The following is a 57,671-nucleotide window of genomic DNA, read 5'->3' as shown; positions in this document are numbered from 1 at the left end:
TGTTCTTATACGCAGCATCTATTGCATGTATTTTATTTATGTCGGGGATTCAAAAGAAATTAATTGCATTTTGTACAGTCATCCCGGTAACTATATTATCTACATTAATATTTATATATAAAAAATATCCAGATTTTTTCTTTAAAGAATTAGTTACTAGGTTAAAACCGCACCAACAATCACGCATTATAGGTTGGCTAAATCCAGCTGAAAATGCAGATCAAGGATATCAAACGCAACAATCTCTTTTAGCTGTTGGAAGTGGTGAATTACATGGAAAAGGATTCGGTCAAGGTAGTGTATATATTCCTGAAAAACATACTGATTTTATTTTTGCTACTATCGCTGAAGAAGGTGGATTTATAATAGCAGCTATCGTTGTATTGGTCTTGTTACTTCTTATATATCGAATAACTATAATTGCTTATTCAGCAGAGAATCTGTTTGGTACATTATTATGTGCTGGGACAAGTAGTGTTTTAACACTACAAATCTTCCAAAATATTGGTATGATTGTTGGGATAATGCCGGTAAAAGGAATTGCACTACCTTTTTTATCATATGGAGGGAGTTCGCTATTTTCAAATATGATAATGATGGGGCTTATTTTATCGGTGCATAAAAATTATAAAAAATACATGTTTCAAGTTAATTAAAAGTTAAAAATGTGTAGGGTGTTTTTGAAAATTTTAATTTTTGGAAATAAAAAGAAATAAGATATAGTCTGGCTAAAAAACTAGAGGACACTAATTCATTAAAGCAGCCATAAAAGGTGTTTTAAGAATTGGTGTCCTCTTTATTTTGAAAAAGGAGATGGGGAAAACATGAGCCATGATTCCTCTTTCCGAACAGCATATGAAGCTCGAGAGAAACTACTTCTAGATGAACAAGCAAAGCTAGCGAATGCAGAACAAGAGGGTATGGAAAAAGGTATTGAGCAAGGTAAGATGCAAATGATTCGAGGGATACATGAAATTGGTGTACCGCTTGAAACTATTGCAAAAGCAAGTAAGTTAAGTCTGAAGGAAATAGAGCGTATCTTGAAGTTAAAATAAAAATATATGTGTCTACAGAACTCATGAGTAGAAAAAATTAGACGTTTATTATCATATTACGTCTAATCGTAAAGCATTGCTGAAGATTTTAGCAGTACTTTTTCTCAATCAACTAATTATATAGAAAAGTTGAAAGAAGAACGTGAATAGTCCGAAACAAATATGTTTCGGACTAGGGGTTCAATATTTTATCCATTTATTTAACATTGTTTAAAGATTAAGAGGCGGAATTTTCTGATTTTTAAAGCGAGAAAAATGTATTACGTTAATCAATAGATACTCCACTAGAGACAATCGGTTTTGTTGGTGCTGGCGTATCTCCACCATTAAACGAAGAGTGTTGTGATACATTTAAACTAATCATGCTACATGCTAATGCACTTACTACTACCATACTTAATAACACTTTTTTTATTTTTTTCATTACTTTAACGCTCCTTTTCTCAAATGTTTCTTATCAGCATTATTACTAATATAGAAATATTTGCTCGCTTTAACATGATTATTTGCCTCGTAAAATTGGAGTGCTAAAATCTCTGCATATTCTTTTACACAATCCCACATGTCCTCTTTTTCAAAATAAGAAATTGCATCAGTAACTACTTTTTCTAATTTAATTCTAGGTAGTTCTGTGATTAGTTCATTTAAAACTGCGAAACGATGCTTATATTCCTCATTTCCTGATTCATTTGTATACTGTATTCCTTGCTTGATATATGCTTTTGCTGTTTCAACGCCTTCTAATTTATAATATGCTCTTGCTAAGACAAATAATGCTTTAAAATGGTTCGGTATGGTATTTATAATTTCAGAACTCTGTCTAATCGCCAATGGATATAAATCTTGAATGTTATATAACCAGCCTAAATTGGATCGTACTCGTAATAATAATTGTTCTTCATCATACTTCTTAAAAACATCAATAACCGTATTGAGACATTCTTCCGCTCTTTCAAATTCTCTTAGATCTATACAAGCCAGTCCATATACATTGTCGCATAAAGCAATATTAATTTCATAGCCTCCATGATTCCGGTATATTTCTTTGGCTTTTACTACATGTTGAATCGCTTCAAATGGTTGATAAGATTGATAACAGTAAGTTGAAAATCTATACTCAAACTCGGCTTTTTCTACATCATCAAGTATATCAATTAAAAGTTCTTCTGCCTTTTCATAGTGTGTTTTCGCTTCAGTATAATTTGCTAAAATTGTAGAGTGAATGGCCTTAAAGAAATAATAATAGTAAGCTAAAAATGAAAATTCCTCTTTGATATTAGGGAGTTTTTCTATTTGATTAAAAGAATCTTTTGTAATACTCATTCCATCTACCAAGACTTTATATCTAAAATTCAGTAGGGAATAATAGAATGATACATATTGGTCTGTTTCTATTTCCTTTAAACGTTCTTTTACTTGTATATATATCTGTTTTGCTTCTTTTACATGATATAAACGAATTTCTTCATACCATTCATGTAATAATTCCATCAATTGCTTATTACTTTTTTCTTGAACAGTCATAATATCCCCCATTTCTCTGTAAAGGCTTATTCTGATAATAACAGGAAATAGATACATTAAATTTAACTACGATTTTTTTCATTAATATACAGAATATTCTGAATTATAATGTACATGCTTTTAAATTTGAAAAAGTATAGTTAAGACAGTACAAGTTTCGTTAATGCTTTTTTTGATTTTGATTTATTAACTTTTGTATATTGAATACTTCTTATAAGAAGTGGCGTAGCACTATAGTAGAAAAGGAGAGAGCTTATACTGTTATGGTATTGAGAAATATATAGGGCTTATTAAGCTTCAAGGGATTCCTCGAAAATAAATAGAAGTATATCCATATCCATTTACATTGAAGAGGGAGCGTTAGTTTATGATAAGTTTTGGGATTAATTTACGCAATATTATTTGTTATACACAAGAGAGTAGGAATCTTAATAATATACGGATTTTAAGTAGGTTGGGTATAAGATTATTTGATATATATGGAGAACCATTACCTGTATCAGATGTTAATCGAGAATTAGTAACGGCATTAAAACGCCAAGACATAAATACGCAAAGATATATATTAAGTCATTTACAAGGTTAGAACAACCGATATTATGCTGCGTTTTTCATACATATGTTCTATCCGATAAACCAAGAAGCTATCATCAAAGGTTTGTGAAATTTTATTTTCTTAAATCGAGTAAATTACGTAATAATATTTAAAAATTATTTAATTGGGTACTATAGTTTGTATCACGATGAAATGTATAAACTTCGTCTATATCAATAAAAATAGAATAAAGAATGTGTAATGAAGTACCCATCCAATTATTATGTGTATCACAATTGGAAGGGTACTTTTTTACTTATTCCAAAATAGGGACAAAGCTAAATGCAACGAATAGTTATCAAAATGCGATTGTACAAATGTAACAAATGAAATTTCTATTCATAAGTGTGGTTCTTCTATTTAATCAAGTATGATTTAATACTTTCTTAGTTTTGGTTAAGGAAATTTATATACTTAAAGTAAAAGGGGGGATTTTTAATGAAGGGGGAGGAGAATTTGAAAATTTTCAACTCAGTTGCTCCTACACAAATAAAAAATGAAGATTTACCATTTGATATTTCCTGGATGACCGATTGGATTGTAGACTGGTTTGGTTCTTTGTTTAATGGAGGCAGTGATGTAATAAAAGATGGGGGAAATAAAATAGATGGTACAGTCCATGCGAGTGTTCCTGCATTTATTGATGTTATTTTCCTTCTTCTTTCTGTAGTAATTTTAATATCATTATTAGTTTTTGGAGCTTCTTTATGGTTTAAGCATATAAAGTGGAAAAAGCGATCCATTTATTTTGGAGTAGGTTCATTTATACTCATACTACTAATAAGGATTTTACCAGTGTTAATGCTTACAACCCGTTCTTTTGATTTTCAAACCTTTATGAGTAATTTGATGGGCTTAATTACTTCTATAATTTTAGGAACAGCTGTTTTAATGTTTTTAATATCTTTAGCATTAGGTATGCTTTATAAGAAATTTGAACATCCCAAATATGGAAAATGGAGTTCAAGTTTGAGATATAGTTCGATTTTTATATTTGTAATGACATTGTTAGTACCGGCCTTACTGCGTCATTTATAATCTTTGTTTATATAGGAGAAGGAGGAATAGTGCAGGTAATTTCTATAATGTTTCTGTGTAATTATGCTAGTGCTCGTTCTCCTCTAGATTTCTGAGTTAAGTCTAATACATTAAAAAGAATTTTGTTATATGAAGTTTTGGCAAAGGGGGAGAGGTACTAGTGACTACTTTTGTTGTGATGGTGAGTATATTCTTAATTCTGTTTGTAATTGGTCCCAAAGCGACTAAGAGAAAAGAAGAAAGAGATAGAATTGAAAAAGAACATAAAGAGAAAATGGAGGCTTTAGAGGAAGAAAAGATTGAATTAGATATTAATGGGACTAAAGTACGGTTACACAAGAAGCCAAAGCTAAAGAAAAGTATATATAAAATAAAGGATAACAGGTAATTACTCAGTTTTTTCATTTTAGCCAATTCATCTCCCACCTACTCACTTCGCGTTCCTTGAGGAAGGAGTCTTCTTGGCTAAAATGATAAATAAAAAGTACGTGAGTCGTAACTGCCGCTCTTTTAGGAGGAATTCAAGACACCAAAAGGACGCGTATTGGTAAGCAGGTTCAAAAATAGTATATGTGATAAGAAAAAGTCCTATACAAAAAAATTACTGTAAACAAAGCCTATGTGTATGTGAAATAAAGAAGAGCCGTTCTATTTGGAGGGCTCTTCTCGTTTGAAGAATTAATATTAAAAAGTCTATCCATTAAATTTTGAATATCATGTCTTCTGTTTTTTATTTTATTTTTATCAATTGTATACTAATTACCCTCAATTATTAATTGAGGGTAAAGAAGTAACTGTTGAGACTAAGTTTACTGAAAAAGAAAAAAGGTTTTGTAAAGCTAGCCATTACTTTCGTTGATACTAAACAGCAAGAAAGAGAAATAGTAGTGTTTGAAGACTTATTACATAAAGGTCAAGTAATTGTAACATACCCTGACATTAATCAGATTTGGAAAAAGAAAAACAAATTTGCACACTATACTTGGGATCTAGATGAGACTTATATCAAAGTCAAAGGAGAGTTGGGTTATCTTTATTGTACAATGGAGCAAGATGGAGTTAATGATGACTAGTTAATTTCATAATTAAGAAATAGTTAAGAAATAGTTAAGCCCGGTTTAAAATTTGCTTTCTATACTAAAAACATAAGCATACAAGAAAGTTGGTGTTCTTACATGAGTGCAATAATAAAAACTACAAATTTAACAAAGATTTATGGCAATCAGAAATCAGTTGATAATCTTAATATAACCGTAAATCAAGGAGAAATTTACGGCTTTTTAGGTCGAAATGGTGCAGGGAAGACGACTACAATTAGAATGTTATTAGGATTGATAAAGCCCACCCATGGAAAGATTGAAATATTTGGAGAAGATTTATTTAAAAATCAAAAAGAAATCCTTAAAAGAATTGGGTCTATTGTTGAAATTCCTGGATTTTATGAGAATCTTACAGCACGGGAAAATCTACTAATTAATGCAAAAATTATTGGGATACACAAAAAAAATGCAATTGATGAAGCGTTAGAAATCGTGGGATTGCAACATGAAACTAAAAAGCTTGTGGGTAAATATTCTTTAGGGATGAAGCAAAGATTAGGGATTGCTAGATCTCTTCTTCATTACCCAGAATTATTAATATTAGATGAGCCTACTAATGGTTTGGATCCAATAGGAATTAAGGAAATTAGAAGATTGATACAAAATTTGGCTAAAGAAAGAAAAATTACTTTATTAATATCCAGCCACATTTTATCGGAAATAGAACAGTTAGTAGATCATATGGGGATTATTCATGAAGGCAAGCTCTTAGAGGAAATCGAATTTAACAGCCTTAGAAAAAAGAATCGTAAATATATTGAGTTTCAAGTATCGAATGACAATAAAGCTACAAAAATCTTAGAGAAGAACTTTGGCATTTTCGATTATGAAGTTCATAATGAGGGGATTATTCGCGTTTATTCTAAACTTGGGCAACAAGGAGATATTAATAAAATATTTGTACAAAATGATATTCAGGTTTTGAAAATTTTGATGAGTGAAGACAGATTAGAAGATTACTTCACAAAATTAGTTGGAGGTGGAACAATTGGTTAATCTGTTATATACAGAATTATTAAAGCTAAAACGATCCCATATGTTCTTAATTAGTATTCTCGGTGCATCGGTAGTACCTTTTATGGTAGTAGTAGCATCATTTGTAAGCTTAAAAACTAAACACCCTACTCCTACTATTGTATTTAGTCAATTGTTTGGTGAAGTAAATTTATATACTGTTCTAATAATAGGAGTACCACTATATGGGGTTGTAACCGCCTACCTATTTATTCGGGAATATACAGAAGATACATTAAAGAATTTATTAACCATACCTGTATCACGTATGAATTTTCTTATAAGTAAATTCTTGCTTCTATTTTCGTGGATTATGATGTTAACTTTTGTAGCATGGGGATTAACATTATTATTAGGGATAATATTTCAATTTGATGGACTAAGTTCATCCTTAATAAGGGAAACTTTTGTACAATTTTTGATAGGTGGATTATTGCTTTTTATTTTATCAACACCAATCATACTTTTAACAATTGTACTTAAGAATTACGTACCGACCATTGTATTTACAGTTGTAATAACCATGATTAATTTAATGACAGCAAATTCAGAACATAGAGGATTGTTTCCATGGGCAGCAGCAGGTGATATTTCAAGAAATACGCTTCAGCCCACTTATCCTCCCGAGTACTCCTATATAGGTATATTCGGAACATCTATTATCGGATTAGTATTATTGATTTCATATTTTAAAAAGGTAGATATCCATTAAGAAAAATAAAATGGGACCATCTAAAACTATTAGGTAGTAACAAAAAGTAGATTAAAAAATTATAATTAGTGTTTGATTTATATATATCGTAAGGAGGATTTTCAAAATGTCTTTTTCTCAATTCAATATTGATGCTTTTCGAGCCGTTAACGATTTAGGTAAACAGTACCCATTTCTCAATTCTACTATGACGTTCGTGGCAGAATATATGGTATATTTCTTAGCTTTAATTATTGTAGTGTATTGGTTTACTCGATCTAACCAAAATCGAATGATGGTTGTTCAAGCGATGATTGCTTTTGTGATTGCTGAGGTTATCGGGAAAATAGCAGGAAAGTTTCATTCAAATTATCAACCATTTGCAGAATTACCCAATGTTAATAAATTGGTAGAGCATGCTGTTGATAATTCATTTCCAAGTGACCATACAATCTTATTCTTTTCAATTTGTTTTTCATTTTGGCTTGTTCATAAAAAGATTGGTTGGCTATGGATTACACTTGCATTCTGTGTAGCCATTTCTCGTATCTGGGTAGGAGTTCATTATCCTTTCGATGTTATGACAGGTGCTATATTAGGGATTGCTTCAGCGATAATTGCTTATTGGTTAGTACCAAAAGTTACTTTCTTGAAAAGAATACTTGCTATATATGAAAAAGGGGAAAACTACATTTTACCTGCAAAAGATAAATCAAAAAATTTTTAAGGAAAAACATCTGAATTATAAGTAGCTTTTTGCTTATAGTGTTAATTTGATGTTAGGTAAAGATGCAACATTTCTAGGACAATTGAAGTGGCTTAAGCTTGCCACTTCAATTGTCCTAGAATAACTAAGTAAAAATATGGTTTATATATGTATCATAAATACGAATAACGTTTTATTGGTAATAATTTACTTATCGCATTTTTTTTTTGAAGACTAAACCTCATAGACATACCCCACATCATTTTCGCTTCAAAAATGAATTTCATACTTAAGTTAAAACAGTTACAAGGAATAGGATAACATTTGTGTTCATTCCTTTTTGTAATAATTGTGGATATACATAATTATTTTTTGGAAAACAATTTACAGTAATATTACGTTTTTTAGAGGGGAAATCAAGTTGTCAAAATCACTAATAAATATAATTTATTAGTGATTTCAAAACTTGAGAAAATAATTCGTTTATTATTTTGATTACAATATAAGGTAGTATTAGAATGTAGCGTGGAAAGGTAGAGAAAATAAACTGCATATCAAAAGGAGGATGCTTTTGGATAGTTATGTTTGGATTATGAATATCAGAATAAAAAACTATACAATTTAATGAGTGGTAGTGTACATTTGGACGTGTAATTCGCGATAGAAATCCTAGTGGCAAATTATATCTTAAAGCAGTGTGTTAGGCTCTAACCACAGGAACTGCGATGAACGTTAGGGATTTAGATATTCTACGTTTCAAACATAGTAAAGGCGTTAAATTCTGAATAATTCAAATTAAGTCAAATTAAATGGGGAGTCCTTATGAAGAAACTTTTAGTTATATTTCAAAATGGGAATTACTCGAGGCTGTTTTTTGCATCTTTTACTTCACAAATGGGTAGTACAATCGGTTTAACTGCACTTATGTTTTATTTTTTAAATCGTTTTTCACACCAACCTGCATATGCTACTATTACGGAGCTGATGTTGTCTTTGCCCACATTAGTAGTATTTTTTCTTGTTGGTGTAGTTACTGATAGGATTGATCGACAAAAAATAGCTCAAAATTGTGATTGGATCTGTTTTATATTATCGCTCTTATTATTGTGGTCTCTTTTTCTAAACTGGATGCCAGTAGCATTTGCACTGTTATTTTTAAGAAGCATGGTAAAGAGCTTTTTTACACCTGCACAATCATCCCTTGTACAAGGTGTTTTAACAAGAGATGATTATGCTACTGCAGTTGGTTTGAATCAGATGATTTCAAGTTTGTTTATGCTTTTTGGTAGTGGTATCGGGATTTATTGTTATTGGGTAATCGGTATTTATGGTGCAATCTTAATTGATGCAATTAGTTTTTTTATTAGTGCTCTTCTTATAAAATCTTGTAGAATGTCAGAAGAAATTCGTATGCCAAACGGAAAACATAATATCAAGGATTTGAACATTTCAATTGTAATGAAGGATTTTGTGAAGGGAATACGATATATTTTGAACCACAACTTGTTACTTACACTTATCTCCGGATTTATAGTTTTCGGAATTTTAAATGGAGGGCTCTCAGTGATGCAGGTATTTATTTTAAAATACAAACTAGCCCCAAGAAACTATGAAGAAGTTTCAATTATATTAAGTATAGTCTTTGGTATAGGAATTTTATTTGGTAGTGTTATAGCATCTATACTTTCTCAAAAAATAAAGCTTTATCATTTACTAATTTTAGCTTTGTTTATTGGAGGAGGGGCGACTATTTTGAGTTCATTAGTCAATACAGTTTGGCTGTATGTTATTTGTACGGGTATAGTTGCCCTAGCACTTCCAATGATTAATGTAGCTATTGGAGGTTGGATTCCGAAAATAGTAAATCCAAAAATGATGGGGAGAGTACACGGGTGTATTAATCCTTTGATGATGCTCTCACAGTCACTAACCTTACTTTTTATTGCCGGATTTTACCCAGGTATTCTTGCAGTTGAAACTCTTTTTTGGATAGTAGGCGGATGTTTAATATTTGTAGGAGTTTTTTACATGATTAGCATTCCACGATTAATGAAAGTAGAAAAATCAGTTAGCATAACGCTCGAATAATTGTAGTTGATCAATTAATTTAACTAGGATTTGTGAGGGGTTTTATGGAGATTTTTGTTGTCAAAATTAAAGATATAAATGATCAAAAATTAGAAAATATTTGTTCGTGGATAGATGAAGAGAAAAGATATAGAATAAAAAAATTTATTAATAAAAAAGATAAAATTAGAACCTTGATTGGTGAATTACTAGTAAGGACTCTAACAAATAAAAAGCTTAAAATCGGTAATGAAAGAATAGTATGGGGGAAAAATCATTATGGAAAACCTTATTTAAAGGGGTATCCGAATTATTACTTTAACATTTCACATTCGGGAGAATTTGTAGTATGTGCAATTAGTAATAACCCTGTTGGAATTGATATTGAACAAATAAAACAGATTGAATACGAAGAAATAGCAAAAAGTTTTTTCTGTGATAGTGAATATGCTTATATACAAAAAGGTGATGTTAATCATCAATTGAGGAAGTTTTATGAGGTATGGACATTGAAGGAGAGTTATATTAAATGCTATGGAAGCGGATTATCAATGTCACTAAAATCATTTTCTATTAATATAGATAGTCACAAAGCTGTTCGCATACTTTCCGATAATGGAGAAAAAAGTAATTCTTATTCAATGGCGATTTTTGATATAGAGTTAGAATACAAAATGGCTGTATGTTCATTAAATGAAGAAATTTCTAGTAATATAACAGTGATTAACCAAGATATTATTATTAATGATTTTTACAAACTTTTATCAGATAGAGGTGCATTTTAATGATGTTATTTTGTTTGCCTTATGCAGGAGGATCCGAAGCGTTATATTATAAATGGGGTGATTATCTAACCCCATCTATAAATCTATGTCCAGTACTGTTAAAGGGAAGAGGGAAAAGATTTAATGAACCATTTTATAATAGCTTAGAAGAAGCGGTAGATGACATCTTTGATAATATTTGGGATAAAATAGGTGAGGAAGATTATGCAATTTATGGACATAGTATGGGGAGCCTATTAGCGTATGAATTATACTATAAAATAATAGGAATGGGATTGAAGAAACCCAAGCATATCTTTTTTTCCGGATACAAAGCACCGAGTGAAAGGGAAAAGAAGGAGATAACTTATAATTTACCAAATAACGAGTTTAAAAATAGAGTTATAGAATTAGGGGGAACACCAGAAGAATTAATTCGTAACGAAGAATTGTTCGAATTTTTCATTCCTTTACTAAAACATGATTTTAAAATAGTTGAAACATATGAATATAAAGAAAAAGCGGACAAAATCACATGCGATATTACTGTATTAAATGGAACAGAAGATTTAATTAGTCTAAAAGGCATAATTGGTTGGAAGAAGCATACTTGTGGAAATTTTAAGATTTATAATTTGGAAGGAAATCATTTCTTTATAAATAACAATGTGGAAAAAATTACAACAATAATAAATGATACGTTAACTGAGGTTTTAAATTAGATTCCTCTGCTATATACCAATAGTTATCCTTACTTATTTATTTTCTTAATTATGTGCTGTAGTAGCGTTATCTGTAACTTGATATGAGTTTTAATATTTGTCTTTAATTAAATTACCACAAAAATTTCTGATTATTTTAATTATTCAGCTAAATCTTTTTCATATGTTTTTTGCATGAAAATAAGGAAATTTTTCTCGTAGTAAGTTAAATTCTTTTATAGAATTCCTTTTATTAACTTATAAATAGGGGGGATTGTATACCTTGTTATGAACGATGAATTTTTTATTTAATTCATTCTCTATATTTTTAACAGTAATAAAATAATAAATAATTTTGGTAATGGATAATTACTAAAAAAGGGGAAATTCAATATGTCTATTAAGAATTCTGGTGAAATAAACAAGGATGGTATAAGAACTTACGATGAGATTACAGTAGCAGAGCAAGATATGATATTAAATAAATTCAATTCCACCAAAACCGAATATCCAAGAAATAAGAACATAAACCAGCTATTTGAAGAACAAGTGGAGAGAACACCTGAAAATATTGCAGTTGTGTTTAAAGATAAACAACTCACATACAGGGAACTTAACGAGAAATCCAATCAATTAGCAAGGATGTTAAGGAATAAGGGCGTTAATACAGATGCTATTATAGGATTAATGACTGATAGATCACTTGAAATGATAATTGGAATAATGGGTATTTTAAAATCTGGAGCAGCTTACCTCCCAATTGATCCTGATACTCCAAAAGCAAGAATTGATTATATGTTACGGGATAGTCATGCCATGATTTTATTGACTCAAGAGAAATTCATTAAGAAAATCGAATATGATTTAGAAATAATTAATTTGGACGATCTAGATTCAAGTGACTTAAGTACAGGTAATCTGAAACATGTAAATCGTTTTGATGATACAGCTTATATTATTTATACTTCGGGTTCTACTGGAATACCAAAGGGAGTTATCATTTCGCATTATAGTGCTATCAGAGTCGTTCGAAATACAAATTACATAGCAATAAAAAATAATGATACCATTCTGCAGCTTTCGAATTATTCTTTTGATGGATCAATTTTTGATATATATGGTGCTCTGTTAAATGGGGCGAAATTAGTAGTGATAGAAAAAGATACAGTCACGGATATAAATAAGCTTGGAAATATAATTAAGCAAGAAAACATAAACGTGATGTTTATTACAACTGCTTTATTTAATGCGCTTGTAGATATAAAAATAGATTGTTTAATTAATATAAGAAAAATATTATTTGGAGGAGAAAGAATTTCAGTCTCCCATGCAAGAAAAGCATTAGAATTTCTGGGGAAAGATAAACTCATTCATGTATACGGACCAACGGAAAGTACTGTTTTTGCCACATATTACTTTATAAATGAAATAGATGAGGATGTTAACACTCTACCCATAGGTAAACCGTTAGCAAATACTTCAGTTTATATAGTAGATGAAGAGAAAAATTTACTTCCTATTGGTGAACCTGGAGAACTTTGTATTTCTGGTGATGGATTAACTAAAGGGTACTTAAATAATGAGCAGTTAACATTAGAGAAATTTGTTAAAAACCCATTTGCAGAAGGAGAGCGTTTATACCACACAGGAGATTTGGCTAGGTGGTTACCTGATGGGAATATTGAATTTATAGGAAGAATTGACCATCAAGTAAAGGTTCGGGGATTTAGGATTGAACTTGGAGAGATAGAGAGTCAGTTATTAAAGCATCAAAATGTAAAAGAAACTGTAGTTGTAGCAAGAGAAGAAAAGGACAAGAGCAATTATATTTGTGCATATCTAACATTAGTGGGAGAAGTTACTGTTGAAGAATTAAGAAGATTTTTAGGTGAAAAATTACCTGAATATATGATTCCTACTTATTTTCTTAAGTTAGATAAAATGCCGTTAACAGCAAATGGAAAAATAGATAAAAAGTCTTTACCTGAACCAGATCGAAGTTTTAATACCGAGGTTGAATATGAGGAACCAAGAAATGAGATTGAAAAACAGCTCGTTTTAATGTGGCAGGAAACTTTGAATATAAATAAAGTTGGTATTAATGACAGTTTTGCAATTCTTGGTGGGCATTCGATAAATGCAATGGAGCTTTTATCTAAAATGAATGACAGGTTAAGTGTTGATTTACCATTAAAAGAATTGTTTAGATTATCTACAATAAAGAAAATAAGTGCTTACATCGAAACAAACAAGGGAGAAATTATAGAGAACCGACAATTTACAAAAACTACAGATTTAAAGAATTTACATGAACCTTTCCCACTTACAGGTATACAATTAGCCTATTTAATAGGTAGAGATCCGGCTTTTGAAATTGGTGGCGCAGCTACAAATTTAACAGTCGAATTTGAAATAGATATTAATATAGATAGGTTTAATAGTGCATTACAAAAATTAATTAATAGACATCCAATACTAAGAACAATAGTTTTTGAAAATGGAACACAAAGAATCTTAGAAGGAGAACTTCTTTATTCTGTAGACACAGTAGATGTAAGGAATTTAAATCAAGAAGATATAATGATACGTATATTGGAACAAAGACAAAAAATGATAGCTAAAATCATAGATCCAAGTACTTGGCCATTATTTGAGATGAAAGCATTTATATTACCCAATAACCAAAAATATTTTTGGTTAAATATAGATCCGCTAATTTGTGATGACAGTAGCATGAAAATATTAATCAAGGAATTTAAAATGTTTTACAATCAGCCAAGTCTGCAGCTGCCTGACCTGGAGTATAATTTTAGAGACTATGTTTTAGCAACCAATGAATTTAGGCAATCTAATCGATATAAAAAAGATGAGAAGTACTGGTTAAATAAATTGGATAATTTCCCAAGTGCACCAGCATTGCCTTTAAAATGCAACCCATTAGAAATTGAGAAACCTACATTCGATAAATGTTCGGAATTTTTAGAACGTGAAACATGGAATAAATTAAAACAAAAAGCAAGAGAAAAAAATCTTACCCCTACATCGGTTTTATGTGCTGCATATGCTTATGTCTTAGCATATTGGAGTAATCAGAGTCAATTTGCAGTAAATTTAACTGTTTTTAATCGGATACCGTTTCATCAAGACGTAAAAAAAATCATTGGAGATTTCACAACTCTAATGTTATTAGATATTAATGCGAAAGATAGTATTGAGTCATTTTGGAAATTTGCTGCGAAGGTACAGGATACATTGTTAGAAGCTCTTGAACATAGACATTATGATGGTGTGGATTTTATAAGAGCTATTGGGAAAAAACATAGAATGGTTAATCAAGCTATAATGCCTATTGTCTTCACAAGTGTATTGAGTGAGGACTCAGATGATTCATTTGATCATTTGATAGACTTTGAAAAAATTAAATTTTTTAGTACAAGAACATCCCAAGTTTATATAGATAACCAAGTTTATGAATTAAATGGAGGTTTATATATTACATGGGATTACGTTGAACAATTATTTGAGAGCAATGTTATTAAATCAATGTTTGAACAATATATAAATGTATTAAATCAGGTTATATTTAATGATCAAGTGTCAGGTATTAACCTTAGTGAGAATAGCATAAAAGTTATTGAAACCTATAATGATACAAACAAAAAGTTTGATAAGTGTACTTTACATGAAATGTTTGTGAATCGAGCAAAACTAGTACCAGATAAGGTAGCTGTAATTCATCATGATGATTCGATAACTTATAAAGAACTAAATGAAAAATCGAATCAAATTGCAAGATACTTAATGGATAAGGGAGTTAGAAAAGGTGATTACATTGGTGTGATAGGTAAGCGATGTATAGATACCTTTATAAATTTGTTTGCTGTTTTAAAGGCTGGAGCAGCATATATACCGCTGGATCCTGATTATCCTGAAGAAAGAAAAGAATATATAAAAAAGAAAAGTAATTGTAAGTTCTTTATAACACCTTCTACCTATAAAGATGAAAATATTAGGGAATATTCTAGTGATGAAGTCAATATAAAAGTAGATGAAACAGATATGGCATATGTTATTTTTACTTCTGGTAGTACAGGAAAACCTAAAGGAGTTCAAATAACTCATGGTGCAGCAACAAATACAATTATAGATATTAACGAAAAATTCTGTGTGACAGAAAATGATAAAATTATGGGGATTTCTTCACTGTGCTTTGATTTGTCAGTTTATGATGTTTTTGGTGCATTGAGCTGTGGAGCGGCTCTTGTAATTATAGATGATCAAAGGGATGTATATAACTTAAAAAGAGTTGTAAAGAAAGAAGGAATCACAATTTGGAACTCAGTTCCAGCAATTATGGAACTGACAGTGGACTTATATAATGATAGTGAACAGGATGATAGTCTAAGGCTTGTATTGCTTAGTGGGGACTGGATACCGCTGGAACTTCCTCAGAAGATAAAGAAAACTTTCAAAAATGCGGAAGTTATTAGCTTAGGTGGAGCAACTGAGGGGTCAATATGGTCCATATATTACCCTATTAAGGAAATTAAGGGTGATTGGAAAAGCATACCATATGGAATGCCGTTGGCTAACCAGAAAATTTATGTATTAAATCAAAACAAGCAATTGTGTCCCGTGGATGTAGAGGGAGAATTGTACATTGGTGGAGTGGGAGTAGCAAGTGGGTATATAAATGATATTGAAAAAACTAAGATGTCATTTATTTTGCACGAAGAATTAGGATATATTTATAAAACTGGTGATTATGGCGTGTTAAAAGAGGACGGATATGTCGAATTTTTAGGAAGAAAAGACAGTCAAGTTAAGATAAGGGGATATAGGGTAGAATTAGGGGAAATTGAAAATTGTATAATCAAATATAAAGGTGTAAATAAAACAGTAGTAATTGACTATACAAACGATAATAAAATGAAAAGCCTATATGCTTTTGTAGTTTCAGATGAAGACATAAACCCAAATGAACTAAAACAATATTTGCAAAATCAGCTCCCGAATTATATGATTCCATCAAGATTTTTCAAAATAGATGAAATACCATTGACTGTAAATGGGAAAGTAAATAAGAGTATTTTGGGGGAGTTAATAAAAAATCATGAACTAGATGAAGTTGCAGCAACTAAATGTGAAGAAGCAGAAAATGAAACTCAAGCCCAAATATTAGATATATGGAAAGATGTATTCGGAATAGAAAACATAGGAATAGATACTAATTACTATGAAATAGGCGGAGATTCATTAAAAGCGATATCGATTGTTACCGAAATTAAAAAGAGAATGAATATAGAGGTGCCGATAGGAGAAATATTTAAAAATGATACTATAAAGGTATTAGATCAATATTTGAAAAATAGCCAAGACAATCATAGGGGAAATATGATTGAAAGGATATCGAAAAAGGATTATTATGCCACATCGCCTTCTCAAAAACGAATGTACATGCTTTCTATGATGGAAAATAATAGAGGAGCATATCATATTCCTATGGCGTTACTTGTTGAAGGTGAAATGGAATGTAATAGACTTGAAAATGCATTTAGAAAATTTATAGATAGACATGAAATCCTGAGAACAGGATTTGAAGTATTAGATAATGAATTAGTTCAAAGGGTTTATGATAAAGTTGATTTTGATTTGGAATACCAATGTTTAGATATAGTTGTAACAGATGATGAAGGTTTAAGAGATTTAACTAGCAAAATGTGTAAGGAATCAACAAAGCCTTTTGATTTAAGTAAGCCATCATTAATGAGAGCTAAACTAATTAAAATCGGAGTAGAGAAGCATATATTGGTTGTTAACTTCCATCACATAATAGCAGATGGGGTATCACAAGGAATATTTATGAATGAAATACTCGATTTATATAACAATCTTGATTTACCTAAGATAAATATACAATACAAGGATTATGTAGAATGGAATAATACGTATAATCAATCTAATGCTATAAAAAAACAAGAGCAATATTGGCTGAATTTATACAGTCATCTGCCATCTAAATTAGAATTACCTTATGATTATAGAAAAGAAAATATAGATACCTTTGCAGGAGAAAATGCATACTTTCATATAGGAAAAGAGTTATCTGAACAGATAAGAAGGGTAGCTAAGGATACAGGATCGACTTTATATATGCTTATGCTTAGCGCTTATCATATATTACTTCACAAATATACGGGAAAAACTGATATTGTTGTCGGAACAGCAGCATCAGGTAGGTTACATCAAGATTTACAAAATATTTTTGGTGTGTTCGTCAACACTATTGCTTTAAGAAACAATATAGATGCTACAAAAAGTTTTAAAGAAATTTTGGAACAGGTAAAAGAAAATACAATTACAGCATTTGAAAACTCAGAGTATCAGTTTGACGAACTAATTCGTAGTATAGACTATGAAAGAGACTCTAATAGAAACCCTTTATTTGATACCATGTTTGTATTGGAAGACGCTAAATTATTTACTAAGAAGCAAGGTGCTTTAAATCTTAGTCCAATAATATTTGAATTAGATAATGCAAAATTCGATATCACTTTTAATATTTTAGATTATGACGATGAGATTGTGTTAAATGTCGAATATAGTACCGGATTATTCAAAAGAGACACAATATTAATAATGACAGAAAATTATATTAATATTCTAAGGGAAATATCAAGGAATCTTTCGATAAGTGTAAATAAAATAGATATGATTCCACAAGAAGAAAAGCGCTTTTTATTGTATGAACATAACGATACAAATGTAGATTTCTCTAAAAACCAGTTAATACACAAGTTATTTGAAGAACAAGTAGAACGAACGCCAGATAGCATTGCAGTTGTTTTTGAAGATAAGAAATTGACATATAGGGAGTTAAATGAAAAATCTAATCAATTGGCAAGAGCGTTAAGAGAAAATGGTGTGGGTTCTGATAAAATAGTAGGAATATTATTAGAACGTTCAGTTGATGTGATTGTGGGAATTATGGGGATTTTAAAAGCTGGTGGTGCGTATTTACCAATTGATCCTACATATCCTATAGATAGGATTAAATATATACTTCAAGATAGTCAAACTGAAATATTATTGACCCAGGATAAATTAATTAATTTAGTTGATTGTACAGAAGTTGATGATATTAGCATTATTAATATTCATAATGAGCATTTGTTTAAATACGAAACCGAGAACTTACGTATTGATAGCAGCAGTAAAGATTTAGTCTATGTCATTTATACATCTGGTTCTACTGGAAAGCCAAAAGGAGTTATGGTGGAGCATCATTCATTGGTGAACTTATGTAATTGGCATAATTCCTTCAATGAAATAAGTGAAACTGATAAAAATGCCAGTTATGCAAGTATAAGTTTTGATGCATTTGCTTGGGAAGTATTTCCTTATATCATAGCGGGTTCAGAGATTCATATTATAAATGATAATTTAAAATTAGATATTACGAAATTAAACAAATATTTTATTGAAAAAGAGATTACAATAAGCTTTTTACCTACACAAGTATGTGAACAATTTTTAATGCTTGAGAATACATCTTTAAGGAGATTATTAACAGGTGGAGATAAACTAAATTATTTTGAAAATAAAAGTTACCAGATTGTTAATAACTATGGTCCTACAGAGAATTCAGTAGTAACAACAAGCTTTATTATAGAAAATTCTTATGACAATATACCGATAGGAAAACCAATATGTAATACAAAAGTCTTTATTTTAAACGAGTCTAATGGACTTTGTCCATTGGGAGTGCCAGGCGAGCTTTGTATCAGTGGAGAAGGTTTGGCCCGTGGTTATTTAAATAGACCAGATCTCACAGCAGAAAAATTCATTCCAAATCCTTTCATTCCAGGAGAGAGAATGTATCGAACAGGAGACCTTGTGAGAATGTTACCTGATGGAAATATTGAGTTTTTAGGAAGAATTGACCATCAAGTGAAAATTCGTGGTTTCAGGATTGAACTGGGTGAGATAGAGAGTCAACTTTTAAAACATAAGGAAGTAAAAGAAGCTGTTGTTATCGCAAAAGAAGATAATAATAATCATCAATATTTATGTGCGTACTTTACTTCTGAAACACCGAAGGACGAGACTAGGGTTCAAGAAATTCGAAAGTTTTTGGCAAAAGAGCTGCCAGAGTATATGATTCCTGCTTTTTTTGTTCAGCTAGACAAGCTACCACTTACTACAAATGGGAAAGTAGATCGAAAGGCTTTACCAAGTCCTGATGGAAGTTCCGTTGCAGGAGTAGTAGAGTATGAGGCGCCAAGGAACACAGTCGAAGAAAAGCTCGTATCCATTTGGCAAGATATTTTAGATATAGAAAACATAGGAATTCAACACAACTTTTTTGAAATTGGAGGCCATTCACTGAAAGCAACTACGATGGCTTCTAGAATCCATAAGGAACTTATGGTCGAGATACCTTTAAGACAAATCTTCCAAACACCTACTATAAAAGGGATTGGAGAATTTATTGACTCTACAAAAGAAAGTGTATATGCATCGATCAAAAAAGTAGAAGAACAAGATTATTATCCGCTTTCATCTGCCCAAAGAAGACTCTACATTTTAAACAAAATAGAGGGTAGCGGAGTATCTTATAATATGCCTTTCGCTATGAAAATAAAAGGTGATTTGGATGTTCATCAGCTTGAGAAGGCTTTCCATAAATTAATCGAAAGACATGAGGCTTTAAGAACTTCTTTTGTAATGGTAGATGGTGAACCAGTTCAAAAGATTGAAAAAGACATAGCTTTCCAAGTGACGTATAGAGAAATGGGTACCGATAAGCTAGATGATATAATCAATGGATTTGTTAAACCATTTGATTTGGAGAAAGCTCCTCTTTTACGGGTTGAAATTATACATGTCACAGATAATGAGCACGTGATGGTATTAGATATGCATCATATCATTTCAGATGGTGTATCAATGGGGATTTTCATGCAGGAATTAGCTGAATTATATAATGGTCAAAAATTATCTCCATTAAGCATTCAATATAAAGATTATTCTGCGTGGCAAAGAGGCTTGCTTACTCAAGAAGAAATCAAAAAGCAAGAAAAGTATTGGATGAATGTGTTCAATGAAGAAGTACCAGTACTAAATATGCCAACAGACTATAAAAGGCCAAAAAGAAGAAGTTTTGCTGGAGATAGAATCAATTTAAAAATCAATAGTGAAACTTATAATCAGTTAAACAAGTTGGCTACAGAAAATGAAGTTACTATGTATATGCTGATGTTAGCAGGATACACGACTTTGCTTTCTAAATATTCAGGGCAAGAGGATATAGTAGTAGGATCACCAATTGCAGGAAGAAAACATGTAGATTTAAATAATGTAATGGGAATGTTTGTGAATACCCTTGCGATGAGAAATTATCCAAAGGGCAATACATCTTTTAAAGAGTACTTAAAAGAAGTAAAAGAAAATACATTGAAAGCATATGAAAATCAGGATTATCAATTTGAAGAATTGGTAGAAAAGGTAAATGTGAGAAGAGACATTTCACGAAATCCACTATTTGATACGATGCTTGTATTTCAACACACTGATAATATGCTATTAAATTTAGATGAATTAAAGGTTAGCATGTTAGAAGATCAGCGGAAAATAGTTAAGTTTGATATTACTATACATGTAAGTGAGTTAGAGGATGGATTAGGACTAGAAATTGAATACTGTACGGCTCTCTATAATAAGGAGACAATAGAGAAGTTTTTAGAACATTTTATAAATATCTTAAGAGAAGTAGTAAAAAATCCAGAGCAGAAATTAAGTGAAATAGATATATTAACAGAGAAAGAAAAAAGTAAGTTATTAAACGAATTTAATAATACAAAAGGAAAATATGCTAAAGAAAAAACACTTCCAGAGCTTTTTGAAGAACAGGTAGAGAAGACACCTAATAATGTTGCACTTGTTTTCGAAAACCAAAGTATAACATATAAAGAACTAAATGAAAGGGCAAATAGCCTTGCGCATATACTTCGCGAAAAAGGAGTTGGTCCTGACGTAGTAACGGGAATAATGGTGGAACGCTCTATTGAAATGATAGTAGGTATAATGGGGATTTTAAAAGCTGGAGGAGCTTATTTACCAATTGATCCAACTTATCCTAGGAAAAGAAAAGAATATATGTTACGTAAAAGCCATATAGAGATACTATGCGTAACGAATGATGTTCATAGCGATCTATCTTTTCAGGGACAAATTCTACAATTAGATAAATTAAAATATGAAGAAAATAGAACGAACATCAGTAAAATAAATAGTCCCCGAAATTTAGCTTATGTAATATATACATCAGGTTCTACAGGGAATCCTAAAGGGGTAATGATAGAACAAAATAGTGTAAATAACTTAGTCAATGGGTTAAATGATGTAATTTATAAAAAATTTAATACTAATGTTAATGTCGCGTTGCTAGCACCATTTATATTTGATGCATCGGTGAAACAAATATTTGCAACATTACTTTTAGGACATACCTTATTTGTTGTGCCAAAGGAAGTAAGTTGGGATGCAATGAGTTTAATTGAGTATTATGCAACAAATAAAATACATGTATCCGATGCTACTCCGGCACATTTAACAATGCTTAGCTATGTAAAAAAAATAGAACAAGAATTAGAAATTAAAGAATTTATTGTAGGCGGAGAGGCATTAACGCCTTATTTAATCAAAGGTTTATTTGAAAAATTCGCCAATCTTCAACCTAATATTACAAATGTTTATGGGCCTACAGAGTGTTGTGTAGATTCCACAAGCTATAGAATTGAGTTTGATCAAATAAGCAATGATAAGGTAATTCCGATTGGAAAACCAATTTTAAACACTAATATATATATATTAGACAAGGGAAATAATCTTCAGCCAATTGGAGTAGCTGGGGAACTGTGTGTATCAGGTGAGGGGATAGCAAGAGGATATTTGAATAATCTAGAATTAACAGCTGAGAGGTTTATTGAAAATCCATTTGATAACGGTAAATCTATGTATCGTACTGGAGATCTTGCAAGATGGTTACCTGATGGGAATATAGAGTTTTTAGGACGGATAGATCATCAGGTGAAAATACGTGGTTATCGAATTGAACTCGGAGAAATAGAAAGTCAACTGTCAACTCATCAAGATATCGAAGAAGTGATTGTTATAGCTAGAGAAGATAAGGAAAATAATCAATATTTATGTGCATATATCGTTTCAGAAAAAGAATTACATGCAAGGGAAATTAGAGAATATTTAGAACAGAAACTTCCGGATTATATGATTCCTGGGTATTTTGTGAAATTAGATAAGCTTCCGTTAACAACGAACGGGAAAGTAGACAGAAAAGCACTTCCTGAACCAGATGGAAGCATTGATACTGGGGTAGAGTATGAGGAACCGAGAAATGAAGTGGAAGAAAAGCTCGTTGAAATTTGGAGAAGTATTATTGGGATAGAGGATATAGGGATTAATCATAATTTCTTTGTATCTGGAGGAGATTCCATTAAGGCAATCCAAATTATATCTAGATTATCTAGAATTGGCCTTAAATTAGAAATGAAAGATTTATTTGCACATCCCAAAATTAAAAATCTTGGAAAATATATAAAACGAGAAAAGAAAGAACAAAAGGTTCATGAAACAGTAAAGGGGGAAGTAGAATTAACCCCAATACAAAGCTGGTATTTTGAGAAAAACCAAGAAGAGATGAATCATTTTAATCAATCGTTCATGTTATTTAGAGAAAATGGATTTGATGAAAAACAGGTAGAAGAAATATTTAATAAAATTATGGAACATCATGATGCTTTACGCATGATATATAAAGAAAAAGAAGGAGAAATAATTCAATATAATAGAGGTTATGACAAGAACTTATTTGATTTATATATTTATGATGTTAAGGGCGTTGAGAATAAGGAAGAGAAGGTATATGAAATTGCTACAAGTATTCAAAAAGAGATGGATATTAAAGAAGGTAAACTTGTAAAGCTTTGTATATTTAAATCGGATGAAGGAGACCATCTTCTGATTGCGATTCATCACCTTGTAGTGGATGGGGTATCATGGAGAATCCTACTCGAAGATTTGGAGACTTTATATTCACAACTAGAAAAGGGTGAAAAGCTAGAAATAGGATTCAAAACAGATTCCTATAAAGAATTTGCATCAAAGTTAAAAGCTTATAGCGTGAGTAGGGAATTAATGAAAGAAAGGGAATATTGGACAAGCATATCAAAAGAGAATGTACAGTTTATCCCTAAAAAGAAAGAAATCACAAAAAACAACTTTGAAAATAGTAGTACAGTAAGTATTACATTAGATAAAGAACTCACTACATCTTTACTTAGAAAAACAAATAGGGCATATAACACAGAAATAAATGATATTTTATTAACAGCTTTAGCAGTTGGAATCAGAGAATTGACGGGGAAATACAAGCTAAAAGTAAATATGGAAGGGCATGGAAGAGAAGACGTAATAGAGAATTTCGAAATCAATAGGACTGTTGGCTGGTTCACGACGATGTATCCAGTGATTTTAGATATAGTGAACGAAAATGAACTTTCGACCAACATAAAGACAGTTAAAGAAACTTTGAGGAAAATACCGAATAAAGGAATAGGTTATGGAGTATTAAAACATTTAGCAAAAGATAAGGGATTTGTGAATGAAGAAAAGGCACCAATTTCATTTAACTATTTAGGTGAATTGGATCAAGATATTAACAGGAAAGAATTCTCTGCATCAAAATGGTCTATAGGTGAAACAGTCGGTAAGAAAATTACTAGGAATACATCTATAGAAATGAATTCAATGGTTTTAAATGGTGAATTGGTTATTCATACAACATTTAATGAATTAGAGTACAGTGAAAAAATGATAAAGGATTTAAATCAGAAATATAAAGAAAGTCTTGAAATAATAATTAATCACTGTGCGAATAAAGTAGAACCAGATCAAACACCTTTTGATTATGGAGATATAAATATAACATTAGAAGAACTTGAAGAAATAAAAGAAAAATACAATGGTTTTACTATCGAGAAAATATATCCGTTAGCAAATATGCAAAAAGGGATGTTATTCCATGCATTAGAAGATAAAAATTCAAGTATGTATTTTGAACAAATTGTAATGGATATAAAAGGGACTGTAGATGTAGATATTTTAGAAAAATCATTTAATACAATAATGAGGAGACACGAAATATTAAGAGCAGCATTTGAGTATGAATTAGTGGAGGAACCAAGACACGTCATACTTCAAGATAGAAAAGTAGGTTTCAACTATTATGATATTCAAGACGAAAACATTGAGCAGAAAACAAAGTTTATAGAGAATTATTTACAAAATGATAAACAAAAAGGCTTTAATTTAAGTAAAGACACATTAATGAGAATTAGCTTAATTCAAATAAATCAGGATTCATATAAATTGGTATGGAGTCATCATCACATATTGTTAGATGGATGGTGTCTTGGGATTATATTAGGTGAGTTATTTGATGTTTATGGAAGAAAGATGAAAGGTGAAGAGAGCCATTTAGCGGAGCCAACACCATATAGTGATTATATAAGATGGTTGGAAGAACAGGATAAAGAAGAAGGGTTAGCACATTGGAAGAGCTATTTGGATGGATATGAAGAACAAGCACAGGTTCCTAAAATCTTGAATAAAGTTAATGAGTATAAAAGAAAAGAAAAAATGATAGAATTTTCAAAAGAAATGACTCGTAACATTATTCAACTCGCAAATAGAAATCAAGTTACTTTTAATACCGTACTGCAGACAATTTGGGGCATTCTTTTAGCGAGGTACAATAATATAGAAGATGTTGTATTTGGAACAGTCGTATCAGGAAGAGAGGCAAAAGTAGAAGGAATTGAAGCGATGGTAGGATTATTCATTAATACAATTCCGACTCGAGTTAAACTCGAAAAAGATAGTAGTTTTAAAGAGGTTTTAAGAAATGTCCAGGATGAATCAATAGAAAATAATAAATATAACTATATAAATTTAGCTGAAATTCAATCTTTGCATGGTCTAAAAAGGAATCTAATTGATCATGTAATGGTATTTCAAAATTATTCACTCGATGATAGTAGTTTTAATCATGCAGAAAATAATACAGGTTTTATGTGTCAAAATATAAGGGGAGAAGAGCAAAGCAATTATGGATTCAACATTGTAGCAATTCCTGGAGAACAGTTAGTATTAAAATTAACTTATAACGAAAAGATTTATCCACAGAAAATAATAGACAATATAGAAATGCATCTTAAAAAAGTAACGGAACAAGTTGTTATAAATGAGGATAAGAAATTAAATGAGATAGACATAATCCCAGAGAAAGAGCGAAATGCATTATTGTATAGATTTAATGATACAAAGACGAATTATCCGAAGGATAAGACTATACATCAGCTGTTTGAGGAACAGGTAGAGAAAACGCCTAATCATATTGCCGTTGAATTTGAAGGCACTAAAATGACGTATCAAGAATTAAATGAAAGGTCTAATCAAGTTGCTAGATGGTTACGAGATAAAGGGATTACTGCAAATACAATTGTGGGAATTATGGTTGAGAGATCCCCTGAGATGATAATTGGAATAATGGGTATCTTAAAATCAGGTTCAGCTTATTTGCCGATAGACCCTAAATCTCCTCAGGATAGAATCAAATTTATGATACAAGATAGTGATATTCAAATTCTATTAACGCAGGAGAAGTTCATTAATGATTCCTCATTGGATGTAGAGATGGTTAGTTTAGATAAGAGTGAGAATTTTCAATTGAGTAAAGAGAATTTAGCTCCTATCAATGATTCTGGGAACATAGCTTATATCATATATACATCGGGTTCTACTGGAGTACCAAAAGGTGTGGTTACATCACACTCTAATGCAGTAAGAGTTGTTCGTGACACAAACTATATTAAGATTGATTCAGATGATATTATTTTACAGCTTTCAAATTATTCTTTTGATGGATCCGTATTTGATATCTACGGTGCATTGTTAAATGGTGCGAAATTAGTGATGGTATCAATAGATACAGTATTGAATTTAAGTAAGCTAACAAAATTAATAAAAGAAGAAAAAATTAGTGTTATGTTTATAACTACAGCCTTATTTAATACGTTGGTTGATTTAGAAATAGAGTGTTTATCTAATATAAGAAAAATCCTTTTTGGTGGTGAAAGAATTTCAGTATCACATACAAAACGGGCATTGGAGTATCTAGGGAAAGATAAGCTGATTCATGTATACGGTCCGACAGAAAGTACTGTTTTTGCTACGTACTATTATATAAATGAAATCAATGAAGAATTCGACACAATACCAATTGGGAAGCCATTAGCAAATACTTCAGTATTTATAGTAGATGGAAATCAGAGACTACTTCCAATCGGCGTAGCTGGAGAACTTTGTTTAAGTGGAGCAGGGTTAGCTCATGGATATTTAAACCGACCAGATTTGACAGCAGAAAAGTTTGTCTCCAATCCATTTATACCAGAAGAAAAAATGTATCGAACAGGGGATCTTGTTAGGATGTTGCCTGATGGAAATATTGAGTTCTTAGGTAGAATAGATCATCAAGTGAAAGTTCGTGGTTTCAGGATTGAACTTGGTGAGATAGAGAGTCAGCTACTTAAATATAAAGAAGTAAAAGAAGCTATTGTTATCGTACGAGATGATATTCATGGTGAAAAATATATATGCGCTTACTTTACTTCTGAAACATGGAAAGATGAATTGATAATTCAAGAAATTAGAAAGTATCTAACTAAAAAGCTTCCAGAGTATATGATTCCTGCATTTTTTGTTCAACTTGATAAGCTACCGCTAACTACAAACGGGAAAGTAGACCGAAAGTCATTACCAAAGCCTGATGGGAATGTAACAACTGAAGTAGAGTACGTAGCACCAAGTAATTTTGTAGAAGAGACTATTATTTCAATTTGGGAAGAAATCCTAGGCATCAAATCTATTGGGATTTCTCATAACTTCTTTGAAATAGGAGGAAATTCACTGAAGTTAATGAGTGCTGTTGCTGCTATTAATAAAGTTTTAAATACAGATATAAGCATTCACAATTTCTTTGAGAATCCAAGTGTAATGGGTTTAGCAAATTATATCCTATCAACTGAACATGATCGTCAAAATAGTTCTTATGATTATGTTGAGGAAGAGGTATAACGGTTTAAAATGAAATTCATTTCTTTTGGAAGTAAAAGATATTAGTAATAGGTGTAAAAAGGCAGATTTTCTATAATGCTGATTGCTTTGAGATTTAAGATTTAATTATAAAAAAAGGGGATTTATCCTAGGAAAACTGTACAATCTATACTTCTTCTCAGCAGGGAAAAAGCAATAGATTGTGCAGTTAAACTAGGCCCAATAGTTTAAATTTCAAAGATGTATATGAAATTTGATAGTTGTTTTAGTTATTTACTAATAGTGTGAGAAATTGAATGGGCACCGCGAAGGGAATGATTCTAGTTATGGATATTAAAGGGTTTATAAATGATTTGAAAAAATCAAACATTTTCTTATATCAGAATCAAGGGAAGATAAAAATTATTGGACCTCGTGAGCTAATAACAGCTGAATTAAAGGAAAAAATAAAGTTATATAAAGAAAAAATTATTATAGCTTTAAAAAATGAAGATATAGAAAAAAAGAATGAAATTCCAAAAGCGAAACAATCAGAAAACGATTGTTATACCTTATCAATGGCACAAAAAAGGATGCTTATTTTAAATAATTTGGAATCTAAAGGTACGACATATAATATTCCTTTAGTTATCAAAATCGTGGGCCATTTTCAAATGCGTGTTTTTGAGAATGCTTTTAAGGCACTAATTGATAGACATGAGTCATTAAGAACATCCTTTGTAATGATTGATGGAGAACCAGTTCAAAAGATAGAAAAAGAAATAGATTTTAAAATTGAATATAGTGAATTAGGAGCAGATAGTATATCAGAACGAGTGGCACGATTTATAAGACCTTTTGATTTAGAGATAGCGCCGCTTCTAAGGGTAGAGATTTTATGTGTTAATCAGAATGAGCATATCATGATGCTTGATATGCATCATATTATTTCAGATGGAGTATCAATGGGCATTTTGATGAAGGAGTTAGCTGATTTAGTTAGAGAAAAAGAATTAGCACCATTAAAAGTTCAATATAAAGACTATTCGGAATGGCAAAAAGAATACTATAAAGGAGATAACGTAAAGCAGCAGGAGGAATATTGGCTCAAGGTATTTGAGGGTGACATTCCAGTTCTGAATATGCCAACTGATTTCCCAAGACCACAAATACAAAGTAGTGAGGGAGATAGGCTTGGTTTTGAAATAGATTCTGAACTAACAAATAAACTTAAATTTCTTGCAAGAGAAAATGGAGTTACTATGTATATGCTTCTTTTAGCAGTATATAAAACGCTTCTTTCTAAATATACAAGGCAAGAGGACATAATAGTTGGTTTACCAATTGCGGGAAGAACACATGATGATTTAAAAAATACGATTGGCATGTTTGTCAATACTCTTGCAATGAGAAGTCATCCAAAAGCAAATACTAAATTCATTGATTATTTAAAACAAGTAAAAGAAAACACATTAAATGCTTATGAGAATCAAGAATATCAATTTGATACCTTAGTAGAGAAACTAAATTTAAGAAAAGAAACAAGTAGAAGCGCATTGTTTGATACGATGTTTGATATACAAACTCAAAATGATTTTGAGTTTAATATAAATGGAGTAACCACTGAGGTTTGCGATATTGATTTTAATGTGGCGAAGTTTGATTTAAGTCTTACGGCGATAGAATATACAGATCATTTGAAATTTGATTTGCAATATTGCACAAAATTATTTAAAAAAGAAACAATCAAAAGACTTGCAGGTCATTTAGTAAATGTAATAAAGGAAATTACCAATAATCCGGGGCTTAAATTAGGAGAAATAAATTTACTTTCAGAAGAAGAAACGAAAAACATATTACACAAATTTAATGATACTAGGGCTGAATTTCCTAAAAATAAAACCTTAAATCATGTATTTGAAGAGCAGGTTTTAAAAACACCAAATCATATTGCAGTTATATTTGAAGAGGAACAATTAACATATACACAACTAAATGAAAAAGCAAATCAACTGGCAAGGTTGCTTAGAAAAAATGGTGCAAAGCCGGATACTGTAATAGGAATTATGGCGGATAAATCCCCAGAAATGATAATTGGCATATTGGCGATTTTAAAAGCTGGAGCAGCATATTTACCAATTGACCCTGAGTATCCTGAGGAAAGAATTGAATATATGCTAAAAGATAGTGAAGCAAATTTAGTCGTTACTCAGGAGCACTTACAATTTAAGGTAAGAACAGTTTCAAGTATTTTATTTAATGATGAAGAAATTAGTTATTTAAATAAGGACAACCTAGAAAATTTAAATCATTCATCTGATTTAGCTTATTTAATATATACGTCAGGTTCTAGTGGAAAGCCTAAAGGGGTTATGACTACACATTGTAACGTTATTAACTATATTTATGCATTTTCAAAACAAATTACTTTAAATGAAGAAGATTCTATATTACAAGTAGTTTCATTTTCATTTGATGCTTTTACGGAAGAAATATTTCCTATTTTAGCTAATTCAGGGAAATTAATTATTAGTAAAAAAATTGGTGATCTGAACATAGATGAGCTAGTTAAAAATATTGAAAAATATAATGTAACTTTAGTAAGCTGTTCACCACTGTTACTCAATGAAATTGATAAAAATAAGCATTTAATACTTAATAAAAATATGAAATTTATTAGTGGTGGAGATGTTTTAAAGTATGAATATATAAAAAATATTATTGAGATTGCCGATGTTTATAATTCATATGGTCCTACAGAAACAACTGTTTGCGCAACATATTATAAGGTCAGTTCCAATGATTGTATAGGAATGAGTGTACCTATAGGTAAACCATTAAGTAATTATAAATTATATGTTTTGGATAATAACGCTCAATTACTGCCGATAGGAATACCTGGTGAATTATATATAGGTGGAGAAGGTGTAGCACGAGGATACAAAAATAATAAAGAATTAACTGAAGAAAAATTCAAGCCTAATGCTTTTAGTTTAGAAGAACGAGTGTATCGGACTGGAGATTTAGTAAAATGGCTACCTGATGGAAATATTGAATTTTTAGGTAGAATAGATAATCAGGTGAAAATTAACGGTTTTAGAATTGAACTGGAAGAAATTGAATATCACTTATTAAGACAATCGAACATAAAAGAAGCTAAAGTAATTGATAAAGAGGGAATAGATGGAAATAGATATCTTTGCGCATTTATTACAGTTAATGATTTGAATGAGGAACTGAACATAGATAAAGTGAGAGAGTTGCTTGCCAAAGAGCTTCCTGGTTACATGATTCCTTTACATTTTATAGAGATGGAAAGATTGCCGATTACACTCAATGGAAAAGTGGATGTGAAAGCATTACCGGAACCAGATTTCAGTAAATTTATAGAAGATCATTATGAAGCACCTCGAAATCTAGTAGAAGAGAAGTTGGCTTTAGTGTGGAAGGACGTTTTGGGTATAGAGAAAATTGGAATAAATCATAACTTCTTTGAAGCGGGAGGACACTCACTAAAAGCTTTTTCATTGGTATCAAAGATACACAAAGAATTAAATGTTGAAATACCATTAAAACAAATATTTAATTTTCCTACTATCAAAGGTATTGGTGAATATATAAAAGGGAAAGAAATGAGTACTTACTCAAAAATAAAGAAAGCTGAGGAGAAACAATTTTATAATCTTTCATCGGCTCAAAAAAGGCTATATATTTTAAATCAAATAGAGGATAGTGGAATTACTTACAATCTACCAGTTGTTATACAAATGAAGGGGCGCTTTCAATTGGACACTTTTGAAAAAGCCTTTAAAGCATTAATTGATAGACATGAAGCATTAAGAACATCTTTTGTAATGATTGATGGAGAACCAGTTCAAAAGATAGAAAAAGAAATAGATTTTAAAATTGAATATGGTGAATTAGGAGAAGAGAACGTATCAGAACGAGTGGCGCGATTCATAAGACCTTTTAATCTAGAGGTAGCTCCTCTTCTAAGGGTAGAAATCGTACAAGTTAGTCAGGATGAGCATATCATGATGCTTGATATGCATCATATTATTTCAGACGGAGTATCAATGAGCATTTTGATGAAAGAGTTAACAGATATATTTGGAGAAAAAAAATTAGCGCCATTAGAAATTCAATATAAAGACTATTCGGAATGGCAAGAAGAGTTTTATGAAGGTGATAATATAAAGAAACAGGAGGAATATTGGCTTAAAGTATTTGAGGATGAGATACCAGTTCTGAATATGCCAACTGACTTTCCAAGACCACAAATACAAAGTAGCGAGGGAGATAGATTAAGTTTTGAAATAGATTCTGAACTAACAAACAAACTTAAAATGTTTGCAAGGGAAAATGGAGTTACTATGTATATGCTACTTTTAGCAGCATATACAACGCTACTTTCGAAATATACGGGACAAGAAGACATTATAGTTGGTTCGCCAACTGCAGGAAGACAACATGATGATTTAAAAAATACTATTGGTATGTTTGTTAATACTCTTGTGATGAGAAATCGTCCTAAAGCAGACAGTAGATTCATTGATTATTTGAAGAAAGTAAAAGAAAATACCTTAAATGCTTATGAAAATCAAGATTATCAATTTGATGAGTTAGTTGAAAAGCTAGCCTTAAAAAGGGATATTAGTAGAAACGTATTGTTTGATACGATGTTTTCTATTCAAAATTTAGATAATCTAGAGTTGAATATAAAAGGCTTGAAAATCGAACCGTATGACATTGATTTTAAAGCGGCAAAGTTTGATTTAAGTCTATCGGCAATTGAAAATACAGATCATATAGAATTTATTTTAGAGTATTGCACAAAATTATTTAAAGAAGAAACAATACAAAGAATTGGAAATCATGTAGTTAATATCTTAAAAGAAATTGTTAATAATCCTGAACAAAAATTAAGTGAAATAAATTTGCTTTCACAAGAAGAAAGAGAAATCATATTAAACAAGTTTAATGATACAGCTGTTGAATATCCAGTAGGTACTATACACGAACTTTTTGAAGAGCAGGTTAAAAAAACACCAAATCATATAGCTGTAGTGTTCGAAGAAAAGCAGTTGACCTATGAAGAATTGAATAAAAAAGCAAATAAACTAGCTAGAACTTTGAGAGGAAAAGGTGTTGCACAAAATAGTATAGTTGGAATAATGGTGGATAGATCAGTAGAAATGATTGTAGGAATATTGGGGGTTCTAAAAGCTGGAGGAGCATATCTGCCGATAGATCCAGAATACCCTACAGAGAGAATAGAATTTATGCTTGAGGATAGTAATGCGGACATTATTATTACCCAAGAACATCTAACGGATAAAAATGGTGCCTACGGTGAAGTAGTAAATATAAATCATATAGATATATATGATATCGATGAAGATAATTTGAATCATATCAATTCACCGGATGATTTAGTGTATATCATATATACATCAGGAACAACTGGAAACCCTAAAGGTGTGCTAGTAGAGCATGAAAATTTGGTTAATGTCCATTACACTTGGAGAGATCACTATGAATTGTCAAAGTATGACGTCAATTTACTACAAATGGCTAGTATGTCGTTTGATGTATTTGCAGGGGACTTATGCAGAAGTTTATTAAATGGTGGGACAATGTATATAGTACCGAGTCATATCAAGCTAGAACTGGATTTATTATATAAGACAATTAAGAAGTATAAAATTAATATTTTTGAATCGACTCCAAGTCTTATTATACCTTTTATGAATTATGTATATGAAAATAATTTTGACCTCACGACATTACGATTATTAATATTAGGTTCTGATAGCTGTCCTATACATGAGTACAAAAATTTGGTTAAAAGATATGGGGAGAATATGAGAGTAATTAATAGCTATGGAGTTACAGAAGCAACTATTGATTCTAGCTATTATGAAGAAGAGTACGAGTATATACCGCAAATGGTAAATACCCCCATAGGGAAGCCGTTAAATAACACAAAATATTATGTTTTAAACTCTTTATTAGAACCACAACCTTTAGGGGTGTATGGTGAATTGTACATTGGTGGAAAAGGTCTTGCAAAAGGATACCTAAACAAACCAGACCTTACTCATGAAAGGTTTGTTTCAAATGGCTTTATACCTGGTGAAAAAATGTATAAAACAGGAGATTTGGCAAGATGGCTTTCAGATGGAAATATTGAGTTTTTAGGAAGAATAGACAATCAAGTAAAGGTTCGAGGGTTTAGGGTAGAAATAGGAGAAATTGAAGCTAAACTATTAAGTAATCAAAATATAGATCAGGCGGTAGTAGTTGATCGGAAAGATAATGCTGGTTTTACCTATTTATGTGCATACATAATAGCTAAAGAGGAGCTAACTACAAGTGAATTAAGAGACTACTTGTCAAATTATTTACCAGATTATATGATTCCTGCATTTTTTATTCAATTAGATAAAATGCCTCTTACACCGAATGGAAAAATAGATAGAAAAGCATTGCCTCTTGTACAAGGGGGGGACCTTTCTAAGGGAACAGATTATGAAGCGCCTCGAAATGAAGTGGAAGAACATCTTGTATCAGCTTGGCAGGATGTCTTGGGTATTAAAGAAATTGGAATTAACGATAGTTTTTTTGAGGTTGGTGGAGATTCTATAAAAGCGTTACAAATAGTTTCTAAACTATCGAAAGTGAATCTTAAATTCAAAATTAAAGATTTATTTGAAAACCCGAAAATTAAAAATCTTAGTAAGTATGTAAAAAATGAATCGAGAGTAAAGAAAAACTATGAAATAATTCAGGGAAACGTTCCTTTAATGCCAATACAGAAAAGACATTTTGTATTAAACAAAGCATTAAATAATAAAGAGCTAAATCACTATAATCAATCATTTATGCTGTATAGAAAAAATGGATTTGAAGAACAGATTGTAGAAAAGGTGTTTCGTAAAATTTGTGAAAAACACGATGCTTTACGAATGATTTATAAAGAGGAAAATGGTGAAATAATTCAATATAATCGTGATTTGAATGGGGATTTCTTTGATTTATATGTCCATGATATTAAGAATCAGGATAATCAACAGGAGATAGTGGGTCAACTAGCAACAAATATACAAAAAGAAATTTCGATTACTGACGGTAAAATGTTAAAACTTTGCATTTTTAGAACAAATGAGGGTGATCATTTGCTTATTACTATCCATCATCTTGTAATAGATGGAGTGTCATGGCGAATATTGTTCGAAGATTTCGAAATGTTATATAAACAAGCATATCTCAATGAAAAACTTGATATAGGTTTTAAAACGGATTCATTTAAGGAGTTTTCAGAAAAGTTAATGGATTATGCGGTAGGTAATAAACTTTTAAAAGAAAAAAAATATTGGGCAGACATATCTAAAATGAAAGTAGATTTTTTAGCGAAAAATGAAGAAATAGATGTGACCGATTATAAAAATAGCAAGACCTTAACCATTTCACTAAATAAGGAGAACACTCAAAAGTTATTGGGAGAAACAAACAAAACATATAATACTCAAATAAATGATATCCTTTTAGCGGCTTTGTTAGTAACAGTAAGAGATTTAACAGGAGAAAACAGGCTGAAAATTCTCATGGAAGGTCATGGAAGAGAAGAAGTCATTGAAAACATAGATGTTAGTAGAACTATTGGGTGGTTTACTACAATATACCCTGTATATTTTGATTTAGGTAAAGAAAAAGAAATTTCTATGAGTATAAAATTGGTAAAAGAGACTTTAAGAAAAATTCCTAATAACGGAATAGGATATGGGGTTTTAAAATACCTGAAAAAGGATCAAGATTTGTTAAATGATGAAACGGCACCTATATTATTTAATTATTTGGGAGAAATGAGTAAAAAAGCGACCAATGAAGAATTTTCTGCATCATGGCTATCACCTGGCGAAAGTATAGGTGGCGAAAATGCAAGAGATGCTTCTATAGAAATTAATTCAATAATTGTAGAGGATACATTAATAATAAACACTACCTTCAACGAAGGAGAATATTCCGAATTTTTAATCGCTGATTTTAACCAAAAGTATAAAGAGAACCTTGAAATGATAATCGATCATTGTATTAATCAAACGGAATCAGAAAAAACAGCTTCCGATTATGGTTACAATAAAATGTCACTAGAAGAGCTTGATGAGTTACTAGGTGAATATGAATACATCGATAATTAAAGCCTGGAGGCAAAACACAATCATAACGACTACTTAATTGTACAAATTATATTTATAATTTTTGTGCCTTTTCCGACGGAAACTATTTAGGGGGATAAATTTATGAAAGTTAATAAAGTTGAGAAAATCTATCCATTGTCAAATATGCAAAAGGGGATACTGTTTCATGCTATTGAAGATAAAAATTCAGATGCATATTTTGAACAAATTATATTAGATATAAAAGGTTATGTAGATGAAACTATTTTTGAGGAAAGTTTCAACGAGATTATGAAACGGCACGAGGTGTTAAGAGCATCATTTAATTATAAATTGGACGAGCCATTACATGTAATATTAAGGGATAGAAAAATTAAGTTTAGCTATAATGATGTAAGTAATTTAGATTTAAACACTAAAGATTTATATATGGAAAAATATATAGTAGATGATAAGGTGAAGGGATTTGACCTAACAAAAGAAACCCTTATGAGAATTTGTTTGATGAAAACAAATGATAACTCATATAAAGTAATTTGGAGCTTTCATCATATATTACTTGATGGTTGGTGTATTGGGATTATATTAGATGAGTTATTTACTATCTATTCACATAAAATGAAAGGTGAAGAGCATCAATTAGAAGATCCTAGACCCTATAGTGATTATATAAATTGGCTAAATAATCAGGATAATGAAGAAGGATTGAAGTATTGGAGTAAGTATCTGGAGGGGTATGAGTTAAATGCTACCCTCCCTAAATTTAATAACTCTAGTGCTAGAAAGTATCAGAGAAGAGAAAAAGTGATAGAGTTTTCAAAAGAGTTAACTGATAAGATTACACAACTGGCAAATAAAAATAACGTCACCTTAAATACAGTGATGCAGAGTATTTGGGGGCTTATTCTAGCGAAGTATAACAATAGTGATGATGTTGTTTTTGGAACAGTTGTCTCAGGCAGAGATGCAGCTGTAGAAGGTATAGAGAACATGTTAGGTTTATTTATAAATACAATACCAACTAGAATAAAGCTGCAAAGTGAAAAATCATTTAAAGAAGTTTTAAAAGCAACTCAACATGATGCAATAGAGGGTAATGATTATAATTATATTAATTTAGCCGAAGTTCAAGCTCTTAGTAACTTAAAAAGTAATCTTATTGATCATATATTAGTATTTGAAAATTATGCTATTGATGAAAAAGGATTGGAAGAAAAGGAAAGTGGATTAGGGTTCGAAGTTATATCTGTAATCGACGAAGAGAGAAGTAATTATAGCCTAAGCCTTACTGTAGGATTAGGAGAGAAATTGAAACTAACAATTGTATATGATGAAAATGTATATGAAGAAAGACTAATCAATAATCTAGAGTGTCATATTCAAAATGTAACGAAGCAAGTTATTGAAAATGATGATAAGAAAATGAGCGATATAGATTTAATTTCAGAAGAGGAAAAAAACATCCTTCTTTATAAATTTAATGAAACAACCGTTGAATATCCTAAAGATAGGTTGATACATCAATTGTTTGAGGAACAGGTTGAGAAGACACCTGACCGTGTGGCAGTTAGCTTTAAAAGTAATAACCTAACTTATAGGGAATTAAATGAAAAATCAAATCAAATAGCTAGACTACTGCGAGAAAAAGGTGTTCAATCAAACACAATTGTAGGAATCATGGTCGACCGTTCTTTAGAAATGATAATAGGAATTATGGGGATTTTAAAGTCCGGAGCGGCGTATTTACCAATTGATCCTGAGACTCCTAAAGAGAGAATTGGCTACATGTTACAAGATAGTAATGTAAAAGTTTTATTGACTCAAGACAGATGTATAAGTCAACTTAATTTGAATGTGGAGTTAATTAATTTAGATCAAGAGAATTTTTTAAGGCTAAGTACAGATAATTTGAATTTAATAAATCATTCAAGTGATACAGCTTATATCATTTATACTTCAGGATCAACAGGAACACCAAAAGGAGTAGTTATTCCGCATTATAGTGCAATTAGAGTAGTTAAGAATACAAATTATATTGAAATTAGTGAGAATGATACGATACTACAACTTTCGAATTATGCTTTTGATGGGTCTATATTTGATATTTATGGTGCACTTCTAAATGGTGCAAAGTTAATAATGGTTGAGAAGGACACTGTATTAAGTCTTGTTAAACTAGCTAAGTTAATAAAGGAAGAACAGATAAGTATTATGTTTATTACCACAGCTTTATTTAATGCGCTTGTAGATTTAGAAATAGATTGTTTAGATAAAATAAGAAAAATATTATTCGGTGGTGAAAGAGTTTCAGTTCCACATGTGAAAAAAGCCCTTGAGAAATTGGGCAAAGATAAAATTATTCATGTTTATGGTCCAACTGAAAGCACGGTATATGCTACGTATTATTTTGTTAATGAAGTAACTGAGGTTATTCCAATAGGAAAACCGTTAGCAAATACTTCGGTTTTTGTAGTAGATAAAAATTCTAACTTGCTTCCACTTGGTGTACCTGGAGAACTATGTATTTCTGGAGACGGATTAAGTAAAGGGTATTTAAATAGCGAGAGATTAACAGTTGAGAAATTCGTTCCAAATCCGTTCATTCTAGGAGAGAGAATGTATCGAACAGGAGACCTTGTGAGAATGTTACCTGATGGAAATATTGAGTTTTTAGGAAGAATTGACCATCAAGTGAAAATTCGTGGTTTCAGGATTGAACTGGGTGAGATAGAGAGTCAACTTTTAAAACATAAGGAAGTAAAAGAAGCTGTTGTTATCGCAAAAGAAGATAATAATAATCATCAATATTTATGTGCGTACTTTACTTCTGAAACACCGAAGGACGAGACTAGGGTTCAAGAAATTCGAAAGTTTTTGGCAAAAGAGCTGCCAGAGTATATGATTCCTGCTTTTTTTGTTCAGCTAGACAAGCTACCACTTACTACAAATGGGAAAGTAGATCGAAAGGCTTTACCAAGTCCTGATGGAAGTTCCGTTGCAGGAGTAGTAGAGTATGAGGCGCCAAGGAACACAGTCGAAGAAAAGCTCGTATCCATTTGGCAAGATATTTTAGATATAGAAAACATAGGAATTCAACACAACTTTTTTGAAATTGGAGGCCATTCACTGAAAGCAACTACGATGGCTTCTAGAATCCATAAGGAACTTATGGTCGAGATACCTTTAAGACAAATCTTCCAAACACCTACTATAAAAGGGATTGGAGAATTTATTGACTCTACAAAAGAAAGTGTATATGCATCGATCAAAAAAGTAGAAGAACAAGATTATTATCCGCTTTCATCTGCCCAAAGAAGACTCTACATTTTAAACAAAATAGAGGGTAGCGGAGTATCTTATAATATGCCTTTCGCTATGAAAATAAAAGGTGATTTGGATGTTCATCAGCTTGAGAAGGCTTTCCATAAATTAATCGAAAGACATGAGGCTTTAAGAACTTCTTTTGTAATGGTAGATGGTGAACCAGTTCAAAAGATTGAAAAAGACATAGCTTTCCAAGTGACGTATAGAGAAATGGGTACCGATAAGCTAGATGATATAATCAATGGATTTGTTAAACCATTTGATTTGGAGAAAGCTCCTCTTTTACGGGTTGAAATCATACATGTCACAGATAATGAGCACGTGATGGTCCTAGATATGCACCATATCATTTCAGATGGAGTTTCAATGCATATTTTAAATAGTGAGCTCTGTAAACTGTATGAAGGGAAAGAGTTATCTCCATTGGATATACAGTATAAAGATTATTCAGTATGGCAAAAAGACTTGTTTACTCAAGAGGAAATGAAGAAGCAAGAAAAATATTGGATGAATGTTTTTAAAGAAGAAGTACCAATATTAAATATGCCAACAGATTATAAAAGGCCGCAGACACAAAGTGTTGAAGGGTCCCTAAGAAGTTTTGAAATAGATAGTGAGTTGACAAAGAAGCTTAATAGAATTGCAAAAGAAAATGGGGTTACCATGTATATGCTTCTGTTAGCTGGATATACAACTTTACTTTCAAGATATACGGGTCAAGATGATATTGTGGTAGGGTCTCCAATTGCAGGAAGAAGCCATCATGATTTGAAAAATATTGTCGGAATGTTTGTGAATACCCTCGCGATGAGAAATTATCCAAAAGAAGATAAAACATTTCGTAATTATTTAAGAGAAGTAAAAGAAAATGCATTAATGGCTTATGAAAATCAAGATTATCCTTTGGATGAATTGGTTGAAAAGCTGGACTTACAAAGAGATATGAGTAGAAGTGCATTATTTGATACGATGTTTGTGCTACAAAACCTAGATACTTCTAGTGAAGAGATTAAAGGGTTAAGTTTTGAAACATATGATAGTGAACTTAATATAGCAAATTTTGATTTGACATTATCAGCAGTAGAAACTAATAACATCATAAAATTTGATTTAGAATATTGTACAAAATTGTTTAAGAAAGAGACAATAGCTAAAATATCAGAGCACTTTGTTAGTATTTTAAGAGAAATTGCTAATAATCAGGAAGTTTGTTTAGGTCAAATAGATATGCTTTCTGGAGAAGAAAAGCACATCCTTTTGAATGAATTTAATGAAACTGATATGGATTATCCAAAGAATAAAACCATTTATCAATTATTTGAGGAGCAGGTAGAGAGAACTCCAAACAAGGTTGCTGTAGAATTCGAGGGGCAACAAGTTACTTATAAGGAGCTCAATGAAAAATCCAATCAAGTAGCCAGATTACTTCATGATAAGGGTGTTCACCCAGAAATGATTGTAGGAATTATGGTGGAACGTTCTTTAGATATGATTGTCGGTATCATGGGGATATTAAAATCAGGGGCAGCATATTTACCAATAGACCCTGAATATCCTGAAGAGCGAATTAAATATATGGTAGAAGATAGTAACACAAAGTTTGTATTAACGCAGACTCATTTATACGATAAACTCCATTTTACCAATAATGAATGTATAACTAAAATCTCAATTAATGATGAAACAATAAAAAATCAAGAGCAAATTAATATGGAAAGGCGTAATAATAGAAATGATTTAGCCTATGTCATTTATACGTCTGGTTCCACGGGTTTACCAAAAGGGGTCTTAGTGGAACATCATTCCTTAGTCAATTTATGTAATTGGTATGTAGATTTTCATAAAATAACAGAAAGAGATCGAATTATAAACTATTTGAAAGTCTCATTTGATGCATCTATTGGAGAAATTTTCCCTTGCTTAATCACCGGAGCTACTTTGCACGTTTTAGGCAAAGATATTAGGCTTAATCTAGATAAATTAAATGAATATATGAATAGTAAAGATATAACAGTTGCAACATTCCCATCTAAGGTAAGTGAACAATTTATATTACAAGAAAATCATTCTTTAAGAATGTTAGTATCCGGTGGCGAAAAGTTAATTTTAAATAAGAATACCCGCTATCAGCTTGTAAATGCCTACGGTCCAACCGAAAATACAGTAGTAACTACAAGTTTCTTAATGAATAAAAATGATGATAATATTCCAATTGGAAAACCGGTGTATAATACTAAAGTTTATATAGTAAATAAGTATAATCAGCTTTGTCCAATTGGAGTAACAGGAGAGTTATGTGTAACTGGAGATGGATTGGCAAGAGGTTATTTAAATAATCCGGCCTTAACTGCCGAGAAATTTGTGGACAATCCTTTCGTCAGTGGGGAAAAAATGTATCGTACGGGTGATCTTGTAAGATGGATGCCTGATGGAAATGTTGAATTCATAGGAAGAATTGACCATCAAGTAAAAATACGTGGGTATAGAATAGAACTTGGTGAAATAGAGAGCCAGTTGTTAAAACATCAAGATATAAAAGAGGTCGTAGTAGTAGCAAAAGAGGACAAGGAAAATCATACGTATCTAAGTGCTTATATTGTGTCTGAAAAAGCAATATCTTCAGCTAAGATAAGAGAATTTTTAGAAAAGGAACTCCCTGATTACATGATTCCCTCTTATTTTGTTCAACTTGACCAGTTACCACTTACATCAAACGATAAAGTGGATCGAAAAGCACTTCCAGAACCAGATAGAAGTAGTCAATCAGGGGTAGAATATGAGGCACCAAGAAATGAAGTTGAAACACATCTTGTTGAGATTTGGAGGGATATCCTAGGCATAGAGGATATAGGGATAAATCATCATTTCTTTGTATCAGGTGGAGATTCTATTAAGGCTCTGCAAATTGTGTCCAGGTTGTCCAGAATAAATCTTAAGTTAGAAGTGAAAGATCTATTTGCAAACCCTAAAATTAAAGATCTTAGTAAGTATGTGAAAAAGCAAAACAAACGGTTAAAACCTTATGAAATAGTTACAGGAGAAGTAATATTATCTCCAATTCAAAAATGGTATTTTGAGAAAAATAAAGAAGAACTAGATCATTTTAATCAATCATTTATGCTGTTTAGGGAAGATGGATTTGATCAAAAGAGAATAGAGAGAGTCTTTAATAAGATATTAGAACAGCATGATGCCCTTAGAATGATTTATAGAGAAAATGATGGAGAGATCATTCAGTATAATAGAGGCTATAAGGATAACCTCTTTGATTTATACATTCATGATGTTGAGGGAGTAGAGAATAAGGAAGAGAAAATATATGAATTAGCGACAAATATCCAAAAGAAATCTTCCATCAAAAATGGTAAACTCGTTAATCTTTGTTTATTTAAAACGGATCAAGGGGATCATCTGCTTATTACCATTCATCATCTTGTAGTAGATGGGGTATCATGGAGAATAATATTAGAAGATTTTGAAACTCTATATTCTCAGGATTTAAAAGGTGAGAAGTTAGACATTGGATTCAAAACTGAATCCTTTAAAGAGTTTTCCTCTAAGTTGAGGGAGTATGTTAGTAGCAATAAATTATTAAAGGAAAGAGAGTATTGGCAAGAGATAGCAAAAACTGAGGTTGCATTTATACCTAGAAAAAAAGAGCTTAAAAGTGATACATTCGAAAATAGTAAAACAGTTAGTATTTCTTTAGATAAGGAAAAGACTATCAGTTTATTAAGAAAATCCAATAGGGCATACAATACAGAAATAAATGATATATTGTTAACCTCTTTATTATTAGGTACTAGAGAGATAACAGGTGAAAATTGTATAAAAATAAATATGGAGGGACATGGAAGAGAAGATATCTTAGAAAATGTAGATATTAGTAGGACTGTAGGCTGGTTTACAACTATGTATCCAGTACTTATAGATTTAGGCGATGAGACCGATCTTGCTACTAATATAAAAATGGTAAAAGAAATTTTAAGGAAAATTCCTAACAAGGGAATTGGATTTGGTATACTAAAATATTTATCAAAAGAGAAGTACCTATTAAATGAACAAAAAGCACCAATTTCATTTAACTATTTAGGTGAAATGGATAATGATGTTAACAGAAATGCATTTTCTGAATCAAAATTTTCTTATGGGGAAACAATTGGAGGAAAGATTTCACGAAATAATTCGATAGAAATGAATTCAATAATTATTAATAATGAATTGGTTATAAATACTACCTTTAATGAGCTAGAGTTTGATGAACTAACAATCAGGAAATTAAATGATAAGTTTAAAGAAAGCCTTGAAACTATAATTGATCATTGTGTTAGTCAAATAGAGGTGGACAAAACGCCTTATGACTATGGGGATACTAAATTAACTCTAAGTGAACTTAAGGATATTAAAGAACAGTATAAAGATTTCGAAATTGAAAAGATTTACCCGTTAGCAAATATGCAAAAGGGAATGCTGTTCCATGCTTTGGAAAACAAAAATTCAAAAGCATATTTTGAACAAACTGTTATGGATATAACAGGATACGTTGATGTAGAGGTATTAAAAACAAGTTTTAATAAAATCATGCAAAGATACGAAATACTAAGAGCATCATTTGAATATGAAATAGTTGAGGAGCCTAGACAAATAATAATAGCGGATAGAGAAATAGGTTTTCAATATTGCGATATAAGTGAAAGAGGAACTATAGAAAAAGAGTTATTCATAAAAAAATATAGAGAAGAAGATACAGAAAAGGGATTTAACTTAAGTGAAGATACTTTAATGAGAGTATGTTTGATTAGAACAGATGAAAACTTATATAAATTGGTATGGAGTCATCACCATATTTTATTGGATGGTTGGTGTCTTGGAATCGTATTAGGTGAGTTATTCACTGTATATGGAAAATTAATAAATGGTGAAGAATATGAGTTAGAAGAAACGAAACCTTATAGCGATTATATAAAATGGCTAGAAGAGCAAGATAAAGAAGAAGGTAAAAGTTATTGGGAGCAATATTTAGATGGTTATGAAGAGAAAGCGCAAATACCAAAATTACAGATTGCTAAGAATAATAGTGAGTATGTAAGAAGAGAAAAAGTAATTGAATTTTCGAGCGAACTAACAAATAAGATTACACAGCTTGCTAATAGGAATAGCGTAACCTTTAATACAGTATTCCAGAGTATTTGGGGTATTATTTTGGCGAAGTATAACAATACAGACGAAGTAGTATTTGGAACTATTGTATCTGGAAGGGAAGCTCCAGTAGACGGAATTGAAAAGATGATTGGTTTATTTATTAATGCCATTCCAACTAGAATAAACCTTGGAAAGAATAAGAAGTTTAAAGAAGTTTTAACGGTTGTACAGAGTGAAGCTATAGCTAGCAATAATTATAACTATATGAATTTAGCTGAAGTTCAAGCAATGAGTAAATTAAAGAATGATCTTATTGATCATATAATTGTGTTTGAGAACTATGCTGTTGATAAACGTATTGCCGGAAATGAAAAAATGGATATAGGTTTTAAGGTAGAAGATTTACATGCAGAAGAGCAGAGCAATTATAGTTTTAGTATTGCTGCAACTCCAGGTGAGAAGTTAAATTTAGTTTTAACTTATGATGGAAATATTTATGATGACAAAATAATAGATAATATCGAAATGCACATTAAAAAAGTAACTGAACAAGTGATTGCAGATGAGAATAAGAAAATAAATGAAATAGACATAATTGCAGAAGAAGAAAGAACAACTTTATTGTATGAATTTAATGATACAAAAGTAGATTACCCAAAAGAGAAGACGATACATCAATTGTTCCAAGAACAGGTAGAAAGGACACCTGAAAATATTGCAGTTGTGTTTGAAAATAAACAATTGACTTATTGGGAACTTAACGAAAAGTCTAATCAAGTCGCTGCTCTGCTAAGAGAAAAAGGTGTGAAACCTGATACTGTGGTTGGTATTATGGTTGAACGTTCGATTGAAATGATAGTTGGTATGATGGCAATATTAAAAGCCGGGGGAGCATACCTTCCAATTGATCCTGAGTATCCAGAGGATAGAATAAGATATATGTTGGAAGACAGTGGTATAGAAATATTGTTAAAACAAGAAAATAAACAAGTAGATTATGATTTAACTTGTATTGATATAAATGTACAAAAGATTAAGGATAGATTTAAAGAAAACTTACCTAGTCTAAATAAATCCTCTGACATGGCTTATATAATATACACTTCAGGTTCAACTGGAAAACCAAAGGGTGTAATGGTGAATCATAAATCTATTCTCAATACGTTATGTTGGAGAATAGAATCATATCAATATAGTGAAAGTGATATTACGTTACAGATGCCTTCTTTCTCTTTTGACAGCTCTGTTGAAGATATTTTTACTACTTTGCTTTCTGGAGGTAAATTAATTTTAATAGAAGATATAAGAATGAATTTCAGTAAATTTATAAATATTATTCAAAGTAATAAAGTAACTAATTTGTTAGCTGTTCCAAGCTATTATAATAATCTATTAGACACTATTGATAAGCCTTTAGTAGATTTGAGATTTGTGACAATTGCAGGTGAAGGTTTTAATGAAAATCTAATTAAAAAACATTTTCAGAAAATGCCTCACGTAAAATTATTTAATGAATATGGACCAACAGAAAATAGTGTTTGTTCTACAATATGTGAATTAAAACAGGAAGATCAGAAGGTACTTATTGGTAAACCAATAAGTAATAACAGGGTTTATATCCTTGATATGGAAAATATTTTAATGCCATTAGGAGTTGCAGGTGAACTTTGTGTAAGTGGGGAAGGTTTGGCACGTGGTTATTTAAACAGACCAGAGCTCACGGCGGAAAAGTTTGTTCCAAACCCATTCATTCCAGGGGAAAGGATGTACCGGACAGGAGACCTTGCAAGGTTATTGCCTAATGGGAATATCGAATTTTTAGGTAGAATTGACCATCAAGTGAAAATTCGCGGTTTCAGGATTGAACTTGGTGAGATAGAGAATCAACTCTTGAAACAGAAGGAGATTAAAGAAGCCGTTGTCGTTGCAAGAGAGGATAATAATGGTCAACCATATTTATGTGCTTATTTTACGTCTGAAACACGTAAAAAAGAATCCATGTTACAAGAAATTCGGAAAGTTTTGGCGCAAGAGCTTCCAGAGTATATGATTCCTACGTTTTTCGTTCAGCTGGATAAACTACCACTTACAGCAAATGGAAAAGTGGACCGAAAGGCCTTACCAGAACCTGATGAAAGTGCAGTTGTGGGAGTAGAGTATGAGGCACCAAGGAATGAAGTCGAAGAAAGACTTGTATCCATTTGGAAGGAAATTTTAGGAGTGGAAAAAATCGGAATCAACCAGCACTTTTTTGAAATAGGAGGTCATTCTCTTAAAGCAACTACGATGGTTTCTAAAATCCATAAGGAACTTATGGTGGAGATACCTTTACGACAAATCTTCCAAACACCTACTATAAAAGGGATTGGAGAATTTATTGACTCTACAAAAGAAAGTGTATATGCATCCATCAAAAAAGTAGAAGAACAAGATTATTATCCACTTTCATCTGCACAAAGAAGACTCTATATTTTAAACAAAATAGAGGGTAGCGGAGTATCTTACAATATACCGTTCGCCATGAAAATAAAAGGTGATTTGGATATACGTCAATTTGAGAAAGCGTTTCATAGAGTAATTGAAAGACATGAGGCTTTAAGAACTTCTTTTGTAATGGTAGATGGTGAACCAGCTCAAAAGATTGAAAAAGAGATAGATTTCCAAGTGACGTATAGAGAAATGGGTACCAATAAGCTAGATGATATGATCAATGAGTTTGTTAAACCATTTGATTTGGAGAAGGCTCCTCTTTTACGAGTTGAAATCATCTATATTACAAATGATGAGCACGTGATGGTATTAGATATGCACCATATCATATCAGATGGTGTATCAATGGGGATCTTTACACAGGAATTAGCTGAGTTATACAACGGGAAAGAATTATCTCCATTAAGCATTCAATATAAAGATTATTCTGTATGGCAAAGAGAATTGTTTACTCAAGAAGAAATGAAAAAACAAGAAGAGTATTGGATGCATGTATTTAAAGAAGAAGTACCAGTACTAAATATGCCGACAGATTATAAAAGACCGCCAATTCAAAGTACAGAAGGTGACCTTGTACATTTTGAAATCGATAGTGACATATATGTTAATCTTAAGAAGATGGCGAAGGAACATGGTGTGACGCTGTACATGCTTCTGTTAGCGGGATACACAACACTGCTTTCAAAATATACGGGGCAAGAGGAAATCGTAGTGGGATCTCCAATCGCAGGAAGACCTCATGATGATTTGAAACAGATTATGGGTATTTTTGTTAATACCCTTGCGATGAGAAATTATCCAAAACGAGACGTTTCATTCCAAGATTATTTAAAAGAAGTTAAAGAGAATGCTTTAAAAGCCTATGAAAATCAGGATTATCCATTTGATGAATTAGTTGAAAAATTAGATTTAAAGAGAGATATGAGCAGAAGTGCTTTGTTTGATACAATGTTCGTTTTACAAAACTTTGACTATGATGATTTTGAAATACAAGGTTTAACTTTCTCACCATATCAAATGAAGGCGCATGTTTCTAAATTTGATTTAACACTTACCGCTGTTGAAGAAGAGCGTAGTATCAAATGTGTATTAAATTACAGAACTAAATTATTTAAGAAGGAAACTGTAGAAAGATTAGCTAAACATTTAATCCAGGTTTTTAAAGAAATTATTGAGAAGCCAGAACAAAGCATTCAGGATATTATGTTGCTTTCAGAAGAAGAAGTGCAGATGCTATTGCGGGATGATAAAGATACAAAAGCTGATTATCCGAAAGATAAAACAATTTCACAATTATTTGAGGAACAGGTGAAACGAACACCTCACCATGTAGCCGTGGTATTTAAAAATCAGAAACTTACGTATCTGGAACTGAATGAAAGAGCGAATCAAATGGCAAGGTTGCTTCAAGAAAAAGGAGCAAAGCCAGGTATAACAGTAGGTATGTTAGTGGAAGAATCCCTTGAAATGATTATTGGAATTATGGCCGTATTAAAAGCAGGAGCGACTTACTTGCCAATAGATCCTGAACAACTGGATAAAAGAACGAATGTCATTTTAAAGGACAGTAATGCTAGCCTATTGATAGTAAAAGGAGAAAGGAAAGAAACTCTCCAATTTAATGGAGAAGTAATCTCCATGGAAGATGATTCTATAAAAGAGAGGGATACATCAAATTTATTAGTCAATTATAAATGGAATCATAATGCGTATATCATCTATACATCAGGTTCGACTGGTACACCTAAAGGTGTATGTGTTCAGCACAACAACGTTGTAAACTACATGACTTGGTTTACAAAGGAAGCGAATCTAAAAGAAACAGATAAGGCAATGTTAGTATCTTCCTATGCATTTGACTTGGGTTATACAAGTCTATATTCATCACTTTTAAATGGATGTGAACTGCATCTCGTTACAAAAGAAGTATATACTAATGCTCAGAAAGCATTACAGTATATAGAAGAACAAGATATTTCTTATTTGAAACTGACACCGTCTCTCTTTAACGTCTTGGTGAATGATCCGAGTTTCTCAAATAATCAGAGCTGTAATACATTGAGATTAGTCGTGTTAGGTGGAGAGAAAATCAATCCAATAGATGTTGAAACATTCTATACACGTTACCCAAATCATGTGGTAATGAATCACTATGGACCTACAGAGGCGACAATTGGTTCGGTATATCATGTTATTGAATATGATACAATGGCAGCTTTCAAAGAATGTCCTGTGATTGGAAGACCAATTCAGAATATGAAGGCTTACGTAGTGGATCAACAAATGAAACTTGTCCCAGAAGGTGTTTATGGTGAATTATGCTTATCAGGAGATGGCGTAGCAAGTGGATATTTAAACAGAGCAGATTTGACAGAAGAAAAATTTGTTCAAAATCCGTTTGAACCAAATAAAAAAATGTATCGGACAGGGGATCTTGTTCGAAGACTATCAGATGGTAGAATTGAGCTTGCAGGTAGGATTGACGGCCAGGTGAAAATAAGAGGTTATCGAATTGAAACAGAAGAGATTAAGCGTCATTTAGTTAAACATGAACAAATTAAAGAAGCATTCGTGATTGACCGAGAAGGTCAGGACGGCAGAAGATATCTCTGTGCATATATTACGTCCCAGAGGGACCTATCATTTGAAGAATTAAGAGCGTACTTAAAAGTAGAAATACCTGAATACATGATTCCATCTTATTTTGTTCAGATGGAGCGTATTCCACTTACGGCAAATGGAAAAGTAGACGAAAAAGCCTTGCCAGAGCCAGATGTGAGTAAGGGAGTAGATTATGAAAAACCAAGAAATCAGGTAGAAGAAAAACTTGTAAAGGTATGGGAAGATATATTAGGAGTCAAGCCAATTGGGATTAGCCATAACTTTTTTGCTTCGGGTGGAGATTCTATTAAAGCTTTACAAATTATCTCACGTTTATCACGAGAAGGTCTCACGTTAGAGATGAAAGATTTATTTACCTATCCGGAAATCAAGCTTTTAAGCAACTACGTCAATATTGAGACAATACAAGAAGGCTCTTATGAAATTGAAACAGGAGATGTGTTACTCACTCCAATTCAAAAAGCGTATTTTATGAATGGAAAAGAAGATGTAAATCATTATAATCATGCAGTTATGTTGTATAGGAAAGATGGATTCCGTGAGGAAATCATACAAGAAGTTATGGAAGCAATTTTTGTACATCATGACGCTTTACGAATGATTTATAAAAAAGAGAATAATGAAGTACTTCAATTCAATCGAGAAGTGGAAAAGAATCAATTTGGTTTTTATGTTTATGACGTTTCGAGAGAAGATAATCCAGATGAGAAGATTCAGGAACTTGCGACAATATTACAGAAGAAAATTGATATACAAGAAGGACCTCTTGTAAATGTAGCACAGTTTAAGACGAATGTTGGAGACCATCTGTTACTTATTATTCATCACCTTGTGGTGGATGGAATCTCTTGGAGAATCCTATTTGAAGATTTTGCACTTGGATACAGCCAGCTAATGAAAGGAGAACAAATAGCGTTTTATCCCAAAACGACTTCTTATAAAGAGTATGCCACTCAGCTCAACGAGTATGCTAAGAGTGCAAAAATCCTTAGAGAAAAGCAATATTGGGTGAACACATTAAAGGATAATGTTAACTTTTTAGAGAAAAAAGAGGAAGTTGGACTATTCCGATATGAGGATAGTGATACTTTCAGTACCGCTCTCGGAATAGAGGAAACAAGCCGATTGTTAAGAGAAACAAATCAAGCATATCATACTGAAATCAACGATTTACTGATTAGTGCTCTTTTAATGGCTACAAGGAGAGTAACTGGTGAAAATAAAATTAGGATTAGTCTAGAGGGCCATGGTAGAGAACAGATTATAAAAAATGTAGATATTAGCCGAACAGTTGGATGGTTTACAACCAAATATCCTGTATACATCAATTTAGAAGATGAAAAGGACCTTTCAATGACTATTAAAACAGTGAAAGAGTCTCTTAGAAGAATTCCGAATAAGGGAATAGGCTATGGGGTTTTAAAACATTTGAGTGGAGAACCAGATTTATGGAATATTGAACAGCCACCTATTTTGTTTAATTACTTAGGTCAAATGGATGCAGATCTCAATAATACAATCTTTTCTTCTTCTTGGATATCGGCAGGAGAGTCGATTGGAGGTAAACATACAAGAGAAACACCTATAGAAATGAATGCTATTGTCTTAGATGGAAAGCTCACTATTGATACGACTTATAATACAAAAGTATATGCAGAGGATGTCGTAGTGGAGTTTACAGAAGCTTTCAAGGATGCTCTTCGTGATGTAATCCATCATTGCATTTCTAAGGAACAGGCTGAAAAAACACCATTTGACTACGGAGACAAAGAATTAAGCTTCGAACAACTAGAGGAAATCAAGGCGAAAAATAGGTGGGGAGAAATAGAAAAGATTTATCCATTAGCTAATATGCAGCAGGGTATGCTATTCCATGCATTAGAAGATCCAAAATCAGGTGCATACTTTGAACAACTTGTCATTGATGTCAAAGGGTTTATTGATGTCAACTTATTCGAGGAAAGCTTGAACGATATTATGAAAAGACATGAACTCCTTCGGACAGCAATTGAATATGAAATTACAGAAAAACCAAAAAATGTAATTATAAAAGGTCGAAAGATTGGCTTTAGATACCGAGATATTAGACAGCAAGGAATAAATCAGCAAAAAGAAAGTATAACAACCTACATTGAACAAGATCGAGAAAAAGGTTTTGATTTTAGTAAAGATGTCTTAATTAGACTGGAACTTATTCAAACTGATGATAAGGCTTATACAATTATATGGAGTAATCATCACATCTTGTTCGATGGATGGGGCAGAGGTATTATTTTGGGAGAATTGTTCCATATCTATGGAAACAAACAAGTAGGACAGTATCCTAATTTAGATGAGCCAAGACCATATAGTGATTATATTAGATGGTTAGGAGAACAGGAAAAAGAAGAGGGAATTCAATATTGGAAACAATATTTAGCAGGATATCAAAAACCTGCGAAAGTTCCATCGTTCAAAATTGATAGTACAAGAGAGTACCATGGACAAGAGACGCTCATTGAATTTTCAAGGGAACTTACGAAAGAAATGACTGAATTGGCTAATCAAAATAATGTTACGCTAAACACTGTGCTACAAACTTTATGGGGGATTATTTTAGCCAAGTATAATCATACAGACGATGTTGTATTTGGTTCTGTCGTTTCTGGTAGAGATGCCAAAGTAGCTGGAATTGAAAAAATGGTTGGATTATTCATTAATGCAATTCCAACGAGAATTAATATAAAAGAACAGAAGAGCTTTAAAAATATTTTAAAAGAGGTACAGCAACAAGCGATAGAAAGCCAAGCATACAACTATATGAATCTTTCAGATATACAGTCTCTTAGTGATTTGAAAAGGGATTTAATTGATCATGTAATGATTTTTGAGAATTATGCACTTGATGAACGTTTACTTCAGGAAGAAGAAAGTAAGAGTAGTTTCGTGTTTAAGGATATTAAAGGGATTGAACAAACCAACTATGGATTTACAATAGTTGTTGTTCCAGGTGAACAGCTTGTTCTAAAAATATCATATGATGGAAATCTCTATTCAGAAAAACTCATCCAGAACATAGCAAATCATCTGAAAAATGTTATGGACCAAGTTTTGCAGGATGAACATAAAAATGTGAATCAATTAGAAATCCTTTCAAAAGAAGAAAAGCATTATTTCTTGAATGAGTTTAATGAAACAAAGGCAGAGTATCCAAAAGAAAAAACAATTCATCGTTTATTTGAAGAACAGGTAGAACGGACTCCAAATAATGTAGCTGTGGTATTTGATAAGCAGCAACTTACTTATAAAGAACTTAATGAAAAATCTAACCAAATAGCTAGGATACTCCAGAATAAAGGAGTTCAACCAGACACAGTTGTAGGTATCATGCTTGAACGTTCTCTAGAGATGATTATAGGAATTATGGGGATTTTAAAATCTGGAGCAGCATATTTACCAATAGATCCTGAATATCCTGAAGAGCGAATTAAGTATATAGTAGAGGATAGTGGAACAAATATAATACTTACAAAAGGTAAAGATGCAGTAAGATTAAACAAAGAAATAATATTTTTAGATGAAGAGTATAATCATTATTCTACTGAAAATATAAAAGTAACAAGTAATACTAACAACCTAGCTTATATGATTTATACTTCGGGTTCTACAGGTATGCCAAAGGGAACTATGCTTAAGCAACGAGGCCTAGTCAATTATATAACATGGGCAAATAAGGAATATGTCAAAGGAGAGGCCTTAGATTTTGCCTTGTATTCATCTTTCTCATTTGACCTTACAATTACATCAATATTCACACCATTAATTTCTGGAAATAAAATAGTTATTTACAATAATGATGGGGATGAACCAGTTATAAGACAAATCTTTAAGGATAATAGAGTAGGTATAGTAAAATTGACACCATCTCATTTAAGGTTGATAAGAGATATTGATAACAGCAATTCAAGTATAAAACGATTAATAGTGGGTGGAGAAGATTTAAAGACTGAGTTAGCAAGAGAGATTTCAAAAAGTTTCAATCATAATGTTGAAATCTATAATGAGTATGGTCCAACAGAAACAACAATTGGCTGTATGATTTATAAATATAGCCTTAATGACGATAAACACATATCGGTACCTATTGGAAAGCCAATTGATAATGTTCAAATTTATATATTGGATAATAATCAAAAGATATTACCAGTAGGAGTAGAAGGAGAACTTTATATAAGTGGAGATGGTGTTGCTACAGGTTATTTAAATAGACCTGAATTGACAGCAGAAAAATTTATATCAAATCCATATGTACCTGGAGCAAAGATGTATCGAACAGGGGATCTTGCAAGATGGTTGCCTAGTGGAAATATCGAATTTATAGGGAGAACTGACCATCAAGTAAAAATTCGTGGTTATAGAATTGAATTAGGAGAAATAGAGAATCAAATTCTAAAATTAGATAATATAAAAGAAACAAAAGTTGTTGCAAGAATAGACGGTGAGAATAGTCAGTATCTTTGTGCATATGTTGTTTTAGAGAATAAAGAAAAAGCAATTACTGTTACAGAGATGAGAAGATATTTATCAAAAGAACTTCCAAATTATATGATACCGGCGTTTTTTACACAGCTTAAGGAGTTTCCGTTGACAACAAATGGTAAAATGGATATAAATTCATTACCAGCACCAGATGGAAATGTCAAATATGGATTAGAATACGAACCGCCAAGAAATGATTTAGAAGAAAAAATTGTTAGTATATGGGAAGAAATTTTAAATATCAAAAAAATAGGTATGAATACTAATATATTTGATATCGGAGCGAACTCTTTAAACGTTATGACATTTGTTTCAAGGATAGTTGCAGAGTTAAACTTTAGAGTACCGTTTAAAGATGTATTTGATAAACCTACAGTCCGAAGTTTTTCAGCGTTCTTAGAAGGTGCAAAAGAAATGTTAAAGGATTATACAGAGGATTGTATTCAACTTAGTAGCTCAAAAAGCACCAATAAAAAACTATTTTGTTTCCCACCTGCTGCTTCAATAGGAATAGCATATATGGGGCTAGCAAAGCATATTGAGTCATATTCGGTTTACAGTTTTAATTTTATTAAATCTGAAAATAGAATTGCACAATATGTTAAAATAATAAAAGATATTCAATCAGAAGGACCGTACACATTAGTGGGATATTCAGCTGGTGGAATACTTGCATTCGATGTGGCAAAAGAATTGAATAGACAAGGGTTTGAAGTAGAAAATCTTATTCTTATTGATTCAAAATACCGTACGATTGTAGAACAGAATCTTTATACAGAGGAAGAGTGTAAGAGAGAACTTCATGAAAAATTCAATTTGAAAAAATATAAAGATTTAGAAAAATTAGCTAGTGATTATTTGATAGAATTAATTATGAAGTCTTATATGTATGTACAGAGTACAACAACAAATGGTAGTATTGATGGAAATATAAGTTATATAAAATCAGTAAAAGAAAAAGAAGATGAAAATAATTTAATGTGGGAAAATGCTACAACGAAGAATTTCAGGATAATTCAAGGGTACGGAACCCATATGGAAATGTTATCAAATTCAAACCTAGATATTCTTAAAAAGAATGCTAATATAATAAACGACATATTGGCGTTTGAAACAGTTTAATTTTTGAGAATTGGCATTTCTTTAAAGAAATGCCAATTTTCTTATTTTGATGACCTGTAAATTACAGAGAATAAGCACAATAATTTTGGAAATGTATAATAGAAATTATGAAAGCAGGTGTTATTTTGCGAGAAATTAGAATTCTTATAGCGGATGATGAAAAAGAAATTAGAGATTTATTAAAAAAATATATGGAACGAGAATTATATAAAGTTGATGTTGCTATAGATGGGGAGCACGCTCTTTCGTTATTTAATAAAAACAAATATGATCTGTTTATATTAGATCTTATGATGCCAAAAATTGATGGGATTGAGGTCTGCAGAAAATTAAGAGAAAAAACGAATGTTCCTATTCTAATGCTCACTGCTAAAAATCATGAAACTGATAAGATATTAGGTTTAAGTATGGGCGCAGATGATTATATTACAAAACCTTTTAGTATAAATGAGGTAGTAGCTAGAGTTAAAGCTCTTATGAGGAGGTTTTTAGTTTTAGGAAGTGAAGCAGGGGATAGAGAACAAACACGTATAGAGTTTAAAGAAATCTCAATTGATATGAAAAAATATACTGTTTTCAAAGAGGGGGAAGAGATTCCTTTAACTGCAAAAGAGATGGAACTACTAAGGTTTTTCGCTTCAAATCCGGAGCAAGTGTTTACTAAATCTCAGTTGTTCCGTAATGTTTGGGGGGACAACTATTTTGAGGATGATAATACTGTCATGGTCCATATTCGAAAACTTAGAAAAAAAATAGAAGTGGATCCCTCTAACCCTCAATTAATACAAACAGTTTGGGGAATAGGATATAAGTTTGTAGGTGACCAAAATGTATAGCGATAAAATTATCTTACTTAATATTCTTCAACTATTATGTATTATAGGACTTTTTTTTACAGATTTAAATAACCAGCTATTAGGAATAAATAAACTTGTTTTGTACATAGCACTATTTTTCTTTACGACTTTTCTCTTACTTATAAGGTTTCACTTCGTTAATCGTTTGAAAATAATGATTAAGGAATTACAACGTGTAATTAAAGGGAATTTAACAACAAGGATAATTGTAAATGAAGGTAATGTATTTAATAAAATGATATTTTCTGTGAATGAATTAATTGAACAGTTAGAGAGAGTTCAAATCGAATCCATTAAATCTCAAAATGCGAGAAAAAGACTCTTATCAAGTATTTCTCATGATATCAGAACTCCTCTTACATCTATTATAGGATATATTGATGCTTTAAAAGATGATATAGCTGTTTCTCGAGAAGAAAAAAAAGAGTATCTTGAAATTATTTCAAAAAAATCCAGCAACTTAAAGCAATTAATCAATGAAATATTTAATATGGCAAAGCTAGATGCAGATGAAGTTTTAATAAATCCTGAATTTCTAGAGTTAACTGAGATTATAAGAGAAGTATTAATTGAGTATTTGCCTGAAATCAAGAAGAATAATTTGGAGTTAAAGCTTAGTTTACCAAAAACAAAATGTTTTATCACGGCTGATTATCTAAGTATTATAAGAATTATAGATAACCTAATAAAAAATGCTATTATATATGGGAGAGAAGGAAAAGTACTTGGGATAGAACTCATGGAATCAAATCAAGAATTCCAATTGCTTGTTTGGGATAAAGGACAGGGAATCGCGGAACATGAGTTGGATCATGTATTTGAACGAATGTATCGTGGTGACCAATCAAGAAATTCTATTAATGGAGGTAGCGGATTAGGGCTTGCTATTGCTAAATCCTTAGTAGAAAAAAACCAGGGCAGGATATGGGTTGAAAGTAGTCCATGGAATAAAACAGTTTTTGGTATCTCTTTTCCAAAAACAGAAAAGGTTTAATAAATATAGATAATATATGGTTTAAATTAAAATTTGTCCCAAACAATGTAGTAAAATAGTTATACAATACAGGTTTACGTATTAGTGACCTCTTAAAACTAAAGGTTGCAGGTTTGAAAGGGAGTTATATCTTAACGCTTGAAATGAAGAGCGGTAAGCAGTAATGTATCTAGATTACTGCGGCATTAAGAAGAGATTTAAATAGGTACATTGGAGATATGGAAGATCATGAGTATCTAATTAAGAGTAGGCAGGGAAAGAATAGAAAGAAGTGCAGCATATAAGTTACTTAGTAACACTGCGACAGAGTTTGAATTAGATGAAATAGGAACACATATATTATGTAAAAGATTTGTATATCATATGTATATGCAGACAAAAAATATAGCCTTGTTTATGAAGAAATTTATGTGATTAGAGTTGTTTTATATAAGTGTAAGCAAAGATGTAAAGGAAAAAGCCATGACTAGATTTAAAATCTAATCATGGCTTTTTCCTTTTTAATTTTATATAATTAATCACTTTCTTTCAAATCCATCAAAATAGCTTAATTATAAACACAACTAGAATTAAAAAACAAAATATGAGTTTATAGTTCATAAATAGATACTAAATACAAAATAAAGAAGAATCCATAATTCACTGGAATCTTCTTTATTGATTTTTTACTTGCTAATCCATTTGGAGATAATAGGATAATGAAATTCTTTTCCTTTACAGGAGATAGATAATAACATAATTTTCTCAATAAGGAATTTTCTGCTTTTAATATAAATTTTTCACAATTCATGGTATATCTGTATTACGGGAACCTTTTCGGTTGACTAGGGAGAAAGATTATAAAAATGATATGGGAGGAACAAAAAATGTCATTGAAAAAAAAATTAGGTGTTGGAGTGGTTTCAGCCGCTCTTGGTTTATCTTTAATTGGTGGGGGAACATATGCATATTTTAGCGATCAAGTGGTGACAAATAATTCATTTGCTGCAGGTAC

General features: G+C 31.4%; 18 protein-coding genes and 4 pseudogenes (1 of these 22 running past the window's edge). 20 read left to right on the top strand and 2 right to left on the bottom strand.

What is annotated here, in order from left to right; genetic code table 11:
• Both JDS81_RS21455 and JDS81_RS21450 read left to right on the top strand, forming a co-directional pair.
• Window positions 1–656, top strand: partial view of an FtsW/RodA/SpoVE family cell cycle protein gene (locus JDS81_RS21455; RefSeq protein WP_097953366.1) — the 3' portion only. It extends 523 nt beyond the left edge of the window; 656 of the gene's 1,179 nt are visible here — the last part of the coding sequence; its start codon lies beyond the left edge, outside the window; the stop codon is at window positions 654–656.
• Window positions 657–818: 162 nt separating this feature from the next.
• Window positions 819–1,055, top strand: a pseudogene (locus JDS81_RS21450) (Rpn family recombination-promoting nuclease/putative transposase); the annotation flags it as partial.
• Between the two features lie 265 nt (window positions 1,056–1,320).
• Here JDS81_RS21450 and JDS81_RS21445 read toward each other — a convergent pair.
• On the bottom strand, window positions 1,321–1,479 hold the full coding sequence (locus JDS81_RS21445; RefSeq protein ID WP_000721406.1) for a Phr family secreted Rap phosphatase inhibitor: 159 nt from the start codon (window positions 1,477–1,479) through the stop codon (window positions 1,321–1,323).
• Window positions 1,479–2,579 carry a response regulator aspartate phosphatase gene (locus JDS81_RS21440; protein ID WP_142316318.1) on the bottom strand — a complete coding sequence of 367 codons (1,101 nt, stop codon included), beginning with the start codon at window positions 2,577–2,579 and terminating at the stop codon, window positions 1,479–1,481. Before JDS81_RS21440 ends, JDS81_RS21445 begins: the two co-directional genes overlap by 1 nt.
• A gap of 367 nt (window positions 2,580–2,946) precedes the next feature.
• On the opposite strand from JDS81_RS21440, the gene JDS81_RS30525 reads away from it, so the two are divergent.
• The 18 genes and pseudogenes from JDS81_RS30525 to JDS81_RS21365 all read left to right on the top strand — a co-directional run.
• Entirely contained in the window at window positions 2,947–3,165 is a 219-nt protein-coding gene (locus JDS81_RS30525) for a hypothetical protein (RefSeq protein WP_097953364.1), read from the top strand.
• A gap of 447 nt (window positions 3,166–3,612) precedes the next feature.
• On the top strand, window positions 3,613–4,212 hold the full coding sequence (locus tag JDS81_RS21435; RefSeq protein WP_097953363.1) for a hypothetical protein: 600 nt from the start codon (window positions 3,613–3,615) through the stop codon (window positions 4,210–4,212).
• Between the two features lie 160 nt (window positions 4,213–4,372).
• Window positions 4,373–4,600 carry a hypothetical protein gene (locus JDS81_RS21430; RefSeq protein WP_097953362.1) on the top strand — a complete coding sequence of 76 codons (228 nt, stop codon included), beginning with the start codon at window positions 4,373–4,375 and terminating at the stop codon, window positions 4,598–4,600.
• 381 nt (window positions 4,601–4,981) lie between these two features.
• A pseudogene (locus JDS81_RS30520) lies at window positions 4,982–5,162 on the top strand (VaFE repeat-containing surface-anchored protein); the annotation flags it as partial.
• Window positions 5,151–5,282: pseudogene (locus JDS81_RS30515) on the top strand (IS6 family transposase); the annotation flags it as partial. The pseudogenes JDS81_RS30520 and JDS81_RS30515, both read left to right, overlap by 12 nt.
• 105 nt (window positions 5,283–5,387) lie before the next feature.
• Window positions 5,388–6,308 (top strand): ABC transporter ATP-binding protein, encoded by a 921-nt coding sequence (locus JDS81_RS21420; RefSeq protein ID WP_088123155.1) that lies wholly within the window; start codon window positions 5,388–5,390, stop codon window positions 6,306–6,308.
• Window positions 6,301–7,038: an ABC transporter permease gene (locus JDS81_RS21415; RefSeq protein ID WP_097953361.1), complete on the top strand. Its 738-nt coding sequence runs from the start codon at window positions 6,301–6,303 to the stop codon at window positions 7,036–7,038. Before JDS81_RS21420 ends, JDS81_RS21415 begins: the two co-directional genes overlap by 8 nt.
• Before the next feature lie 106 nt (window positions 7,039–7,144).
• The gene (locus JDS81_RS21410) at window positions 7,145–7,744 is read left to right on the top strand and encodes an undecaprenyl-diphosphatase (protein WP_097953360.1); all 600 of its coding nucleotides are present in this window, start codon (window positions 7,145–7,147) and stop codon (window positions 7,742–7,744) included.
• 801 nt (window positions 7,745–8,545) lie between these two features.
• Window positions 8,546–9,811 (top strand): MFS transporter, encoded by a 1,266-nt coding sequence (locus tag JDS81_RS21405; RefSeq protein ID WP_097953359.1) that lies wholly within the window; start codon window positions 8,546–8,548, stop codon window positions 9,809–9,811.
• Between the two features lie 44 nt (window positions 9,812–9,855).
• Window positions 9,856–10,575, top strand: coding sequence for a 4'-phosphopantetheinyl transferase family protein (locus tag JDS81_RS21400; RefSeq protein ID WP_097953358.1), 720 nt, complete (start codon window positions 9,856–9,858; stop codon window positions 10,573–10,575).
• Window positions 10,575–11,276, top strand: a complete 702-nt coding sequence (locus JDS81_RS21395; RefSeq protein ID WP_088123159.1) for a thioesterase II family protein — start codon at window positions 10,575–10,577, stop codon at window positions 11,274–11,276. Before JDS81_RS21400 ends, JDS81_RS21395 begins: the two co-directional genes overlap by 1 nt.
• A 372-nt stretch (window positions 11,277–11,648) precedes the next feature.
• Window positions 11,649–27,470 (top strand): non-ribosomal peptide synthetase, encoded by a 15,822-nt coding sequence (locus tag JDS81_RS21390; protein WP_199688618.1) that lies wholly within the window; start codon window positions 11,649–11,651, stop codon window positions 27,468–27,470.
• A gap of 305 nt (window positions 27,471–27,775) precedes the next feature.
• On the top strand, window positions 27,776–35,629 hold the full coding sequence (locus tag JDS81_RS21385; RefSeq protein WP_142316355.1) for a non-ribosomal peptide synthetase: 7,854 nt from the start codon (window positions 27,776–27,778) through the stop codon (window positions 35,627–35,629).
• Window positions 35,630–35,731: 102 nt separating this feature from the next.
• Complete coding sequence (locus JDS81_RS21380) at window positions 35,732–54,826, top strand: non-ribosomal peptide synthetase (protein ID WP_199688617.1); 19,095 nt, start codon at window positions 35,732–35,734, stop codon at window positions 54,824–54,826.
• 125 nt (window positions 54,827–54,951) lie between these two features.
• Window positions 54,952–55,662 carry a response regulator transcription factor gene (locus JDS81_RS21375; protein WP_046960439.1) on the top strand — a complete coding sequence of 237 codons (711 nt, stop codon included), beginning with the start codon at window positions 54,952–54,954 and terminating at the stop codon, window positions 55,660–55,662.
• Window positions 55,655–56,677, top strand: a complete 1,023-nt coding sequence (locus JDS81_RS21370) for a sensor histidine kinase (RefSeq protein WP_176546840.1) — start codon at window positions 55,655–55,657, stop codon at window positions 56,675–56,677. The genes JDS81_RS21375 and JDS81_RS21370 overlap by 8 nt, the downstream gene beginning before the upstream one ends.
• Before the next feature lie 65 nt (window positions 56,678–56,742).
• A pseudogene (locus tag JDS81_RS30510) lies at window positions 56,743–57,160 on the top strand (tyrosine-type recombinase/integrase); the annotation flags it as partial.
• 383 nt (window positions 57,161–57,543) lie between these two features.
• A partial coding sequence (locus JDS81_RS21365) for a TasA family protein (RefSeq protein WP_242481381.1) occupies window positions 57,544–57,671 on the top strand: 128 nt, incomplete at its 3' end.

Origin of the sequence: Bacillus cereus group sp. N31, assembly GCF_016483245.1 — a bacterium.
In the GTDB taxonomy this organism is placed as follows: domain Bacteria; phylum Bacillota; class Bacilli; order Bacillales; family Bacillaceae_G; genus Bacillus_A; species Bacillus_A toyonensis.
This window is presented reverse-complemented; position numbering and strand designations above follow the sequence as displayed.

What these genes read in the sequence shown, in the direction of transcription:
- JDS81_RS21440 (WP_142316318.1), bottom strand. Translation starts at nt 2,579, where the DNA reads ATGACTGTTCAAGAAAAAAGTAATAAGCAATTGATGGAATTATTACAT.
- JDS81_RS21400 (WP_097953358.1), top strand. Translation starts at nt 9,856, where the DNA reads ATGGAGATTTTTGTTGTCAAAATTAAAGATATAAATGATCAAAAATTA.
- JDS81_RS21380 (WP_199688617.1), top strand. Translation starts at nt 35,732, where the DNA reads ATGAAAGTTAATAAAGTTGAGAAAATCTATCCATTGTCAAATATGCAA.
- JDS81_RS30525 (WP_097953364.1), top strand. Translation starts at nt 2,947, where the DNA reads ATGATAAGTTTTGGGATTAATTTACGCAATATTATTTGTTATACACAA.
- JDS81_RS21435 (WP_097953363.1), top strand. Translation starts at nt 3,613, where the DNA reads ATGAAGGGGGAGGAGAATTTGAAAATTTTCAACTCAGTTGCTCCTACA.
- JDS81_RS21390 (WP_199688618.1), top strand. Translation starts at nt 11,649, where the DNA reads ATGTCTATTAAGAATTCTGGTGAAATAAACAAGGATGGTATAAGAACT.
- JDS81_RS21445 (WP_000721406.1), bottom strand. Translation starts at nt 1,479, where the DNA reads ATGAAAAAAATAAAAAAAGTGTTATTAAGTATGGTAGTAGTAAGTGCA.
- JDS81_RS21370 (WP_176546840.1), top strand. Translation starts at nt 55,655, where the DNA reads ATGTATAGCGATAAAATTATCTTACTTAATATTCTTCAACTATTATGT.
- JDS81_RS21395 (WP_088123159.1), top strand. Translation starts at nt 10,575, where the DNA reads ATGATGTTATTTTGTTTGCCTTATGCAGGAGGATCCGAAGCGTTATAT.
- JDS81_RS21405 (WP_097953359.1), top strand. Translation starts at nt 8,546, where the DNA reads ATGAAGAAACTTTTAGTTATATTTCAAAATGGGAATTACTCGAGGCTG.
- JDS81_RS21420 (WP_088123155.1), top strand. Translation starts at nt 5,388, where the DNA reads ATGAGTGCAATAATAAAAACTACAAATTTAACAAAGATTTATGGCAAT.
- JDS81_RS21410 (WP_097953360.1), top strand. Translation starts at nt 7,145, where the DNA reads ATGTCTTTTTCTCAATTCAATATTGATGCTTTTCGAGCCGTTAACGAT.
- JDS81_RS21385 (WP_142316355.1), top strand. Translation starts at nt 27,776, where the DNA reads ATGGATATTAAAGGGTTTATAAATGATTTGAAAAAATCAAACATTTTC.